We start from the raw sequence: 56,699 nt of genomic DNA on the forward strand, positions 1-56,699 counted from the left end.
GTGGTGCTCGACGCGAAGGTCCTCACGCGGGACCCGGTGCACTGCCATCCCCTGACGAACGACCACACGACGGCGATCCGTGGCGAGGACCTCGTGCGGTTCTTGCGGGCGACGGGACACGAGCCGGTCGTGCTCGACCTCGACGCCCCCGCCGCGCCTGCTCCTTCACTATAAGGAAGGCCGCGACGACCGAAAGCCTTCTTACGCTTGGCCCCAGGTGAAGGCGAGGTGGAAGAGCTCGCGGCCGCGTTCCATGTCGTCCTGGCGTGCGCGGAGCATGATCTCGTCGCCCTCTTCGCCGAGCATGTAGGCGACGGTGATCTTGCCCCCGATGCGAGAGACGACGAGCTCGAGCCCGGGAAGGATGGGCCAGTACAGGCAGAGGGCGTCGCCGGCAGCTTCGATCCAGACACTCATCACACATTCACCTACCCAAGTGGGTGTGGTTTCCTCCTGCCTACGTAAGTGTGTTGAGAAGGGGCTTCGTCCGGAAGAATCGACCGGAGCAGTGATTTTTTCGGGCGAGTGGTGGTGAGCTGGGGTCGCTCGGCGCGTGGGTTTGGGAGGTAGAACCCTCGCTGGTTAAATGTGTCGAGAAGTCGGATCGTCTGTTGAAATCGACATTCGCCTGTCGATTTTTGGGGAGGCCGGGGGAGGTTGGTCCGCGGACGTCGCGGGTGCCGATGGCGGGACCGTGCGCGGGAAAACCGCGTCGGGATCGTGCTCAGAAACTTGCGCGCGATCGAAGTTTGTCCCTTTCCCCAGAGACAAACCATGTGGTAGTCGATCCTGCGACGAACCAATGGGTGGTTCGTCCCCAGGAACTAGGTTTGCCGGGAACGCGTTGGCTTCAAGTGTGGGCTTCGGTGAAACGTCTGATCTCGCTCCTGAGGATGTCGGCTGGAGTGAAGATGCGAATTACGAAGCAGTGTGTGTCTGCGGTGTAGGCACACCTGAAGACTTCGCCGACTGCCTCGCTGAGGGTTGGCCTCCCGATCCCGAAACTTGTCCCGCCGACGCTGGCGCTGATGGTGCGACCGATACTTGACCGGATCGGATGTTCTGAACATGCGCGCACGGAAAAAGCCTTTGAGTCACGCATCCGTTTAATCGGGGGTTTTATGCGTCTGTGGTCGAGTCTTCTGCTGTCTGTAACTCTCCCGTTCGTCGCCCTGGCCTGTGGCTGGAGCGAAGACCTGGATCACCAGTTCTTCTGCGTCTGCGGAGTCGGTACTCCCGAAGAGTTCGCCGAGTGCATCGCGCTAGGTTATCCACCGGATCCGAAGACGTGCCCTGACGCCGGCCCGATCGGATGTCCTGGAGTATGTGCCCCCGAAGCGCCGGAGGGTTGGCGAGGCCCTGTCCTCGTAGCCACGGGGCCCAGTTATGGCTTGCCCGACTGTCCAGCAGGTACGAAGGAGGAGGTCTGGGCCTGGGCTGATCCGCAACTCCTACCGCGTGATTGTCCCACGTGCGTGTGCGGCGAGCCCCCGGGTACCTGCGAGCTCCCCACATCCTGGGATACACACGCAAGCGCTTGTCAAGACGCGCCTACGCCGGCAAGTGCATCGTTTGATGCTCCGACGGGCTGGGATGGTTCGTGCACGGCTGCGAACGCCATCGCCGAGGGCAAACTCTGTGGTGGCGTGCCTTGTGTCAGCTCCGTCTCGGTGGCCCCGCCCGTGGTCGTGGAGGGGGATTGTCCTTCCTTCACGCAGGGGGAGGAGCCAACGGACCTCCCGGTTCTCTACAACGGGACCATGAACGAATGGCCCACACCAGACTCGGTTGCTGCGCTGGGCTGTGCCAGCGATGGAAACCCGTGCAAGCTCACGCCCTGCTCGTCGGAGCCGCCGTACCGCTTTCAGGCGTGTGTCTACACCGCGGGGGATGTTCCGTGTCCTCCGACCTGGGCCGAACGCAGCGTATTTTTCGCCGAAGGCAGCGATCAACGAACGTGTAGCCCTTGCTCGTGCGATCCCCCCACAGGAGGGTCGTGTGTTGTCCGGATTGATGTTTACACGGACGATAGTTGCACGAGCGAGCACTTGTCGGCGCATGTGTCGTCCGACATGCTCAGCGCATGCTACGATGTGATGTTAGGTGTGTCCCTCGGCAGCAAGAAATCCGAGGTCACGGAACGTATACCCGGCACCTGCGCCCCTCAGGGGGGTGAACCCACGGGCAAGGTCGTGATGGAAAAACCCATCACGTTCTGCTGCCTCGCGTAAAGCCGCCTTGCTCGATCTCACTTTTAGCTGGTAGGGTCGGGCGCCATGATTCTCCGTGGGGGAACCGTACTGGCAGCGTCGCTCTGCCTTCTGGCAGCGCCTGCATCTGCACAAGAGACATACCGCCTCGACTACCTGCGTGGGTCTGGCACGGACAACTGCCCGAGCGAGGCAGCCTTCCGTGCCGCCATCACGCGCGAGGTCGGACGAGATCCGTTCCGATCCGACGCCCCCAATCTCCTCACCGTCATTTTTCGCCGATCCGACAAGATCGTGCGGGTCGGAATCGTGGCAAAAAGCGCCTCGGGATCGGAGGTGCACGCCCCTGAGCACGAAAAGCCCGCGTGGAAGTGTGCTGAGTTGTTGCATCACGCGTCTTTCAGCGCCGGGATGCTCATCGATCCGATCGAGGTGCCGGAGTCCGAGCAACCCGTGGTCGCCGCCGCGGCATCACCCCCACCGCCGCAGACGCCACCACCGCCACCACCAGAGCCACCTCCTCCGTCTCCCGCGCCTAGGCCACGGCCTATCCTCGTGGCGCGCCCGCCCCGCATAGCCGCACCCATACGCTTCATGATCTCCATTGGGGGAGGTGCATCCTTCGGAAGCACGCCCGGATTATCCCCCTCGGTCACGGCAGGCTTCTGGCTCCAGTACAAGTACTTGATGGGGAATTTGGAATATCGTCACGATTTCAAGTCTTCACGCAAAGAGCACCCATTTCGTATTCACGGTTCACAAGACGCCATTTCGTTCTTTCCGTGCTGGAACGCAGCGATCGGTCCGCGAGTCCAGATCGAAAGATGTTTCCGTCTTTCAATCTGGCAGACACATTCCGACGTCACACATGACAACACGGTGCTGCAATCCGAGAAAACAGAAGCCTTCACCTGGGGCATAGGGCTACGCGCTGGGCTGTCCTATACATTCACGACCCTGGCGATATTCGGCCGACTGGAGGTCCTCGGCGTCCCCTCACCGCCCGTCGTGGAGGCAAACGGCGTCGAAATCTGGACCTACCCTCATTTCTCCTCCGCCGTCCAGCTTGGCGTCGCCTTCGACGTAGCCCGCCTCACCGCCAAACCCTCTCCGCCCCCGCCCTCTCAAAAAATTTCTCCCACCATCGGTACATCGGAGGGGTCTGGCGACATTTAACAGGCGGAGGCCCAGACCATCATGCTCGCCGCGGTCGACACCACGCCTACACGGGGGGAGTTCCGAGAGTTCTACGAGGAAAACTTCTACATCCTGTGGCGTCAACTACGTCGCCTCGGCGTCCGGAACGCCGACGCGGCGGACGTCGCGCATGACGTTTTTGTCCTCGCGTACAACCACTTCGACGAGATCCCCGCGCACGCCAACTTCTGGCTCGCGCGTGTTTGCTTCGAGACGGTCCGGAACTACCGGCGCAAGGTCGCCCGGCGGCGCGAGCGGCTCACGCCCAGGGTGATCGAGGCCGCGATCGACGAGCAGGCCGCGAACGACGCGACGAGCGAGATCGTCCTCGAAGCCCTCGACAGGATGCCCGAGGCGCAGCGGATGCTCCTCCTCCGGTACCACGTGCAGGAGGAGTCGCTCCACGCCCTCGCGAAGAGCCTCGGCTGCGCCCGCTCGACCTTGCAGCTCCGCCTCGCCGCCGCCGAGAGGGCCTTCGAGGGTTGGCTCGAGACGCTCCTCGACGTGGACGCGGAGCCCAGCTCGCGGACGCGCCTCTTCGCGTCGTTCTCGCTGGCCGGGCTCCTGCCGCGGGAATGGGAGTCGAGCGAGGTCCTCGACAAGGCCCGGCTCGACGGCTGGCAACGTCTGTCCAGCGCGATCGACGCGGCGAAAATGGCCGCGGGTGCGCCGAGGAGCGAGGCCGCTCCCTCGATCGAGACGTGCGCTGGTGCGCTTGGCGGTCCCGCCAAACTCGCGCTCGTGTTTTCCGTCGCGCTGCCGGGTGCAATCGTATGCCTGCTCCTCGGGTACCTCGGCGCGGACGTCGCTTCGGCGCAGACCGTCGTCTCTCCGTCGGTCGCCTCTGCGACGATGCCGATGGCCGTGATCAACGAGGCCCTCGTGAAGAACGGGCGAGCCGCGGACGCATTCACGGCCATGCCGGGAATGCAGGCGCCTTCGCCTGCTTCGACCTCCACCGCTGACAAGGTGCCGGTGGATGTCGCGATACTTCGCAACATAAAAAACGCGATCATCGACGGGCACACCGACCTGGCTGTCCGTTTGATCGCGGACCACCAGCGTCGATGGCCCGACAGCAGCCATGAGCTCGAACGCCAGCACATCATCGCGGCGGCAATCAAAATCAAAAAGACGAACGATGCAAAAAAGGCCTCCGAGGCAGCAAAAAAACAGAAGAAGGCCGCGGACGAACCAAAACCCTGACCGGCGCGTGGGGCCGTACCCCACGACGGATCGTCGTTCGCAGTCGGCCGCGTCGCCGCTCATTCTGGGCGAGCATGGTGGCGCGGTCGACTGGGGACGACGATCGACGATGGATGGAATGATCACCGCCCGCAGGCGGCCCGCCGTGGCTCAACGAACGGAGGACCCCTGCTCGCGCGCACGAAACATAGGCCATTCCGAGAGTTTGTCTCGACGGGTCGCCTCCGGGCGGTGATCAAGAATGACGGGAGGGATTTCCATGCCCACGCCTCTGCCCCATTCCGACGACGAAGGTCTCCCGACCGGCATCCACGAACGGCCGACATGGCCCGAAGACATGCGGCCGACGATCGTCGACCCCTCCTGCGCACCCAAAACCGGATGGCGCTCCCGCCTCCGCGAGCTGCTCGATCGAATTCGCGCCCGATTCCAGCCCACGCCCACGCCGCCGCCCCTCCCGCCTCCGCGCGAACCTGCGGACAGCTCCCCGACGCTCGTGTCCACCGGCGTGTTCGTCTTCGAGGAGATCCTCTCGGGGTTGTGGCGGCTCTCCCCCGACCAGCTCGACGCCGTCGTGCGCCTCGCCGACCACGTCCGCGAGGCGCGCGGCGCAGGCGAGGACGCAGCGGTGGACGCGCGAATCGTGTACACGCTCGCCCGCCTCATGCCCGCCCCGGGGGAGATCGTTTCGCTCGTTTCGCTCCGGGACAAACTGGTGGGGCTCTCGCGTTCGGCCGTGGATCAAGGGCTCCTCCGGCTGGAGGCCAGCGGGAGAGTCGTGCTCTTCTCCGCGCCGACGAGCGCCGGGCTCGCGGGCGCGGGCGGCGCGCCGGGCGCTGGAATCGAGCACCCGATCCGAGGAAACCTCGAACGTTGCGCCCTCGTCCCCGAGCGACGCAACGGCCGCGGCATCCGCCGCGCCGCATGACGTCCGCATGAAACCTGCGGCGGCGGCGTGCTCCGGTGCTTGACATCCGAAGGCGAGGGGCGTGTTCTCGGGCCGCCCATGTCGTTCACGCCGTTTCCCCCGTCGCACGTCTCGCTCCGGGGAGGCCGTCGGGTCCTCCTCCGGATGGCGCAGTATCCCGCCGATTCCGCCGGCCTGCTCGCCCTCGAGCGGGACATCGTCCACGCCAGGCAGGGAATCGTCAAATACCCCGACGAGCTGCCCGAGGACCCGACCACCTACGGCGAACAGCAGATCCGCGCTGGCATGGCGGCGACCGACGGCTCGGCGTTTTGTATGGTCGCCGAAGAAGAGGCGCGTGGAATCGTGGCCGAGGCGTCGATCCTTCGCCTCACCCTCCGCATGGTCCGCCACGTCGGCGTCCTCGGCATCGGCGTGCACCCCGACGCGCAAGGAATCGGGCTCGGCCGCGTGCTGCTCGAAGCGCTCCTCGGCTGGGTGCGGGATCATCGCGACGCGGACGGAGGACGTTTCCGCCGCGTCGAGCTCCACGTCCGCGCCGACAACCCCCGCGCCGTCGCCCTCTATCGATCCCTCGGCTTCCAGGACGAAGGATCCCGCCGCGGGCTCTTGCGTCGCGACGATGGGAGCTTCGTCGACGATATCGGGATGGGGCTCCTGCTCCCCGACCCCGACGAGCCCTCGGTCTGAATCATTCGTTCCCCTCCCAGTAATCGAGGCTCTCCTTTTCACGGCCGATGTACCGGAACGTGCGCGGCTTTCCTTCCGCGTCCGTCCCGAGCTCCGCGAGGACGCCGAATCTGCCGGAGTCCGGGTAGTCCACGACCTCGGGCATCATCTTGGTGCTCACGGCGAAGAGCTTGAGCTCGACGGAGTCCGACGTATTGATGATCTGGTGCGCCGACTCCGGCCCGCCCGGCGGACACGCGATCACGTCGCCGCGGCGGATCGGGTGCCTCTCGTCGCGCAGCCGGAGCTCGCCCTCGCCTTCGAGGACGAAGAACATCTCCTCGTTGACATGATGGTTGTGGAGGGGGAACGCGCGCTTGCCCGGCGGGATGATCGTGACGTTGTACCCGAGCTTCTGCGCGCCCACCTTCGGCGCGATGAGGGCGACGCGAGACGCGAAACGCTCGCCGTGGCCCATGGGAAAGTACTCGAGCTCGTCGATGTTGAGAATGTGGCGCGGCACGGGTGGCTCCTCTCGTTAATGGTTTGCCCTGCGGATCTGTCACCGGACGTCCGGCCGGTCAAGGCCCACGAAACGAAGGATCCGATCGAATAAGGCTTGACGCACGGGATATGATTTGCGTTGGTGGGGCCCGAGATGTCGACCACGGCCCTGGCCTCGAACCGGAGCGAGCTCGCCGCCGCGATGCGGGACGCGTTGAACCGCGAGGCGCGCCGCAACGAGCTGCGCATCGCGCTCGTCCGGCTGTCGTCGTACTCGCTCGTGCTCGCGCTCGACGTCATGCTTTGGCTCCGAGGCTTGCGGCCCCCGACGAACATCTTCGGCGGAGCGCTCTGGGTGCTGCTCTCGGGGGCGCTGCTCCTCGCGACCATGCGGCTCCCGTACGGCCGCGTGTACTGGTTCATCGTGCCCGTCGTGGACTTCTTCCTGATCGACGGCATGCTCGGCTCGCGCATGGCGAGCATGGGCGTCACGACCGCGATGGCGGCGATCGCCGCGCTCGCCTGCGGGCTCTTCGCCGCGACGGGTGGGATCCGCTTCGATCGCCGCGCAGCCGCGTGGACGACGGCCCTCGCGGTGGTGCTGCTCGTTCGCCTCCTCGGCGATCATGCGTCGCGCGTCCACCTGCTTTACTCGGGCGTGGCGATCGCGGCGATCGGAATGCTCAACGTGTGGCTCGCCGATCAGGTGCGCCGCGCGATGGAGGCCACGCGCGGGCAATTGCTGCTCGATCGGCTCTTGCCGGGCGTCGCGCGCGCGGCCTTGAAGGATCCGCTCTCGCTCCTCGAAGCGCCGCGCTCGATCGAGGTGACGCTGCTCGTCACGGACCTGCGGGGCTTCACGTCGCTCTCGGAGCACATGGAGCCGGCTGACGTCTTCGAGATGCTCAACCATTTGCAGGGCGCGCTCGCGGAGGCGGTGCACGCGTGCGGCGGCATCGTCGACAAGTTCATGGGCGACGGCATGCTCGCGGTGTTCGGCGCGACCGAGCCCGGCCACGACCACGCGCGCCGCGCGATCGAGGCGGTGCGCCGCATTCGCGCCGCGCTCGACGAGCAGAACCGCGTGCGCGCCGGAGGGCGCCTGCGGATCGGCATCGGCGTGCACTCGGGGACCGTGGTGGCCGGTTGCCTCGGCGGAGGGAGCCGCCTCGAGTTCACGGTCATCGGCGACGCGGTGAACACGACGTCGCGGCTCGAGGCGATGACCAAGGAGAAGGGCGTCGACGTGCTCGTGAGCGAGGAGACGGCGACGCGCGTGCCGGAGGTGACGTTCGAGGACCTCGGCGTCGCGCCGGTGCGCGGGCGGCAGCAGGGGATCCGGATCTTCACGCTGACGGCGTGACGCCGCCCTTCCACCATTCTCAGGGCAACGCGAGGATCCCGATCGGCCGCGCGAGCCGCGCGTCCGCATTCACGAGCACCGCGCCCGACTGCCCCTCCGCGGGCAGGGGTTTTCCTTCCGCGTCGAAGCGCAGCACCGTCCCGGGGTGTCCCTTCGCCTCGTCCACGTCGAAGCCCACGGCGAAGATGTGCCCGCCGTCGCCGAAGCTCAGGGCGCCGAGGTAATTCTTGCTCGGCGTCGCGCCCGAGTAGTTCGTGGACAACGTGCCGAGCACCATCCCCGTCGCGAAATCGTAGCGGCGGATGTCGTTCGCGTAATCGCTCACGTAAAGGTCGCAGATCCCGGCATTACAATCGGGCCCGTACGCGAGGCCGAGCAGGCTGACGTATCCGTGCCCGGCTTCGGAGAGCGGGGGCTGATCCGCGAAGACCGCCATTTCGCCCGTCGCGACGTCGATCCGCAAGACCTGGCTCGGCAGACCCGGGAACGTGGGCATCCCGTTCTCGGCGACGGAGCCCTGGGTCGTGACGTAGAGCTTCTCGTCGGGGCCGAAGATCAGCCCGTTCGGCCCGTTCAGGCCGCCGGGCATGCCGTCGCCCTCCTTGAAAACATCGACGAAATCGCCCGTCGCCCCGTCGTAGCGGAGGATCTGGTCCGTGAGGAAGCTCGCCACATAAAGCATCCCGTCCGACCCGAACGCCAGGCCATAAGGACGGTGCAGGCCGCCGCCCTTGGCGAAGGCGCCGAAAAACTCGCCCGTCGAGGAGTCGAACCGCAGGATCGCGGAGTCCTCGGCGGTATCGCCGCTCGAGATGTAAAGGTCACCCTCGGGGCCGAGGGCCAGGGAATCGGGGTGGCTGAGGCCGCCCGTCCCCTTCGCGATGAATACGTTGACGAACTTGCCTGTCTCCTGCTCGAATTGCAGGACGTCGTCGCCGCGGCTGTTCGCCACGAGGAACATGGGCTTGCGCGGCACCTCGCCGCCGGTCGTGCTCGTGCCGCCTTCGTCGTCCCCGCAGCCCGCGAGGGCGGAGAGCGCGAGGACGGCGAGGACCTGAAGAAGGGTTCGCGTGGACGTTCGCATCGTGCGAGCATATCGACACGCGCGCCACGGCGGAAGGCCGATGGTGGACGAACGCGCGGCGGCGTGCGGCCGCACGCACGCGGAGGTCACGTCCACCCCGCGCGCGGCGGCCGAGCGATCAGCGGCGTATGAAGGCCGGGACGCCCTCGACGTCGAGCGTCGCCGAGAGCTGCTCGCATTTGCCGGTGTCCTCGTTGTATGCGAGGTCCGTGTTCGCGTCGAGCAGGAGCTTGATTTGCGGCAGGAGGTCCTCGAGCCCGTCGCCGTCCTTCACGCCCTCGATGATCTCGTCCGGCAAGACGCCGCCGCCGAGGTGGCCCTTCATCCGGAGCTCCTCGTCGATCGAGAATCGGAACCGCGCGTCCTGCACGTGCAGCGTGAATGCGACGTCGAAAATGGCGAGCGGGATCGCGAGGGTGAACGGGCCTGTCTCGAGCACGCCGTTCTCGATCCGCGCATTCGTCACGTAGCTGCGCTCGGCCGCCGGGTCGGGTTCGAAGGTCTGGTAGGCCTCGATGACGCCGTCGGTCCCGAGGTTCGGCCGCTTCTTCACGCCGACCTGCACGGCGAGGTTCACGCAGGCGTCGTTCTTGAAATCGTCGACGTTCTCCATTTCCATGAGGATGACGAGCTGGCCGTCGTTGATCGACCCCTGGAGGAGCCCGTCGATCGCGTCGCCGACGAACTTCTCGACCTCCGGGACGAGCGGCGCGAGCTGGTTGTCCACGCCGGCCCGGCCCTCGGGATCCTTGAAGTCCTTCTTTCCGCAGGAGAGCGTGTCGCTCCCGTCGCTCGTCCGACCGTCGAGATCGAAGCCCGGCGCCACGGTGTCGGACATCAGGCGCGCGAACTGGAGCTTCGTGGTAATGGCGGCGTACGTCTCGCCGGTCTCGCAGCTCGCCGCGGCGGGCGCCTCCTCCCCGCCACATCCGACGAGGAAGAGGGCCGCGGCGAGCGCCGAATGGAGGCTCGAAAAGCGCTTCGTCTTCATACCTCGATCGCCGTCAAGCTGGAGGTCACCATCGCGTCGCCCTGGCCGAAGCTGTCGAGCGTCATGCCCATCGCCCGCGCGAGCGAGAGGAGCACCTTGCTCGCGTTCTCGGCCGACGGCGACCTGTAATGCAGCCCGGACTGGAGCGCCCCGTTGCAGCTCCCCGCGATGAGGATCGGATACTCCTCGAGCAGGTGCGATTTCCCATAAGAGCAATCGCTCGTCGCGAGGATCGCGCAATGGTCGAGCAGCGTGCTGTCGCCCTCGGGGACGGCGGCGAGCGCCTTCACGAGGTAGGCGAACTCGGACATGATGTAGAGCAAGATGCTCTGCACTTGCGGCTGATCCCCGGGCTCGTCGTGGGTGAGCTGGTGATGCCCGGCCGTCGCCCCCGGATAAAGCGGATTGCCGACGGGGCTCGAGAACCACTGGCTGAACACGCGCGTCTGATCGCAGGCGAGCGCCATGACGAGGACATCGACCATGGCCCGCGAGATCTCGGACAAGGGCGGCCTGCCGTCGACGTCGGGATAAGCGTCGAGCGGCTTTGGCGGCACGGCGCACGCCGCGAGGCTCGGGGGGTTCTGCTGGAGCTTCTCGATCTGCTTTTCGAGGGCGCGGATGCCGTCGAGGTGCTTCTCGAGCCGCTCCTTGTCGGTCTGTCCGAGGACCATTTGCAGCGAGGTCGCCTCCTCCATCACCCCGTCGAGGATGCTCTGCCGCAGGGGCAAGCGCGGATCCGGCATCGGCATGCTGCCCGGCATGACGAACCCGTCCACGAAGACGCGCTGGAAGAGCGCCGCGGGCGAGTTCTCCGGCGGGTTCACGCTATGAGGCGCGGTATAGGAGAGGCTCCTGCCGCCGGGCTGCACCGCGAATTCGAGGGAGCGAAAGCGCGTGTCCTGCCCGACGGCCTCGGCGATCACCTGATCGATGCTCGGCTGGGTGAACGTCGAGAGCTCGGTGCCACTATGGAGCGGCGTCGCGCCCGAGAGGATGCCCGCCGAGCCCGAGAAATGCGGCACGGTGTTCCCGGTGTACACCTTCATGCCCGTGATGACCGAGACTTTGTCCTTCACCTCGGCGAGGGGCATGAGCAAGGGGGACGGCTCCCACGTCGGTCCCGTCCCCTTGGGCGTCCAGAAATCGGGCAGGTTGCCATTGCCCCAGAAAAAAATCCCGAATCGCTTGGGCAGGGCGTCGCCTTGCGCATACGCCGTGCCGCTCTCGTTGAGGAAAATCTCGAGCGCCGGCAGCCCGATGGCGACCGCCGCGCCCCCGAGCATGCCCCGGAGCATCGTCCTTCGGCTGAGCTTGGTCCGCTTCATGGCATGATCCCCTTCGTCACCGATGGTCAGGGCTCGTGCGCGAGCCGGAAAAACGGGCTCGTCGCGATGAACGAGAGAAGCGACTTCACGCGATGACCCGAGGCGCGGAAATCGTAGGTGAGGGTGTTGATCGCGCCGCTCTCCTCCTTGGTGGGCTCGAACGCCGTCGCATAGGAGTAGAGCTTTCGCACGAGACAAGGCGCGACCTTGTCGCTGTCGTGGATCCGGATGGCGAGCTCGCGCGCGTCCGCGAAGGGCACGCTGTCGAGGTTGCCCGAAGCGTCGATGACCGCCCCGGTCTCCTTCAGGCGGAACCGACCGATCCCGTCGAAGTTCTCGAGGCCGAGGCCAATGGGATCCATGAGCATGTGGCAAGCCCGGCAGGTGGGATCGGTGTTGTGCTGCGCGATGCGCTCGCGGAGCGTCCGCGCCTCCGTCGACGGATCGGGCAGGCCGGTGTTCACGTTGACGGGCGGCGGCGGGATGCTGTCGCAGAGCAGATCCTCGCGGACGAACTTGCCGCGCAGCGTGGCCGACGTGGACCGCGGATGCGAATGCAAGGCGAGGATGCTGATGTGCCCGAGCAGGCCGATCCGGGGCGAATCCGCCGGCAGCTCCACCATGCCGAACCCCTCGTCCGTCGGCGCGGGCACGGCGTACATGGAGGCGAGCTTCGGATTGACGAACGTCTTCCGCGTGAGGAAGACGTCACGGTAATCGGCGTCGAGGTCGAAGACGAGGTGCTCGAAGACGCGCAGCGTCTCCTCGCGCGCCGCCGGGCCGACATCGGGGCTGTAATAGGTGAAGACCGTCGGGTCCTTCGAGAGCGCGTCGAGCTCGCCGAGGTGCAGCCAATCCGTGACGAACGCGCGCAGGCCGTCACGGGCTCGCGGCGATTCGATCATGCGCATGACCTGCTCCTTCAGGCCCTCGTCCTCGGTGAGCTTGCCGCTCTCGGCCGCCGCGAGCAGCTCCTCGTCCGGGATGCTGTTCCACAGGAAAAACGAGAGCCGCGACGCCATTTCGAGGCTCGTGTAGCGGCGCTTGCCCGGGTTCTTCGGGTCGGGCTCGCCGACCTGCGGGCGATAGAGGAAATTCGGCGACTGGAGCATCGCGGCGATGGCGAACTCGATCCCCTCGTCGAAGCTGCCGAGCGTGGTCGCCGTCTGCACGAGGAGCCCGCCGAGCCTGTCGACCTCCGCCGTCGCGAGGGGGCGACGATAGACGCGGCGCCCGAGCGAGGCGACCATCTTCTTCGCGCAATCGAGGTCGCTCGCCCCCGCGGGCGCGCACGGGAGGACGGCCGCCTTGCGCGCCGGATCCGCGACGACCTGCTCTGCGATCGCGAACGCGGCCTTCTCGTATTTCTCGACGCCACGCGAGGAGATCGTGCTGACCGAGGAGCCGAGCGTCACGAAGCCGTCGAGCGGGGCGTCGGGCTCGATCGAGGTCGGCACGTTGATGTCCTGGCCGAAGATGTCGCGGATGGCATTGCCATACTGAGCGACCGTGAGGCGCTGCGCCCCGGTCTGCGCGGCGAGCTCCGGCATCGGCGGCCGCGGCCCGAGCCCACCCGTCGGCGGCGGCGCTTCGTCGCTACACGCGGCGAGCGAGGCCACGAGCGCCGCGGGGATGAGCGCCCGGGACGACAATGATTTTCGGAGAGGTTCCCGGATTGACATCGCACACCTCATTTGTGCTGAAACTTGACCTTCGGCGAGAGGACCTCGGTGCCGTCGAGGATCTTCCGGACCTCGTCGCTCGTGTCGGCGAGGACGTGCCGGCGCGCGAACGCAAAGGCATACTTGTTGACGAGGGCCCAGCCCTCGAGCGAGTCGAACTCGGGGCAGCCGCCGAGGGCGAAGAGCTGGTGGCAGCCGCCCTCGAAATCGAGCCACGTGAAATCGATCGAGGTCACGCGCGACCAGACGTTCTCGGCGCCGACCGGATCGAGCGAGCCGCTCATCTGCATGAAAGGCTTGTTCACGGCGTCGTATCCGTCGTAGCCGAACCAGCCGGGCTCGTCGGCCCCGACGCCGCTCGCCATCGGAATGGCCGCCGCGACGCGCGGCTCGCCGAGCCCCTCGCCGAAGACGGCGATCTGCTCGGGCGTGCAAGGCTCGGAGAACTTGCTCCCCGCGTCGCACATGGCCTGGATCGCCGCGAGGTCGTGGACTGCGCCCCCGGTCGCCCACGCCGTGCGCCCGCCGAAGCTATGCCCGGAGAGCAGGACCTCGTCCGTGCGGCATTTGCCGGAGAGCGGATCGTCCGCGGGCAACGCCTCGAGGGCGTCGAGCGAGGCCGTGAGGTCCATCGGGCGCAAAAAGCTCATGGTGAGCGGCACCGTGTCCTCGTGCTCCGGCAACGTATTGCCCTTGTGATCGGGCGCGACCGCCACCCAGCCGTGGGAGGCGAACCAGCGCATCATGTCCGAGCTCGTCCCGCCGAACCCCGAATACCCGTGGGAATGCAGGTGCACGGGGTAGCCCGCCGCTTCCATCGGCGGCGCCACGCTCGCGCCCTCGAACACGTCTTCGTCGGGGAATACGTTGATGTACCTCGGCGGGGTGCCCTCCTCGTCGAGCGTGGGATACCAGAGATTGACGCGGATCTCGCGCGGGCCCGGGACGCCCTTGGGCTGATAGGTGTAGAGAAACGAGCGGTAGCCGACCCGGAACGGCCCGGGCGCATCCACGGGATAATCGAGCAGGTCGCCCTCCGGCATCTTCGGCCCCGTGTCGGGGTTTGAAGGAGGGGCCTCGGGCGCGCACCCCGACAGAAGCGACAAGAGCGATCCCGATCCGATTCCGAGCGCGAGGAGGCGCCGGACGTGGCGGAGGGCGGAGAAGGATACCACGACGCCCATTGGATCACGAAACCGCCGCGGATGCTACTCGTTTCTTCACCGAGGCGGGCCGCGTTATGCCGGCAGGTGGGAACTTTCCACCACGAGCCTCCCGTTGTAAGGTAAGATCGTGTCCGACGACGTCCTTGGCCGCCTGCTCGCCGTCCTCCGGGTCCCTCTCGCCGAGATCCGCGCGGCCTACCGCGTGGGCTCACGCGTGTACGGCACCGCCGGGCCCACGTCCGACGAGGACTTCCTCGTGGTGCTGTCGAAGCCCGGTCAAAGGCAGGACCTCGCCTTCGCCGAGGACCTCAACATCGTCATTCACGGCGTCGCGACCTTCCAGGAGGCGCTCGACGACCACAGCGTCTTCGCGCTCGAGTGCCATTTCGTCGAGGCCCCGCACGTGCTCGTCGCGGCCCGCCCGCCTTTCCGGTTCGCGCTCGACCGGAAGAAGCTCGCGGCCTCCGCGATCGGGAAGTCCACGGCGGACTGGCAGAAGGCGAAGAAACGCTTCGCCGAGGAGCCGGGTCCGTCGCGGAAGAAGGCGTTTCACGCGCTCCGCGTGCCGGCCTTCGCCCTACAGATCGCGAAGGCGGGCAAGATCCACGATTTCGCGGCCGCGAACCACTTCCTCGCGGCGCTCCGGGAGGGGCCCGACGACGATTTCGCGTGGTACGAGGAGAAGCTCGGACCCGCGCGGGAGGCGCTCTGCGCCGAGCTCACGAAGCTCGCGGGCAAGAAAAGATAACGTCGCGGCCTAACGGGCGAGCCGCTGCGGCACGATCGCCTGGTGTTGCCAGTGCTCGTCCGTCTGGACGTGGCCCTTGCGCACCCATTTCGCCACGCTCCGGCCGAACGCGCTGTCGGGGAACTGCGCGGCGACACGCACGACGACGCCCTCGCGCGGGCCCCCGAACGCGGAGGGCTCCCGCGAGAGCCGATCGGTGAGCGCGTGGAGCTCGTCCACCGAGGCGACGGCGCCGCGGAAGAGCACGGGCGCCGTGGGCAGGCCGAGGTCGGCGGCCTGCGCCGTCACCATGTCCCAATCCCACCAGATACCGGCCACGTCGTCGCGCACCCCGAAGACCAGCGAATAATCGGGGAGCTTTTCGTACGTGATCGAATGCACGGCATAACAGTACTCGCAGAAGACCGAGATCCCGTCGGAGAGCAGGTGGGCGATCCGGGCGTGCGTGGCCTTGGCGAGGTCGAAGCTCGGGTGCGCGGGCGGGCCCGCGTGCGAGCGCGAAAAGACGCTCCTGCGCGTGTACGTCAGGTTCGAGCCGTCGGCTTTTTCGGTAGCGACGATCTCGGCGCCGACGAGCGCCGACACGTCCGACATGCGCTTGTCGTCGGACGTCCCGCCCGGCGACCACGGGAAGTGAAATGTCCTCGGGTACTTTGCAGACACGGCGAAGAGCAGGCTAGCACAGCCCGCCCGGGCCGTGTTATCCTCGTGTCCCTCCTCTCGCACGAGCCCTCGCCATGTCGATCTCCCTCCTCATCGAGCCGCCCCGGCCGCCCGCTTACCGTGTGCCGTGGGACGAGCTGCAGACCTTCGAATGGGTCCGCGCGCTCGAACCCTGCCCGCAGGATCCCATTCACCACGCCGAGGGCAACGTCTGGATTCACACGCGTTTGGTGCTGGAGACGCTCGTGGCGATGCCCGCGTGGCGCGCGCTCTGCGCCGAGGATCAGGCGGCCGTATGGCTCGCTTGCCTGCTCCACGACGTGGCCAAGCCCTTCACCACGCGAGAAGAGCCGGACGGGCGCATCACGGCGAAGGGGCATTCACGCGCCGGCGAGATGCTCGCGCGCCGGCTGCTCTGGGAGCAAGGCGCGCCATTTGCGCTTCGCGAGATGGTCGCGGGCCTCATCCGCCACCACCAGATCCCCTTTTACCTCATCGAGCGGGACGACGCGCAGCGGCTCGCGGCGGAGATCTCCCTCGTCTGCCGCGCCGATCTGCTCGCCCTCGTCGCCGAGGCCGACATCCGCGGCCGCGTCTGCCAGGACATGCAGCGGATCGTCGACAACATCGAGCTCTTCCGCGCGTTCTGCGCCGAGGAGGGCTGTTTCGACAAACCCCGCCCGTTCCCCTCCGATCACACGCGCGTCGTGTATTTCCGCTCCGAGGGGCGCTCGCCCGACGTGCCCGTCCACGACGACACGCGGGGCGAGATGATCATGATGTGTGGCCTCCCCGGCGCGGGGAAGGACACCTGCGTGCGGGACCGATTCCCGGATCTGCCGGTGGTGTCGCTCGACGAGCTGCGCAGCGAGCTCGACGTCGACCCCGACGAGAACCAGGGCGCCGTGGTGCAGGCGGGCAAGGAGCGCGTCCGGGAGCACCTCCGACGCGGCGAGCCTTTCGTCTACAATGCGACGAACCTGAACCGGCAGCGGCGCGGCCCCTTGCTCTCCCTCGCGGCCGATTACGGCGCGCGGGTACGGATCGTCTACGTCGAGGCGCCGCGCGGCGCGCTCCTCGCAGGCAACCGCGCCCGCGCCGCCCGCGTGCCCGAGGCCGTCATTCGCCGCATGAGCGAGCGTTGGGAAGTCCCCACCTTGCTCGAGGCGCACGCGCTCGACGTGGTGCTCCGCTAGCGAGCCTCGCGTGGCTTCATCCGTGCCGCAGGAGCTGTAATTTCAGGGAGGCGAACGCGACGCCGGCGATCACGACGGCGCCGATGAGCACGTCGACGCCGATCCCCCAGAAGGCGAGCGGCGCGCTCCGCTTCGGTGATCGTTCCGCCGACCTCGATGAACCCAACGTGATGCCATGGTTCGCGTGCACGATTCCCTCCCCGGGAACGACTCATCTCACGAAGCGCGCTGCCCTGGCTATCCGGGGATTCCCTGATTTGTCGGTCGTCACTCCTTCTCGCATTGCAGGAGGACGAGCATCGGCATGTCCACCTCGGACGGCTCCGTCTCTGCCGCAAACTCGTACGTGCCCTTCCTGGCGTATCCGTCCCCGCAGCATCCGCCCGCGAGCCCGATTCCGTGCGAGGGCGTCTCCAGCGTCGATGTAAATGCGTGCCCGTGGGCGCGGAGCGCGGGGCTCGTGAAGGGCTCGCCGCCGAAGGGGCGGTCGGCGGGCGCATATTGAGGCAATCCCACGAGCAGCCTGCCCGCCGTGCCTTCGGCCGGCTTCCAGCCGGCGGGGCACGATTCGAGCTCGAAAAACATGAGCAAGCGCGGCGGCAGAGGCGTGACGCGCGGGACGGGCTCCGCGTTTTTTTTGCAAGCGAGGAGCTGGACGTACGGGACCTCGGCGGACGCAGGCTCCGAAGCCGCGACGAAGGTGACGGCCCCGGCCTTCCCCACGCCTGCGTTTCCGCCGCCGGGCGCGCCGACATAGGAGACCGACGGGACGTCGACGCTCGCCGAGAGCGCATGCGAATGCGTCCGTTCTTCCTGGCTCGCGAGCGGCTCGCCGAGGGTTTGTCCGCTCGGGAGCGCTTCACTCGCGGCGACGATCGTGCGCCCCGCGGCGGACTCGTAGGGCTTCCATCCCTCGGGGCAAGCGAGCTTCTTGAAAAACGAGACGGCGCCGGTCGGGAGGGCGTCGCCGCGCAGCGGCTCGGCCTCCGGATCGGGCGTGGCAATGGGGGGAGCCCCGGTGCCCGTGCCGTGGCTGTCGAGGCAACCCGCGAGGGGAAAAAGCAGCAAAGAGGCGAGCGCGAATCGAGCTTTCATGGCTTCACGCACCCCGCGACCTGCAGGAAGGGCAGCCCCGACGTGGCCTCTTTCGTGGTGCCCGCGAGGGGATACGTCGCGGCGGCGGCGCCGCTCTGGTTGCCGCCGTTCGCCGCGGCGATGTTCTTCGCGACCAGCGTCACCTCGCCCGAATACGCGTGCTCGTGCAGCCGCTCCTCGCGGTCCGCGAACGGCGTGCCGACCTCGAGGCCCACGTCCTCCGGGTAGATCGCGCCGACGACGACGCGCCCTTCGACGTCGTATACCGTGACCCACCCTTCTGGACAAACCCCGCCCGCGACGAACGCGACCAGGCCCGAGGGCGCGCCGTCGTCGGGCGGCGTCTCCCCGGACGCCCGACGCGCCTTCACGAAACCAAACGAAAGGACGAGCGCAGCGATCGCCGCTGCTGCCCATCTCTGCCGAAACGACCTTCGCTTCCTCATGCCCGGGACGCTCGCAAGGCCCGGGGCCCGTGTCAATCCGTCATTTCTTCGCGGCGAAGAGCCCTGCATCCGAGAGGAGCGACGTGATCTGCTCGCGCGTCGGCGCGAGCATGGGAGACGCGAGCAGCGGCGCGAGATTGCAGACGAGGTCGAGCGAGCCGTCCACGAGCGCGCGGGTCTTCCCGAGGTCCTCGGACGTGTCGTTCACGAAGTAAAGGAGCAAGCCGAGGTGCAGGGTCCAGAGCATCTGCGCGAGCAGAGGCCTCGCGTCCTCGGGGATGCTCTCGTCCGCCTTGATCGTTTCGAGGAAAATGTCGATGCTCTGGCGGCGCACGGCGGACGTCTCCTCGCTGAAGACCGAGATCGGCTCGTCCGCGCCGAGCGTGCTCCGCAGAATGGCCCGGAGGAGCTTCCGGTCGTCCTTCAGCATGTCGATCTTCGCGTGCATCACGGCCCCGAGCCTCGATCGCAGATCGGGCAGGCTCGCGAGGGCGGCCCTCGACGCCTCCGCGTGCGTGTCCTGCTGGCGCGCGTAATACGCGAGCACGAGGGCCTCCTTCGAGGGGAACCAGTAATAGGCGGCGCCGAGCGAGAGGCCGGCGGTGGCGGCGATGTCGCGCATCGTCGTCCCGTCGAAGCCCTTCTCGCGAAAGAGCCGAAGCGCCGTTTCGAGGATGTGCTCGCGGCTCGCCTCGCCGCTCGGACGGCGCTTGCGTTCTTTCATCGATAATGCCCTCCCGCGTACCCTACCCGGCAGCTCCCGCCGGGGCAATCGTCCGGCGTGATCCACGCGGCGATCGTGCGGCGCTTGCTGGAGAGCGCGTGGAAGAACCGCTCGGCGAGCGGGGCGAACGTCGGGCCGGAGAGGCGGTACGACCAGGGCCGCCATTCCACGAGCGCCCAGAGGCAAAGCAGGAACGCGGCCGCGCCCGCCCAGACGTCGCCCTCGTCGCTCACCACGACGAGCTCCTCGCCGAGCCACGGCACGCCTGCATACCGGCGTTTTGCCTCCTCGCTGCCGCAGGCGAGCAGCTCGAGCTCGACATACGCTTCCTGGCCGAGGAGCCAATCGCGGCAGCGCACGCAGAGCGCGCAGGTTTCGTCATAAAGGACCGTGAGCCGCTTCATGGGAGGCCTCCTCCTCGCTTCGAGGAAAACGTGATCACCCGGCGTGAGCGTGGACCATTTTGAGCTGGGGGACGACCGGCGGCGGCAGCACGGCCATCTGCGCGCGACGGCGCATGCGGTGGAAGAGGTAGACGTTACCGAAATGGATCACGCCGAGCGACAGGAGCAAGAGGCCGAGCTTGGCGGCGAGGATCTCGATGGCCGAGATGACGTCCGTCGCTCGATCCGCCTTCATGATGAGGCAGGCATACCCGAAATTGAGCAGGTAGAAGCCGACGACGAGCAGCCGGTTCACGGCCTCGGCCATCTGGGGGTTGTCCTTGAAGACGTCCGCGAGGAACACCGCGCCGCTGCGGAACAACGTCCGCGCGAGCCCCACGGTCAGCCCCACGCTCGTCAACGCATACGCCGCATACACCGGAACCAGATACGACGCCGCATCCATCATCGTGTTCTCCATTGCATCCTCTCCTACACAACGGCCCACCGGAGCCCGCCGGCGCGACCAAGTTTGAACATGTTCAGATGATGGATGCAGACACGACACCCGTCAAGACAAAATCTGAACACGTTCAAACTTGCTCGTAACCACCCGAAACTTCTATGTTTTGGTGGCAAGCGGGTGCGGGGATGTAGGCGTCGTATTTACATGAGCGACGCGCGGCGGCGGCTCAGCGGGCGCGGGCCGAGCGGATCACGACGGGCTCGAGCGGCGCGTCCTTGGAGAACGGGCCTTGCGCGCCCGTCTTCTGGGAGACGATCCGGTCGACGACGTCCATGCCCGCGGTCACGTCGCCGAACACGGCATACCCCCAGCCGGCGCCGGTCTTCGACGTGTGGTCGAGGAACGCGTTATCGGCGACGTTGACGAAGAACTGCGCCGTCGCCGAGTGTGGCTCGCTCGTGCGCGCCATGGCGACGGTGCCGCGCGTGTTCTTCCGACCGTTGTCGGCCTCGTTCTTGACGGGCTCGTGCGTGGGCTTCTTTTCGTACGACGCCTCGTATCCCCCGCCCTGCACCATGAAGTTCGGAATGACGCGGTGGAAGATGGTCCCCTCGTAGTGCCCCTCGTCGACGTAACGAAGGAAATTGGCGACGGTCTCGGGAGCGCTCTTCGGGTCGAGGGTGATCTCGAAGGAGCCGTGGTTGGTCTCGAAAACAACGACAGTGGACATGCCGCCGACCCTACCACGGCCTCCGCGCCCGCCGAAAGCCCGAGCACGCTTCTCCGGTTCACCCCCGCGCGAGCTCACCGGCGCTTTCCGTCCAGGGGGAAGAGTGCTAGAGCGAGCCGCCCGAACGACCATGCACACGACGCCTCCTTTCGACCTCTCCACCATCGACCTCGAAGCATTCCACGCGGACATCAAGGCCTTACGGCGCGAGATCGACGACTCGCTCGGGGAGGACGATCTGCGGCACCTCTACAAGCTCGAGCGCTGGGGGCGCGCTTGCACCGCGCTCGGCATGCTCAGCGCGGGCCTCGCGCCGAACCCCGCGAGCGCATTGCTGCTCGGCGTCGGCCGATCGACGCGGTGGATCCTCATGCACCACATCGGTCATCGTGGTTACGACAAGGTGCCGGGCGTCCCCGCGCGGTACACGAGCAAGGTCTTCGCCCGCGGGAAGCGTCGATTCCTGGATTGGTGTGATTGGATTCTGCCGGAGGCGTGGATTTACGAGCACAACGTCCTGCACCACTCCTACACGGGGGAGCTCGACGACCGGGACCTCATCGAGCGCAACACGGAGGAGCTGCGCGAGCATTCGATGCCGGTCCGGTACGGGCTCATGGGGCTGCTCGCGCTCACGTGGCGGGCCTCGTATTATGCGCCGAGCACGCTGGAGGTGTATCGCGAGCGCCACGCGGAGCGGGACGGCAAGGCCCCGTCGAAAGAGGGCCAGGACCGCGAGCTCTGGCTCCGGTGTTATCTGCCCTATGCGGCGATCCATTTCGGGCTCCTGCCGCTCTGTCATCTCCCGCTCGGCCCCTGGGGCGTCTTCAGCGCGTTCTGCAACTCGCTGATGGCCGAGGTGATCACGAACGTGCACACGTTCTGCGTCATCGGCCCGAACCACACGGGCGACGACCTCTACCGTTTCGACGACCGCCCCGCCTCGCGCGCGGAGTTCTTCGTGCGGCAGGTGATCGGCTCGGTGAATTACAGGACCGGCGGCGACCTCGTCGATTTCGCGCACCTCTGGCTCAATTACCAGATCGAGCACCACCTCTTCCCGGACATCCCGATGCGCAAATACCAGGAGGTGCAGCCGAAGGTGAAGGCGCTCTGCGAGAAGTACGGGATCCCCTACGTGCAGGAGAGCGTGTTCTCGCGGGTGAAGAAGATGGTCGACGTCGCGGTGGGCAAGACGTCGATGCGGCGCGGGGTGCGGCGGGCCGAGCCGAAGAAGGCCGCCCCCCAGGCAGCCGCGCTCAGCGTTTGAGCGGCCGCGTCGCGTGCGCCTTGCGGGCCTTCGCGCGCGCCACCTTCTTCGTCCCTTCGTTTTTTTTCGTCGCCTGCGCCTTCGCGCCGCGCGCCGGGCTCTTCGTCGGCAGATTACGCGAGGGCTCCGCGCCGTGGTCCGGCGGCATCCTGGGCCTGGGCTTGGCCTTGGCTTTGGGCGCGGGCTTCGGCGGGGGCGCGAGCTTCGCGACGAGCTCCTTGTAATAATCGAGCACGATTCGCGTCTTCTCGCCCGGCTCGCAGAACCGCCCGCGCGCGGGGTCGCCATAACCCTGGTAACCCGACAGCCAGCGCTCGACCTTCGCGCTGCCCGTCTTCTCCTTGCAGAATTGCATGTTGGCCGCGATGATCCCGCCCATGCGCCGGAGGTTCGTGGCGCCGTCGAGCAGCGAGTCCTTCACGCGCTGGCACGCTTCGCTTGGCGCGTTCACCGGGTCCGCGTCGTCGCGGCAGGCGCCCGCGTACCGGGCGCGCACCTGCCCGAGGCCGTGATCCTCGCCGTCGGCCGAGACGAGCGACGGACGCCATTGCGTCTCGAAATGCACGATCGCCACGGCGACGAGCGGGTCGAAGCCCCGCGCCGCCGCGACCTCGGCGAGGACCTTGGCATAACGATGCGCCTCGTCCTTCGGCATCCCCGGCCTCGAGAGGAGCATGCCCGCGACGAGGACGGCGATGGGTCGTATCAAGGCAGCACCTCTCCGCTCGGGTGAATTTCCGGTGTGAGTGGCACGGGCCCGCGGAGAGGGCCAAGAATCTCGCGGCGAATCCCCCGCGCGCCGCGGGAGAAGCGTGTATCCTCGCAGCATGCGACCTCGCCAAAGACACGCCTTCCTCTTCGCCCTCGGCCTCGCCGTCCTCGGCGCGGCCGCCTCTGCCTGCACGGATACGCAGGGCACCGGCACCTCCGGCAGCTCGAACGGTGACGCCGGCACGGATGCGCCCGCGTCCGTCTCGCTCCGCATCGATCCGCCGGAGACCTCGATCACGCTCGACCTCTCGGGCGCGGCGCCCGCGATTCCGCATCGCGCTTATGCCAAGCGCGAGGGTGAGCCCGAGATCGACGTCACGAGCGAGGTGGAATGGTTCGTGGGAAACCCCGCGCTCGCGGACGTCGTCGGCGGCAGCGTCTCGGTGAAGGGGCTCGGCGGGAAATCGAAGGTCTTCGCGACGTACGACGGCGTGACGGCCGAGGCGTCGCTCACGCTGACGCTCCGCGGCGACGTCTTCCTCCCGGGCACGGACGCCTCGACGAAGGACGCCTTCGACGCGGCCGGCGCCGATCCCGACCCCGCGAATGCCCCGGCCCTCGAGTACCCCGAGGACGGCGTGGTGCTGCCGGCGAACCTGCCGCCCATCGAGGCGCAATGGACGCCGGGCGGCGACAGCAACCTCTATCGCGTGCGCATCACGAGCCCCGACATCCTCGACGTCACGCTCTTCACGACGGGGCGGGAGCTGCTCTTCCCGCCCGAGGTGTGGGCGAAGGTCGCCCAGTCGAGCCCGGACGAAGCCGTGAGCCTCTCGGTCGACGGCCTCGGGCCGAATGCGGTGGTGCGCGCCGGCAGCCCCCGCTCGCTCACGGTCGCCTCCGACGGGATCGACGAGAGCGCGATTTACGTGTGGCAATCGTCGACGGGCAGCTTCCGCGTGCTCGACATCATCAAGGGCACGGACGTGCCGCTGCCGACGAACAGCCCCGCGCTCGCGCCCGGACAACCCTGCTCCGGCTGTCACCGCATCTCGCGCGACGGCAAGCGCTTCGCCTACAGCTTCAACGGCGGCAATTTCAATTTCGGCGCGCTCGCCTACGACGGCGCACAGAAGCTCTACGCCTCGACCATCACGCCGAGCCCCGCCGTGCGCGGCACGTACGCCGCGTTCAACCCGCTCGAGGACACGACGCGGCCCGCGATGATCTACACCTCGCCCGACAACGTCCCGCAAAACACGGCGGGCACGGTGCGGCTCCTGCTCGTCGATCCCGACACGAACCAGCCGATCACGAACAACCTCGCCGAGGCGATCGGGGAGCTGCCGACCGCCGTGGGCCACGCGACGTTGATGCCGGACTGGTCGCCGGGCGGGGATTTCGTCGTTTTCACCACGTACGACAGCGACGCGAATTACGTGCGGCTGCTCGGCGACGACACGGTGCTCGGGTCGGTCGTCGAGATGCCGGTGCAATACATGCCCGACGGCTCGTTCCAGTTCGGCACGCCGAAGGTGCTCGTCGCCGCGCCCGAGGCCGCGGGGGCGAACCCGGATACGGGCGAGAACAACGTGCTGCCGAGCATCTCGCCGGACGGCTCGGTCGTGTCGTTCACGCGGGCGAACGGGTGGTGGTCGATCAAGACGCAACAATCGCTGATCAACCTCTCGGGCCGGATCGCGATCGTGCGCAGGAGCGACGGGGCCGTGATCGAGCTCGGCCGCGGCGCCTCGAACGGGCCGGACGGGGTCTGGAGCAGCACGTGGTCGCAATGGGCGCCGACGCTCGGGAAGAGATGGGTGTGGCTCGCGTATGCGTCGGAGCGGCCGTACGGGCACAAGCTGACGCCGGCGAACAGCGCCGCCTGTGGCCTCGTGCAGGGGCAGAAGCAATGCAAGCAGCTCTGGATCACCGCGCTCGACCGGGAGAAGCTCGCGGCGGGGACGGCGGATCCGAGCCAGCCGGCGTTCTGGATCCCGGGCCAGAACATCGCGGCGCAATACGTGAGCCCGCAGTGGACCGTGGCGGTGCTCGAATCTCCGAAGTGAACGTCAGGCGGCCGGGCCGAGCCGCGGCGGGGGATCGGGCGCGGGCAAGACCATGGGCGCGTCGATCCCGATCCCCTGCGCGATCCCGCACATACTGCGCACCATCAAGCGGCGCAGGGGAGGCAGGGCCGCGGCGATCGGGAAGCCGAGATCGCGGAGCCAGCCGAGCGGCGTGAGGTCGCTCTGGAAAAACGGGGTCAGCCAGCGCGTGGCGAACTGGTAATAATCGAGGTGGGAGCGGCGGGCGCGTGAATACGCGTCGAGCGCGATCGGCACGGAGGCGTGGCCCGCGAGCGCCTCGGCGAGGACCATCGCGTCCCAGAGCGCGAGGTTCGCCCCCTGGCCGAGCTGCGGGCTCATCGCGTGCGCCGCGTCGCCGAGGTACACGACGCGCTCGTCGTTCCACGGATACATCGAGACGTCGTGATATCGCGCGAAGAGCACCTGCTCGGCCGATTCGATCTGATCGAGCACCGGCTCGGCGGACGGCGCGATCGCGCGCACCTCGCGCTTCCACGCGTCGAGCCCCGCTTCGCGCCAGGCGTCGAGCCCGGCGGCGGGCAGGCTGTAAAAGAGGCTGACCTTGTCCGCAGCCGGCCCGTCGCCCGGACCGAGCCCCGTCGGCAAGAGGCCCACCATGCGCTGCGTGCCGCGCACGACCTGCGCGAGCTCGCCTCGAAAGGCCCCCGCGGGATCTTCTCCGACAAACCACAACGCGCCCCATGGATAGGGGCGAATGCTCTTCCGGATCGAGGTATCGTCCCGGAGCTGCGAGCGCGCGCCGTCGGCGACGATACACGCGGCGTGGGGCCCGAGGCGCTCGCCCTCGGGCGTGAGGAAATACAACCCTCGTCCATTGCCTGCGTTTTCGAGGTTCTCGACCGTCACGCCGAGGCGCAAGCGCACGTCGGCCGCCTTCACGGCGCGAAAGAGGTGCTCGAAGAGCACGCCGCGGTGCAGGCCGTACCCGACGTGATCGCCGGGGATGTCACCATAACGAAGGTCGAAGAGCTCCCGTCCGCCCGCCGTGTGGCACGTCATGCGGGTGATGGGCGCGCAGCGGGCGAGCACGGCCTCGCGCAGGCCGAGCAGCGACAAAACCGCCTGCCCCGTGGGCTGGAGCATGACGCCCGCGCCGACGGGGCCCGGATCGGCGACGCGCTCGTAGACCGTGACCCGATGCCCCGCCCGCGAGAGGAAGAGGGCCGCGGCGCTCCCCGCGGTGCCGCAGCCGATGATGCCGATGTCGATGCTCTTCATGCGCCCGCGCAACGCGGAAGAGGAGGCCATGCCGCGGCGCCTGTCAAGCGTGTTCTTTTCCGCGATCGAGGACGTACGTGGCGACGCGCGGCGCGCTCGAATTGGTTCCCATCGTGGAGAACCTGATCTACCCTCGTCCCGGCAAGCGATGACGAAGCTCCTCCCCCACCTGCTCCTCGTCACGGCCCTCGGCCTTTGCGCGGCCGGCTGCGCCGCCGAAAAACCCACCCTGCGCCTGCACCACGCCGAGCTTCGCTCCGCGTCGCTGCGGGGAATCGGGCTCGACGTGTATCTGACCGTCGACAACCCGAACTCGTTCGACATCGAGATCCGGAACGTGCGGGTGACGGTGGCGTTCGCGGAGAAGTACACGCTGCCGCCGATCGATTACAGCCCGAACCAGTGGCTCGCCGCGGGCCAATCGACGGTCGTGCGCGTGCCGGTGGCGATACCGTTCACGCTCGTGCCGGGCGTGGTCGACGAGGCGCGGCGGTCGCCGACGCTGAAGTACACGGTGAAAGGGAGCGCGGACGTGACGGCCATTCGCGCGCTCGGCGTCGAGAAGGACAACCATCCGATCGACGAGACGGGGACGCTCGTGCGGGACGATCTGCTCGCGGCGGCGGGCGTCTCGTTCTGAATCACCGCATCCGGAACGCATCCGCCAGCGTCCGCGCGTCGAGCCGCCCCTCGGCCTCGATGTACGCGAGCTGCTTGCGGAGCAGATCCAGCGATGGATCCGGATTGCGCCGCGTCGCCTCCACGAGCGGCGCGACCACCTCGAAGCCCGCGGGGCGCGGAGCGTGGAGGCCGAGCACGTTACGCGCGTGGTAATCGAGCATCGCCGCCTCCCAGGCCACGCCGAGGCCCGCGGCGCGCGCCTCCTCGCGCAGGGCGGCGAGCGTCTCGCCGACCTCGCGTTGCCCCTCCCAGAGGCGAAACGCGACGCCGCGGAAGACACGATACGCCCGGACGAACCGTGACACGGCCGGAGAAGCGCCCGGCGGCTCTTCGAGGTCGTAATTCGTGGCCCAGGGGCGGAGGTGATCGTGGGCGTGGAAGACCTCGTGCATCACGTCGACCTGGTCGCGGATCGATAACGACGCCGTCGCCTCGATGGCGCGCGCGCGGGTCTCGGGGAAAAGCACGAGCGCCCCGAGCGCATTCACGCGCCCCCAGCTCTCCCGCGAGGAGCGCAGCGTGAGGTCGAGGACCACGTCGCCGCCGCCCTTCAAGAAGAGCAGGATCCAGGCCCGGCCTGCATAATCGGTCTCGAGCCTCCGGGCGATACGCGCGCCGTCCTCGCTCGACCAGCGAATCGCGGCGAGGGCCTCCTCCCCCGCCTCGCGGGCCGCTTTTCCGGTGGCCACGGCGGAGAGCGCCAGGCGGCGCTCGCCCGCGAGGGTGAAATCGGTGCCGGCGACCTCCCCGAGCGCGGTGAGGCAAGCATAACTCATGAGCCGGTCCGCCTCGTCGGCCTCGGGGCTCTTCGCGAGGTCCTGGGCCACGCGCAGGAGGAATGCCTCGCGCTCGAGGCGCTGCGGCCTCGGCGTGGGGTGAGGTTCGAGCACGACGCCTCGCTCGACGTCGATCGTCGGCGGGCTGAGCGAGGCCATCCGGAGGAAATAGGCGCAATGGCGCGCGCCCTCGGCGGCGAAGCTCGGATCGTCGAGGACCTCGCCCCCCTCGAGCGGATGTTTGACCGCGCGCACGGAATAAAGCGGCAGGGCGCCGGGGTAGACGTCGGCATTCGGCGGAAAGCCGGCGGAGAGGGAGGGACGCGAGGCCGTCGTCGTCGCCGCCGCCGCCGCCGCGGATCCGCCTTGCTCGCCCCCGCCGGGAGAAGCGGCGATCGGCGGGGCGAGGCCGTGCACGCGGGCATAGACCTCGACGAGCTCGTCGGGCGCGAGGCGGCTGCCGCCCGGGGCGGCGGGTGCTCCCGACATGAGGTCGTGCTCGGCATGGCCCCGAATCGCAATGGGCGCGAGGTGCGTGACGCCGTCGGCCATGGGTTTTCCGTAAAATCGCAATGCGACCTCGGCAGGCTTTCCCGCGTCGAACACGGCCGCGACGACGAGCTGGGCGATCTGCTCGCAGGACCCGCCCCCGTCGAGCAGCGCATCCGCCATACGCCCGCCGGGCTGGCCGTGATACGTCATATCCTCGAAGGCGAAGGGCACGGCGAGCGTGACGGGGTCGCCGTCGCGGAGGGCTTCCCGCAGCCGCGCGAGTCGATCCTCGTACCGGGCTCGTGCCTCGGCCATATCGAGGTCCTCGCCGGCCTCCTCGGCGTCGATACGATTTGCTTCGAGGAGGAAATTGCCGAGCGCGAGGCGGCCCTCCCGGCGCTCGAGGCGCGCGGCCTCGACGAGCCTTCGCCGGGCCTCGCGAGCGCGCTCTCTCCGCGCGAGGGCGTCGGCGGAGGCGGTGATGGGCGAGGTCGCCGCGTGGTCGAGCGTCCGGGGCAGCTCGCGGGCGCGCGGGGCGCCGACGTAGAGGAAAAGGGCGTGCCCGAGGACCGAGAGGATCACGGTGCAGAGGGCGCGGCGGGACATCCGAGGGGGAGAGTAGCCGGTCGGGGGGGAGATGTTCCCGGGGATGTGGAGGGTCCCGACCCTCCTCCAACAGGGTCGCACCCCTCCCGGAGACGGTCGCACCCGTCCTCCGGACATGTCCGGACAAATCTGGACAAATCCGGACATCTCTCGGAACTTGTCCGGTCCCCGGGCGCGCCCGGTCTCGACCCTGCCTCCGAGGGTACGTACCCTCCCAGAGGTGGGTCCGAGCCCCCGCGGAGACCCTTCGAGCCCTCCTCGAATCCACTTCGATCCTACCCGCCATACCCTCGAAATCGTTCACGAAGACAGCCTCGTCCCCCCGCGCACACCGTGCCCACGGGAGCCCGGAACGGTCCCGACCCTCGCCCTCCAACACGCACCCGTCGTGGAGATAGAAACGACCCCTCTTCGTGAGGGTCGCTACCCTCTCACGGGCTGGCATTAGCTTTGCTTTTATGGGTCTCGACCGCGGCGCAATCGGCGTCGAGGCCACGTTCGAGAGACCCTCACCCTTCCTGCGAGGAAGAGGAGACCCATTGCCATGAGTAACCCCCAGCATCCCAAGCCCGGCGACCTCGTCATGGACCTCAGCGATATCGAGGTCGTGGACATCACGCCCGAGCACGTCGCCCGGCTCAGCAAGCTCCGCGAAGGGCACGCGCTGGCCATTCTGGCCGTGCTCCTGGCAGAGCCGGCGGCGCGGCAACGCGCGGGGCTCAGCGAGGTCGAGGTCGCGGAGCTCGCGACGCTCTCGCAAAACCTCCAGCGGGTCGAGGAGGTGCTGCCCGCCGTGGAGAAGCTCCGGGAGCTGCTCCACGAGACCCGCCTCGTGTGGTCGCACGAGATCGCCTATCGCCTCGGCGAGATGGCCCATCAGGTGCGGCGCCGGGCCGAGCGGGCCGTGAATGGCGTAGAGGTGGCCGCGCCATTCGAGGCGCTGATCGATTATCACTTCGAGACCGGGCAGAAGTCGGCCGCGGCGCGCGAGAAAAACAAGACGGAGGCCGAGGCGCCGGCGTCGTCGAGCTCGCCGGCCTGATCCCGAGAGCCCCCCTCACCCCGATAACACCCGCCAGAACTCGCCGAGCCGCTGCGGCGACACCGTGACCGCCGTCTTCAGCTCCGGCGCGAAGAGCGAGACCCGGAGCTCCTCGATGAGCCACCGGAACGTGTCGAGGTCCTCCGCAGGCACCCCCCGCCCGCGGAGGCCCTCGTGGTGGTCGAGGTAGTTCTTCCAGAAGGGCGCGACCTGCTCGGCCTTCGATTGATCCTTCTGCGGGCCGTTCGGCATTCGCTCGAGCCGGATCTGCACGGCCCGCAGATATCGCGGCAGGTGCGCGAGGCGCTCCACGCGCTCGCGAAGGAACATGCCCGGCGGGATCAAATGGTCGAGCTGCACCCGGATCTCCTGCAAAGAGGCGCGAGGGGCGCCGGGTTTGCCCGCGAGCGCGCGCAGCGATTGCTCGGCCCGCGCGAGCTCGGCCCCGATCTCCTGCGCGAGCTTGCCGAGGCGGCTGATGCTCGCGGCGAGATCGACCTTGCCCTTGTCGAGGCGCGCGAGGAAATCCTTGCGCGTGCGCGGGAAGCGGAGAGGGTCGTTCAAGCCAAAGGCGTCGTCGAGCGCCCGGAGCACGATTTGCCGGCGCAAAGGCGTGCCGCCCGCGCCCGCGCGCTCGGCCAGGGCGCCCGTGGCGACGGCTGCCGAGACCTGGTGCTCCATCTTGTTCATCGGCATGCTCATTTGCAGCAAGATGAGCCGCCGCAGGCCGCCGCGGGTCGCCTCGTCGGCCGCCTCGCGCGAGGCGAGCACGCGCAATGCCACGGACATCTCGGTGTCGACGAGCGCCGGATACCCGGCGAGCTTGCGCCCGGCGACCTCGATACGCACCTCCTCCGGTAACGTCTCGAAATTCCAGGACGTGAGGCCCTCGCGCTCGAGCGTCGCTTTCGACGCGCCCGCCCAGGCGTCACGCGCGCGCTTCGCGAATCGCTCCTTCAGCGCCGCGAGGTCCCGCCCCTCGCCCACGACGCGGCCGTCCTCGTCGAGGACGCGGAAATAAAATCGCAAAAAGGGCGGCAGCTCGTCCGGGCGGAGCGCGTCCATCGGCACGCGCGCGCCCGTGCGCTCCTGGATCGAGCGGGCCAGCGACTCCAGCATCGGGCCCTCGAAGGGGCGATGGCGCCGCGCGAGCTCGGCCGAGAGCTCCTTGATGGCCCCGACCGATTTGCGGACGGCCTTCGGCATCGCGTCGAGCAGCCATTCGATCTTCTCGGCGTGCCAGCCCGGGATCGTCCATTCGAGCACGGCCGGCTCCGCCTGCGGGAGGAGCGCGAGGGGCAAGGAGATCGTGACGCCGTCGTCGTCCTCGCCGGGATCGAACCGGTAGGTGAGCGGCAATCGGGTGCCATAGAGCGAGAGGGTGTCCGGGAATCGCTCGGGCGTGAGCTCGTCGGCCTCGCCTTGCAATACGTCCGCGAGCGAGAGCTCGAGCAGGTGCGGGTCCTTCGCCTCGGCTTCCTTGCGCCAGGCCTCGAAGGTCTTGCCGCTGTAGACGCCCTCGGGGATACGCTCCTCGAAGAAGAGGGAGAGGGCGTGGTCGTCGGCGAGCATGTCGCTCTTGCGCGCCTTGTCCCGCAGGCGCTTGACCTCCTCGAAGAGCTTTCGGTTGTGCTCCATGAAGCGCGCCTTCGTCGCATACTCCTGCCGGACGAGGGCGTGCGTGATGAAGATCGTCCGCGAGGCCGCAGGGTCGATCGGGCCGTAATGGATCTTCCGGTCCCGCACGATCGGCAAGCCATAGAGCGATATCTGCTCGCGGGCCATGACCTGCGCGGGTTTCTCCTCCCAGTGCGGATCGCTGTGGTGCTTGCGGCAGAGCGATCCGCCGAACTCCTCGAGCCAGGCAGGATCGACCCGCGACGCGGTGCGGGCGAAGAGCTGCGAGGTCTCGACGAGCTCCGCCGCCATGATCCAGGCGGGAGCTTTCCTCGCGAGGCCACTCGACGGGTGGAGCTGGAAACGGGTTTGGCGGGCGCCGACATACGCCTTCGCCTCCGCGCTCCACATGCCGATCTTGCTGAGCAGCGCGGGCACGATGGCGCGGTGCACGCCGTCGCCGCCGTCGCCTTGCGTGGCCTCGACCCGGAAGCCCATCTCCCGCACGATTTGCGAGATCTGCTGGTGGACGTCGCTCCACTCGCGCATGCGGAGGTGGGAGAGGAAGTTGTCGCGGCACCACTTGCGGAGCTGGTTCTTCGAGAGGCGCGCCTCGGCCTGCTTGTAGGCGTGCCAGAGCTTGACGAGCCCGGCGAAATCACTCGCCTCGTCGCGGAACCTGCGGTGCGCCTCGTCGGCCTGCTTCTGCGCCGCGAGCGGGCGCTCGCGCGGGTCCTGGATGCCGAGCGCCGAGGCGACGACGAGGACGTCGCGCAATGCGCCCTCCTGCTCGCCGCCGAGGACCATGCGGCCGAGCCGCGGATCGAGGGGGAGCCGCGCGAGTTTTTTGCCGATGTCCGTGAGCTCGCCCGCGTCGTCGATGGCGCCGATCTCCTCGAGGACACGGTATCCCTCGTCCACGGCGCGGCGCGGGGGCGGGTCGAGGAAAGAGAAATCGCGGATGTCGCCGATCCCGAGCGATTTCATCTGCAAGATGGCGCCCGCGAGGCCCACGCGCAGGACCTCCGGATCGGTGTACGCCGGGCGCAGCTCGAAATCACGCTCTTCGTAGAGGCGGAAGCAGACGCCGCTCCGGATGCGGCCCGCGCGGCCCTTGCGTTGCTCGGCGCTGGCGCGTGAAATGGGCTCGATTTGCAGGGCCGTGACCCCGGAGCGCGCGTGGTATCGATTGACGCGGGCGAGGCCGGCGTCGATGACGTACACGATGCCGGGGATCGTGAGCGATGTCTCGGCCACGTTCGTGGCGAGCACGACGCGGCGCTGCGGCAAGGGCGAGAAGACGCGCTGCTGCTCGGATTGCGGGAGCCGGCCGTAGAGCGGCAAGACGACGGTGTGCGGCAGGCCGTGTGAATGCAGCTCGTCCATCACCTCGTGGATCTCGCGCTCGCCAGGCAAAAAGACGAGGATGTCCTCGCGCGGGTCGAGCTCGGTGATCTCCTCGATCGTATTGGCGATCGTCTCGGCGAGCTCGGTCTCCTCCTTGCGCGCAGGCCGATAGATGGTCTCGACCGGGTGCGTGCGGCCCGAGACCTGGATGACGGGCGCGCCGTCGAAGAACGCCGAGAATCGCTCGGTCTCCAGGGTCGCGGAGCTGACCACGACGCGCAGGTCCTTTCGCCGGGGCAGGATACGCTTCAGATAACCGAGGAGGAAATCGATGTTGAGGGTGCGCTCGTGGGCCTCGTCCACGATGAGCGTGTCGTAGGCGCGCAGGAGCGGATCACCCTGGATCTCGGCGAGCAAGATGCCGTCGGTCATGAACCGGACGTACGTCGAAGGGCTCGTCCGGTCGGCGAAACGAATCTTGTAGCCGACCTCCTTGCCGAGGTCGACGCCGAGCTCCTTGGCGACACGCGCCGCGACGCTCGTGGCGGCGATACGGCGCGGCTGGGTGACGCCGATCCGCGCCTTCAAGCCGCGCCCCATGGCGAGCGCGATCTTCGGGAGCTGCGTGGTCTTTCCGGAGCCGGTCTCGCCCGCGATGATCACGACCTGATGGTCGTACATGGCCTGCGCGATGTCGCGCACGCGCGCCGAAATGGGCAGCTCTTCGGGAAAGGAGACGGACTCTTGGCTCACGGCGCCCGAGGGTTAGCACCTCGGAGGCAAGCGCGCCCCCCGAACGAGCAAAGCGAGCTCGGCGCCGAGCCAGCCGAGGAATTCGCCGTCCCAGGGCGGGCCCTCCGGATATCGCTCGCGGATCCTGTCGGCGAGCTCGATGTCCCAGCGGCCGAAGTGCGCCGTGAGGTCGTCGCGTATCGCGCGGCCCAGCCGGACACCAGGATCCCCCGCGGCCGCGGCCACGCCGAAGGCCTCCTCGCAAAGGTAATAATTGCAGGTGGCGCTCCTCCGATCGGGCGGGAGGACGCAGCCCGACGGGCCGAGGTAGACGCAACGCTCGGGCAAGGGCTCGCTCGGCGGGACACGTCGAATGGAAAGGCCCCGCCGCTGCGGGGCGAGGCGGCCTTCGCGGATCTCGGCGAGCAAAAAATCACGCCCGCCGAGGAGCACGATACGCCCGACGTCGGCCCAGGCCACGGCCGGCGGGGCCTCGCAGCAGCCCGCTCGCCCATGAGGACATCGCGCGCAGAGCGGCGAAAGGACGAGCGAGTGAACACCAGCGAGCGCGAGCCGGACCATGCGCCGCGGGATACCAGGCGAAGCGCGGCGCGTCCATCCTCGCCATGAAAAGCAGGGATCCTGGTGGCAAGGCCCGGCGCGCGTGGTACGTTCGGCCGGCCGGTCCATGTCGAGCCTACGCCTGACCTTCCTGGGCACGTCCGCCGCGGCGCCGACCGCGCACCGGAACCTGTCCGGCCTCTTCGTCAAGCGCGAAGGCCAGAGCTTCCTCTTCGACTGCGGCGAGGGCACACAAAGGCAGATGATCCGCTACGGCACGGGGTTCGCCCTCGACGCCGTGTTCTTCACGCATTTCCACGCGGACCATTACCTCGGCATCATCGGCTTTTTACGCACGCTCGGCATGCTCGGCCGCGCCGAGCCGCTCACGCTCATCGGCCCGCGCACGGCCGCGACGTTCCTGCCGAAGGTGATCCGCCTCGGCGCCGAGGACATCCGCCTGCCCGTGACGATCGCCGAGGCCGAGCCCGGCGACGTGGTCTTCCGCGGTGACGGCTATCGCATCGAGGCGTTCGAAACGGACCACCGCATTGCATCCGTGGGGTATGCCCTCATCGAGGATACACGGCCGGGCCGGTTCGACGCGGCCGCGGCGCGGGCCGCCGGCGTGCCCGAAGGTCCCCTCTTTGGCAAACTCCAGCGCGGCGAGGTGGTGCGGCTGCCGGACGGGCGAAGTATCTCGCCAAGCGAGGTGATGGGCCCGCCGCGGCCCGGTCGGCGGATCGTGGTGTCGGGTGATACACGTCCCTGCGAAGGGACGACGCGGGCCGCAGAAGGGGCCGACGTGCTGGTGCACGAGGCGACGTTCGGCGATCACGAGCAGGCGCGCGCGCGGGAGACGCGGCACGCGACCGCGCGGGAGGCGGCGATCGTGGCGCGCGACGCGGGCGCGCGGCGGCTCGTCCTCACGCACCTGTCGACCCGATACGATCGGGATCCGGACACGCTGCTCGGCCAGGCGCGCGAGGAGCTCGAGGACCGGACGCCGGTGATGGTGGCCGAGGACGGCGACACGATCGATCTGCCGCTCCACGATTGACGTTTGCCGGGCGCGGGCCGGCCGCGCTTGACGTTGTGGAAAATAAAGCCGAACATCGAGGCGTCTTTGCTGGATCTTGCCCGGGAGATGCCATGATCGCCTTGCGCCACGCTGGGATTTGCCTTGCCCTCACGCTCGCCGCCGCCTGTTCCCTCGTCAACGCGCCCGATCCCGTGAAGGGGGAGGTCGACGGCGAGGGAGGCTCGGGCGGATCGGGCGGCGGCGGCCCCCCGTCGCCCTGCGGGAACGGCGTGTTCCAGACTGGCGAGGAATGCGACGACGGCAACGACGTCGAGACCGACGGTTGCCTCTCGAACTGCAAGAAGGCCACATGCGGGGACGGATACGTCTGGGAGGGCGTCGAGGGCTGCGACGACGGCAACATGGTGAATGACGACGGCTGCACGAATACCTGCAAGCTCGGGACGTGCGGCGACGGCACGATCCAGGAGGGCGAGGATTGCGACGACGGCAACGAGGACGACACCGACGACTGCACGTCGGCCTGCAAGGTCGCGTCGTGCGGGGATGGATTCGTGCACGCGGGCATCGAGGCCTGCGATGACGGGAACGCCGAAAACACGGATGCCTGTCTGCAAGGCTGTGTGCTCGCGACGTGCGGCGACGGGTTCGTCCAGGTGGGCGTCGAGGAATGCGACGACATGAACCAGGCGAACGACGACGCCTGCGTGGGGAGCTGCAAGAACGCGGTCTGCGGCGATGGATTCGTGCGGGCCGGCGTGGAGCAGTGCGACGACGGCAACCTCGTCGGCGGCGACGGCTGCGGTCCAGGCTGCACGCCCGACATCAGCCTGCCGCAGTGCATGGATTACATCATCCTCGACACGGCCGATCGAAACATCGCGCACGTCGACCCGAACGTCCGGGAATGCGACCAGTCGGTCACGAACGGGAGCTGGTATCGCTTCATGGGCGCCGCGGGCACGAGGATGGCCACGTCACCGCCGCCGGTCAACGTCTGCGCGACGCACGCGCCCGGCTGGGTCCAGGGATCCTACCCGGCGAACGAGGGCGAGGTGGTGAACGCGACGGCGTGCTTCAACTGGGGCGGCAACCCCTGCAACTGGTCGTCCGCGATCCAGATCGCCAATTGCGGAAAATATTACGTCTTCCAGCTCCCGGCGCCGGACGTCTGCCAGCTCCGGTATTGCGGGACGAACTGAGCGATTCCCTCAGCCCGAGCCCCTCGCCCGCGCGGGAGAGGGGCTCCATGGCCACGGGCTAATCCTGCGCCGAGATTTCCTTCTCGAGCGTGTCGAGCTCCGACTTGTAGTTCGCCGAGGTGATGTCCTTCTCGGCCTGGTCGTCGTAATCGGCCGCGGTCGGGATGTCCTTGTCGTCGAGGACCACCGGGGCCGCCGCCGTCCCGCCCGTCGTCGTGCCCGCCGCGGGCTTCTGCTCTTCACAGGCCACGACGAGCGCCGAAATCGCGAGCAGCACGAGCATCATCGAGCGCTTCATTTCGCACCTCCCTTGCCTTCCGGCTTCGCGCCCGTCGCCTTCGCGTCGTAACCCGACATCCACTTCTCGTGGCGCGCGTTCTCCTTGTCGATGAGCTTCTGCGCGCGCTCGGTCGTCTCGGTGTCCTTCGCCTCCTCGGCGAGGTCCTTCACGCGCTCGAGGCGCGCGAGCCTGCGCGCGTGCCGCTCGAGCTCCTGCTTCATGGCCTGCGCCATGGGCTGGCCCTTCAGCGCGGCCGAGACCTTCTTCTTGAGCGCCTCGCGCTCCTCCTTGGACTTCTTCTTGCGCGCTTCCTTCTTGGCCTTGCGCTTCTCCTCGTTGGCCTTCTGCTCCGCCTCGGTCGGGGCCGCGGCCGCGTCGGCGCCGGCATCCGCGTCGGCGCCCGCTGCCTCGGGCTTGCCCTTGTCCTCGGGCTTGCCCTTGTCGTCGGGCTTGCCCTTGTCCTCGGGCTTTTGCGCCGCGGCGGCAGCCTTCTCCGGGCCCTTGCCCTTGTCCTGGGCCACGGCGGGCCGCGGCAGGTCCGCGGACGCCACGCCCGTCACGCCGAGCAGCGCGCCCAGCACGAGGGCCACGGCGCCCTTCTTCCACAATCCGTTCATTCTGGTTCTCCCTTCGCGCGCGGCCCCCCACCGAAGGAACCACGGCGCTCGTCGAGCTTCTCGAAGCGAGGCGGACTTTATACCGACCGACGCCGCAGGGGCAAATACAATCACGAATTCGTGGAGCCACGCCCACGTGTACCGCGGAGCGACAAGGATCCGGGCGCACCTTCGATCGCGTATTGCTCTTCGAGGAGCTGCGCCGTCTCGTCGTCGATACGCACGGGCGGCTCGTTCACGTCGGCCCGAGGGCGCTCGAGCGCGCGCGTGCCACGCTCGATCACCGACGCCGAGAGCCCCACCCCCGACGGCAAAGCCCCGCCCGTCACGAGCGACAATCGAACGCCGGTCACTTGTTTTACCAGGTCGAGCGCGGCGTCGGCGGCGCGCAACAACCCGTCGGCGCATTCCCCCTCGAACACGGCGGCCACGCCACGACCGAGCAGTGGAATGACCACCCCCCCATGATGTTCGGCGATACGCTGGAAGACGCCGCGCGTGCGGCCCACGTTGCTCGACAGGGGCAAACGGCCGAAGATCACGCCCACGAGGTGGTCGTCGCTCGGGAGGAGGGCAGGCGGGCGCGAAAAACCCTCCGCGAGGGGCGCGCCGAAGGGGCCCGCGAGCTCGATCGCCGCGAGGGCGTCGGCCATCTCGCGGGCCGAGGAGAACCGCGCCTCGGGGTCACGCGCGAGCGCCCGCGCGACGAGGGCGTCGAGCGCGGGAGGCGCGTCCGGCCAGGCGTCGGACAAACGCGGCGGCGCCTGGAGGACGATCTTCGCGAGGACGGAGAATGCGTCGTCGCCCACGAAAGGTTTTTTCCCGGAGAGGAGCTCGAAGAGGAGCACGCCGAGGGAGAAGAGGTCCGAGCGAATGCCAATCTCGGCGTCGCCACGCGCCTGCTCGGGGGACATGTAAAACGGCGTGCCGAGCGCGACGCCGTCGATGTTCTCCGAGGTGTTGTCGTGCGCGACGCCGAGGTCGAGGAGCTTCACGGCGAAGGGCGCGTCGCCGCCTTGCTCGGCCAGGAAGAGGTTGCCCGGCTTGACGTCGCGGTGGACGATGCCCGCCTCGTGCAGCGCGAAGAGCCCGAGCGAGGCCTGGCGCGCGATCGTGAGGGCCTCGGCCGTGCCGAGGCGCGCGTGCGAGGCGCGCATGCGGTGCGCGAGGTCCTCGCCTTCGAGCCACTCGAGCACGAGGTAGGGGCGGTCGTCGGCGTCGATCCCGGCGTCGACGAAACCAACGACGTGCTCACTCTTGATACGCGCCGAGAGCCGGGCCTCGCGTTCGAATCGATCCCGGGTCATCGGGTCGACCGCGAGGTGCTCGTGCAGGCGCTTGATCGCCACGGGGACGCGGCGCTCGAGGTCGAAGCCCCGGATGACCTCGGCCGTCGCGCCGATCCCGACGCGCTCGGCGAGCGTGAATCGATCCGCGCCTCCCCCGCTCATGGCTCGCCTTCAGTGCCAGGCCGACGCCGTCCGGACCGCCTGGCCCGTCCGGTCGTGCTCGGCCAATAACTCGATCGAGCGCGAGCGACACCCGCTGCACGAGGGGAACGTCGAGCCGTGCTGGCAACGCAGCATCAAGGCCTCCCCCGTCTGCATCTCCTCGGGCTCGAGGTGACGCCCGCACGCAATACAATGGATGTGATGGACATGCGCCGGGGCGGCGGCGGGGCGCGGCGGCGCGAGGGCCTTGCGCTCGCGCTTCGTCAATCGCTTTTCTCGCTTCATGCTCTCGTTTCCACCTGGTCGGGCCGATGCGGCGAGGGCCCTCGCCGGGTCATACGAGGTTCGGCGCACGCGGGCAAGAGCTTGTTTTCGTGTACGCTAGGGCGCGCCCGTGGGGCCGTGGCTGCCCCACTCTTCGTGGAGCGAGCCGAACGTCCGCCGCACGCCGCTCGCAGGCCCACGCTCGTCGTCGTCCTTGGCCCAGCGCGCCTTCGAGCCGCCCCGGGCGATCGGAACCACGGCCGCGCCCCGCCGCCCCCGCGTGTTCCGCCCCGAGCGCCCCGAGCGCCGCGAAGGGCGGAGGCGCCGGCTGGCCGCGACGAACCCGAGGTAGACGCCGAGGAAGGTGGCCCCGGCCCAGGCCGCGAGCACGCCGAACGCGACGCCCGCCGTCTTCACGCCGCCTCCGTCGCTGCGCGCGAAGCTCGCCATGGTTTCCATGCTGCTCCGCAGCCCGGCGACGTCCTCCATCGGCCCGCGCAGCGCCGCGACCTTGCCCATCGGCGCGTCGAGCTGCGCCACCTTGCCCATCACCTCGTCGAGCGCCGCGACCTCTTTCATGGGCGCGTGGAGCGCGGCCACGTCTTCCATGGGCTTCTCCAGCCGCGCGAGGCCCTTTTCCATCTGGCCCATCTGCGCCTCGAGGCGCGCCATCCCCGCGCCGAGCCGCGCCATCACGGGCCCGAGCGAGGCGAGGTCCTTCATCGGCGCCTCGAGCCCGGAGAGCTGCTTCATGGGCGGGCCGAGCGCGTCGAGCTCGGCGGCCATTCTCTCCATGTTGGAATTCGACCGTCCGAGCACGCCGGCGGTCTCGTTCATGGTCTTCGTGGTCTCCTGGATGGCGCGTGTATTCGTCTCGACCATCGACGCCATGCCGCAACCCGCGATCGCAGGCGCAAGCAGGGTGACCAGGACGACGAGCGCTCTCCTTCCCGACGAGCTCATGCGTGGAGCATCAATCGGGAGACGCCCTGCGTCAATGCACGTGCGCGCTGCGCAAGGACATAATATGTCCTATGTTCGCGACGCCGGAATTTTGCGCGGGAGGACGGCGGAGTCGATTTCGCTTGCGCTCCGTTTTCCAGGCTCGCGAGCCCGATCCGTCGAGAGGGTTTGTCCGCGGGGCACGGCGCCCCGCCGCGCGGGGGGGTAGACGCGCGGCGAGGCGCCGTGGCCGAGGAGGGGGGAGGTTAAACCGCCCCGGCGGTGATCGAAAGCGCGACCGTCGCCGCCTGGAGGGTCGCGGCGATACGCACCGCGTCGTGCACCTGGTCCTCGCCGAGGCCCCCGGCGAGGACCGCCTTTTCATGCGACTTCACGCAAGCCTCGCAGCCGTTCAGGGTGCTGACGGCGAGGCACATGAGCTCGAAATCGACCTTCGAGGTCTTCGTCTGGGCGATCCGATTCATGCGGAGCTTCGGCGAGCGCTGCGAATACGACTCCTTTCCGACCTGGTAGCGGAACCGGTAGTAGACGTTGCTCATCGCCATCAGCGTCGCCGCCGCGTAGGCGTCGTCGATGACGGCGTCGGCGTTCTCGAGCTCCGCCCGCGCGATCTCGACGATCGCCTCGCGCAGCTCGGCGCTCCGCGCGTTCGCCGCGCAGGCGAGGGCGATCCCGAGCCGCTGCGCCCGGCTGAGCGAGGATTCGCCCTCGAGAACGCCCTGCAGGTTGAGCTTCGTGTCCCGCGCGGCGTCGGGCAACTTCGCGCGGATGGCCTCGAGCGCGCTCATGGCTTCACACCTCCAGCGTGGGCTGGCCCTTCACCCAGTTGCACGGGCAGAGCTCGTCGGTCTGCAGCGCGTCGAGGATACGCATGACCTCGTCGACGCTGCGGCCGACGGAGAGGTCGTTGACGCCGACGTGCCGGATGACGCCGTTCGGGTCGACGATGAACGTCGCGCGGAGCGCCACGCCCTCCTCGGGGTGCAGGACGCCGAGCGCCTGGGAGAGCTCGCGCTTCGTGTCGGCGACCATCGTGAACGGCAGGTCCTTGAGGTCCGGGTGCTGCTTGCGCCAGGCGAGGTGGACGTATTCGGTGTCGGTGCTGATGCCGAGGACCTCGCAATCGCGGTCCTTGAAGTCCTGGTATCGCTTTCCGAACCCGGCGATCTCGGTCGGGCAGACGAAGGTGAAGTCCATCGGCCAGAAGAAGAGCACGAGCCACTTGCCCTGGTAGTTCTCGCTCTTGATGTCGTGGAACTCCTTGCCGTGCTCGAGGCTCACGACGCCCTTCAGGTTGAACGCGGGGAGCTTTTGGGAAACCGTCAGCATGTCTTCCTCCTCAAAGGTCTCTGTCGACTCCAGAGTCCGTTTTGTACTTTGTCCATCTCTGGACGGCGTCTAAATCCTTGGCCAAAAAAAGCGGCCTCTTCGACGATTCGAACGAGAACAGCGAGACGAGCGCTTCAGCAGGCGCGGCCCTTCTTGCGCTTGCCGCGCAGCACGACCTGGTATTCGTGCACGTCGTAGCCCTCGAGCGCGTCCACGTTCGAGACGGCGAGCGCGCTCCACGGGACGTCGTGAATGGCGCCCGTCTCCTCGTCGATGAAGTGATGGTGCGGCGCGAGGTTCGGATCGAACACCACCCGGCCCTCCGCGAGCACGTGGGCCCGCAGCAGGCCCCTGTCCACGAAGAGGTTCAAGGTGTTGTACACCGTCGCCCGCGAGACCATCGGCAGCGCCCGCTTGACCCTCGCGAAGACCTGGTCGGCCGACGGATGCTCGTCGGTCCGGAGCACGTACTGCGCGATCGCCAGCCGCTGCGCCGAAGGCAACACGCCGTGCCGCTCGAGGACCTCCGCCTCGTCGAGCTCGATCTTCATCACCTTCGTCCGCCTCACGGACCTTAGACTGAGTCTAAACCGAGACCCTGTCAAGAACGGCGTACGAATTTCTCGCTCGTCCGCGGCACGCGGCATGCGAGCACGAACAGGCGGGGGTAAGTACCATGGACAATCTCGGCAATACGACGGGTCCCCGGCCGCCCGAGCTCGACCGGCAAGAGCGCGAGCGTTCGATGCAGATCGTGACGGCCGGTTCGCTCGTGGAGGCCATCGGCGGCATCGCCGCCGTGGTGATGGCGGTCCTCGGCCTGGCAGGGATCGCCCGGCAGACGATGATCGGGGTCTCCATCATCGCGATCGGCGTCGCGCTCCTGTTCGCAGGCGGCGCGCTGGCGTCGCGTTACTCGCAGTTCGCCTCACGCGTGAGCGGGCAACGCGTCGACGAGGTGGAGTTCGGCGGAGGCGTGGGCGTCGAGTTCCTCACGGGCGCCGCAGGCACAGTGATGGGCGTGCTCATCCTGCTCGGGATCTACCCGCTGACGCTGGCCGCGGTGTCCGTCGTGGCCTTCGGCGGCGGCCTCTTGCTCTCGACGGGCGCGACGAGCGCAGTGAACCAGCTCGGCGAAGCCTTCCCCTACGACCGGCGCGTGCGCATGGCGCGCGAGGCGGTGCAAGGCGCGGCAGGCGTGCAAGCGCTCGTGGGCATCGGCGCGGCGATCCTCGGTATCCTCGCGCTGCTCGGAATCCAGCCGTACACGCTCCTCCTGGTCGCGCTGCTCGGCCTCGGCGGCGGCATCCTCATCGCGGCGTCGGCCGTGAGCGGGCGCATGCTGGTCGGGCTACGAGGCTTCCGCTGACCAGGCGCGTTTTTCAGGAAAAACCAACCGCTCGAATCCGCGAGACCGCCCAGGCGACCGCGCCCTTCAAGGTCGCCCGGGTGACGATGCCCTGCATCGGATGGTCGAGGTCGACGAGCGTGCGCGCCACGGCGGCGCGAATGCCGGAGATGACGACCTCGGCCCCGAGCAGGCCCACGGCGTTCGCCGATGCCACGAGCGCAGACGCGACGCTCGCCGACGCCCCTCGCACCCCCGTGATGTCGAGGATGAGGACCCGCGCGCCGCTCGACGAGACCCCCGAGAGCGCCGCCGCGAGGATCTCGTCGGCCCGGCGCTCGTCGAGCACGCCGATGAGGGGCATGACGACGATGCCATCCGCGATGGGGAGGAGCGGCGCCGAGAGCTCACGCAGCCGCTCCTCCTGCGCCTCGATCATGGCGTCGTGGAGCGCCTCTTTCTCGCGTTCGGCGCGCTCACGCTCGAGGAGCTCGCGCTCGAGCTCGGCCGTGCGGGCCCGGACCTCGTGCTCCAGGCGCTCGTTGGCGAGGCGCTGGGCCTCGCTCATGCGCTGGATGCTGGCCACGAGCAGCGCGTTCTCCACGGCGATCGCCGCCTGCGAGGAGAGGAAGGAGGCGACCGCGATACGCGCGTCGGTGAAGACGTCGGCGAGGGACCGGTTCTCGAGGTAGAGCACGCCCGCGAGGCGGCCGCGGTGGGCCATCGCGAGGCAAAGCAAGGAGCGAGGGCGGCGCTCGACGAGGTACGGGTCCTTGGAGAACCGATCGAAGCCACGGGAGCCGCCGAGCACGACGGGCGCGCGGGTCGCGGCGACCTCGTCGACGAGGGCACGAGGGAGCTCCTCACCCGCCACACGCGCCGCGCTGAACCCCACGAGGACACGGTCGGGGTCGATCGTCATGGCCGCCTCGACGACGAGGCCCGAGCCCCGATCGAGCAGGAGCACGGCGCGCTGGGCGCCCGCGGTCTCCACGATCACCCGCATGACCCGATCGAGCAGGACGTCGAGCACGATCTCCTCGGCAATCGCACGGGTCGCGCGCATCACGGCACCGAGGTCGAACTCGCCCGTCGCCACGCCCGGCACGGGCGAAGCCGACGGGCCCACGCTGCGGCGCGGCAAGAGAAAGCCGTACCGCTCGCGGAGCATGTCGACCTTGGTGATCGCGCCCCAGCGGAGGTAGGCCTGGTAGGCCTCGCCCATGTAAGCCCGCGCGACCGTGTCGCGGCGACGCTCGAGGTGGAAACGCGCGGCGAGCTCGTTGGCGAGGGCCTCGTCCCGCGACACGCCGCTCTCGGCCGCCGCGCGGATCGCCTTCTCGTAGAGCGAGAGCGCCGTCCCCTCGTCCCCGATGGCGCGCGCACGCTCGGCCGAGACGAGCAGCCACTTGCGCTCGTAGTTCTCGGGGCAACGCGCCGCGAGGGCCGCGAGCTCGGCGAGGATCCCGTCCACCCGGGCGAGGCGCGCGGCGCGCTCGGCGGAGAAGGCGGCCGTGTCGAGGAGGAGCGCGAGCGCGAGCCAGACGGGCAGGTCGGTCGCGAGGAACTCCCCCTCGACGTCCGCGAGGCCTTCCGCCGCGGCGAGGGCCTCCCGCACGGCGCTCGGGGCGTCCTCGTGCAGGAGGAAGAGCTCGACGCGGCGCGTTTGCCAGTAGAAACGCGCCCGCGCGCCACCTTCGCGCCCGTGGGCCGCGAGGAAGGTGGCCTCGTCGAGGTCGTCGCCCTCGAGGCTCGCAGGGGCGCGCGTCCGCCCGAGCAGGCTGCGCACGGCCTCCAGGGTCACGCGGGCAGCGAGGTCGGCCGCGACGCGCCCGCCGGGGGCGCCGTGCGCGAGGGCGAGGCTGCGCTCGGCCTCGTCGCAGGCGCGGGCGAGGTCGTCGCCGAGCTCGAAGCGCGCGGCGAGGACCTCGGCGGAGGCGCGGCAAGCCGTGGCGAGATCCCCCGCGGCGACGGCCTGCCCCACGGCGCGATGAAAGTGGAAGAGCGCGAGGCGCCGCGGGCGACGCGCGTGCAAGATCGAGCCGGAGAGGAGGTGCACGCGACACGCGAGCGGCCCCTCGCCGAGCTCCTCCGCGAGCGCGAGGGCGAGGTCGCCGAACGCCTGTCCGAGCTCGGAGAGGTCGGGGAGGACGAACAACGCGGCGCCATACGCGGCATAACCGACCGTCGAAGCCTCGGTGTTGCCATGCGCCATGGACGCGCGCACCAGCGCGGCCGCGACGAGGCCCGTGGCCGAGCGGCTGACGACGCCGGCAGGCGCGAGCAGCTCGAGGAGGAGCGCCATCGTGGCCACGGCCTCGGGGCTACGCGCGACGGGCAAGCGGAGGAGGGACGCAGGCGAGCGGCCCGCGAGCTCGGCCTCGATCGACCGCGCCTGCCGCGCGAGCGCCGCGCGCCGCTCGGCCTCGTCCTCCGGCACGACGAACGCGAGCTCGCCGAGGCCGCGCGCGCCCACGCGGAGCGCCTCGACCGGCGAGCCCGCGGCGGCGTGCCGGGCGACCTCGATCCGCTGCGCCTCGATGCGCTCGAGCGGAGAGCGCGCCCCCGCGGCGAGCGCGGCGACGAGCGCCTCGGCCGCGCCGCTCGGCTCGCGCGTGACGAGGCAAGCGCAGAGCTCGCGGGTGAGGTCGAACCAGAGCGCGTGGGGCTCGTCCCCGGCGAGGGCGAGCAGGCCCGCCTCGAAGCAGGCGATCGCCTCGGAGAGCGCGCCGATGGCCTGGAGCCTGCGGCCCGCGAGGAGGTCTCGCTCGGCGAGGGCGCGCCGCTCGCCCTCGTCCCGCATCGACGCGAGGCCCCGGTTCTGCTGGCGGACCGCGGCGAGCAGGTCGCGGTCGTCGGCGTCCGCTCCACGCGCGGCGAGGATCTGCCCGAGCCGGAGGTGCTCGTCCTGGCGCCGCGACTCGGGGATGCGCGCGTAGACGGCCTCGTGGACGCGGTCGTGGGAGAAGGCGTACGGCACGTCCCACGCCTCGCCCGGGGAAGGCGGCGCCGCGGAGGCGTGCGCGAAGCGGTAGTCGGACGAGAGCGGCAGGACGAGGCCCGCTTCAAGCGCGGGCCAGAGGTCCTCCGCGACGGCCGTGGGCTCCCGCTCGGCCACGCGCGCGAGCGTGCCGAGGTCGAAGCTCGGGCCGAGGCAGGCCGCGAGCTCGAGGATCCGCTGCGAACGCGCGGGCAGCGCCGCGACACGCTCGCCGACGAGATCACGCGCGCCCTCGGCGCCGAGGTGGTCGCGCACGAGCTCCACGTCCCAGCGGAAGGCCCCCGCGCCCGCGTCGAACCGCACGAACCCCTCGGCGTGGAGCGCGCGCAGGGCCTCCCGCAAGAGGAAAGGGCTGCCGTGTGTCGCCTCCGCGAGCACGTCCGCGAGCGGGGCGACGCGCTCCTCCGGCGCGCCGAGCGCGTCGCCGAGCAGCGCCCGTACGTCCGGAGGCGCGAGCGGGCCGAGCGCGATCTCGGTCACGGCGACGCCCGCGAGGCGGAGCTCGCGCAGGTCGAGCGAGCGCGCTTGCTCCTCGGGCGCGCTCTCCCGCCGCGACAGCACCACGCAGAGCCGCTTCGCCGTGGCGTCCGCGCAGACGACCCGCACCACGTCGATCGAGTCCGCGTCGGCCGCGCCGATGTCGTCGAGGAACAGCACCACCGGGCCCTGGCGGCTGGCCGCGTCGAGCAGGGCGCGTACGAGCACCGCGAGCTTGCCGCTCGGGCCGGCCGTCGAGAGCGGGGCGCCCGACGATGGCGCGCCCGACGACGGCACGGGCGCCTCCCGCTCGGCGAGCGTCCCTTCGAGCTCCGGGACGAGCTCGAGCAGCGCCGCCGCGTTCGTCTCGACCGCGCGCCCGAGCTCCCGCAGGAATGCGCGCGCGTCCTCTGCCGGCCCTCCGAGGATTCGCCGCACGAGGTCCCGCAGCGCGGACGAGAGCAGCCCGCACGGCGCGCGGCTCCCGAGCGCGTCGGGCCTACCCTCGGCGAAGATCCCTCCGCGCAGCGCGGCGGCGCTCTCGAGCTCGCGCGCGAGCGTCGACTTGCCCACGCCTGCCGGCCCCGAGAGCATGATCACCCCGAGCCGCTCGGACGCGGCGCGTTCGAAGGCCTGGGCCATCTGCTGCCGCTCCCGCTCCCGCCCGTAGAGCCGCTGCGGCAGCACGAGGTCGGCGCCGAGGTCGTGCCTGCCGAGGGGGAAGGGCTCGATCCGGCCGCGCTCTTCCCACTGCGACGAGCAACGCGCGAGGTCGGCCTCGAGGCCCCGCGCGCGCTGGTAGCGGTCGTCGGCCGATTTCGCGAGTAGCTTGACGATGATGTCCGAGACCACGCGCGGCAGCTCCGGCACGAGCGCGTGGGGCGGCACGGGCGCGCGCGCGATGTGGGCGTGCACGACCTCGAGCGGGTCCTCCATCCCGAAGGGCAAAGCGCCGGTCGCGAGCTCGTAGAGCGTCACGCCGAGCGCATACAGGTCGGCGCGATGATCGACGACGCGGTTCATCCGGCCCGTCTGCTCGGGGGCCATGTACGCGAGCGTCCCCTCGATCGCCGACGCGGCCGCGATGCGCCCGTCCTCCCGGGGCAGCCGCGAGGCGTGCCCGAATCCGATGAGCTCCACCTCCAGCGTGCCGTCGTCGACCAGGAGATTCGCCGGGCAGATGTCCTTGTGGACGAGCCCCACGAGGTGCACGCGGTCGAGCGCCCGCGCGATCGACGCGCCCAGCCTGAGCACCGAGCCCACGTCCTGCTTTCCGCCGCGCAGCCGCTCGACGAGTGGCCTCTTGCCCGCGTCCGAGAGCACCAGCGCGACGCCGTTGCGGCAAGGTGAGAGCCCGAGCGCCTCGGGCACGCTCGGCTGCGCGAGCCCTCGCATCACCAGAAATTCGTGCCGGATCCGCGCCACATCGCGGGCGGCCGGGTAATCCTCGTTCAGCGCCTCCACGAGCACGGGCGCACCGTCGACGTCGCGGTAGCCGCGATAAAGCGTCGTCACCTCCCCCTCGAGGACGACCTCGGTGAGGGTGTGCCCCTCCAGCCAGAACCTCATTCGATGAGCCATCCGTCCCCTTGCGGCTCGCGTCAACCGCGCTCGCACGCCGTTGGTCCTGAACGACCACCGTTGTGGCCCACGCCACAGGCACTCCAGATTGCTTTGCGGGGACGATTTCTTGGAGCACCGGCGTCGCGTGATGCCCGGGTACGTGAGCTGCTACGCTGCGCCACCATGTCCCGCTTCCACGAGACGCTCATGGGCGTCTACTTCGACGACCTCGACGCCTTCCAGATCCTGCACAACGCTCGGTACATCCTCCTGTTCGAGCGGACGATCGGCTCGTTCTGGAAGCACCTCGGCTGGGGTGGCGTCCTCGACGCGCAGAAAAACCCCGACCAGTTCCACTTCGTCCGGGCAAACGCGGTCGAGTACCTCCGGCCCGTCGTGGGCGTGCGTGACGTGCGCGTCCGGGTCTGGGTGGACAAGCTCGGCCGCACGAGCCTCACCTTCGGCTTCCGCATCCTGCCCACCGACCAGGACGAGGACTTCGCCCGCGGCACCCGCACCATCGTTCGTGTCGATCCCACGACGCACCGGCCCGTGCCCTGGACCGACACCTTCCGCGCCACGCTCGAGCCCTACCGCGCCGACCTCGGCGCCTGAACGCGAGAATGTCGTAATCGCGTCATCGCGACGTGTCCGCGGCGCGGCGGCTCTTCATTCCGCTCGCGTGCACGCCGTGCAGGAGCTGCTCCAGCACCTCGTGCCAGCCGAGCTGATCCTTCACCACGAGGTCGACCAGCACCCCCACCGCCGCCCGCGTCGTCACGCGCCGCTGCGGAGCCCGCACGAAGACCAGCGTGTGCAGCCGCTCGAGCACCTCCTCGTCCGCCGGGCGGACGTTCGCGAACCGCGGCAAGCTCGCCCCGCGCTCGCGCGCCACCACCCACCTCGCAATCGCGACGTCGTCGAGCCCCGTGTCGTCTCGCAGAATGTAAACGTCCTCCAGCATCGACCGGTACGTCGCGGCCCAATCGACGCAGATCACGCGCGTCCTCGGCAGCACGAGCGAGAGCGCCTCCACCTCGTCCGTCCGGCCGAACGGCGTGTCCGTGAGGTCGAGCTCTTCGAGCTGCGTCATCGATCGCAGCGCCGCCGGGATCGCCGCGAGCGGGTTGCCTTGCAGCCCCAGGAAACGGAGCTCGGAGAGCCACCCGATCGCCTCGGGCAGCGTGGTGATCCCCGCGAGCGACAGGTCGAGCTCCACGAGGCGCTCCAGCGTGAAGATCACGTCCGGCGGCCTGCCGTCGCGTAGCCCCACGGGCGCGCCGGCGAGCAGGAGCGTCCGCAGCCCCCGGAGGCTCGCGAGCGCGTCGGGCAGGCTCTCGAGCCACGTGTTTCGCAGGTCGAGCCGATGGAGCGTGGCGAGCTTCGTGATCTCCTCGGGCAACACGAGCAAGGGGTTGTCGGCGAGCTCCAGCGCCTCCATCCCCGCCCACGCGTACCCCGCGAGCGGCAGCGCGCCGATGCGGTTGCCCGACAGGTCGAGCGCGCGCAACGTCCGGAGGGCCGGCAACATCGGCGGCAGCGCCGTGAGCCGGTTTCCGCGCAGCACGAGCGCCCGGAGCGCGCCGAGCTCGCCGATCGACGCGGGCAGCCCCGAGAGCTGGTTTTCGCCGAGGTCGAGCTTCTGGAGCGCCGTGAGCGCGCCGAGCTCCGCCGGCAGCGCCTCGAACCCGAGCCCCGCGAGCCCGAGCTCCTCGAGGTGGGGGAGCGACAGCACCGGCTCCGGGAACGTGTCGAGCGGGTTTTTCCCGAGCGAAAACGCCCGGAGCCTCGTCCGGCTCGCGAGCCACCGCGGCGCCTGGGTGATGCGGTTCTGGCCGAGGTCGAGCGACACGAGCGAGGGCAGCTCCGCGACGAACGAGGGCACCTCCTGGAGCTTGTTGTGGCTGAGATCGAGGACCCGGAGCCGCTCGAGCTTCCCGAGCTTGCGGGGCAGGTCCTCGAGGGCGTTTCGCTCGAGCGTGAGGACCTCGAGCGCGGGGAAGTCGCCGAGCCACGCGGGCACCTCCGTGAGGGCATTGCTCCCGAGGTCGAGCTCGACGAGGTTCCGGAGCGCGCGGATCGCGGTCGGGACCTGGCCGAGCATGAGACCACGCAGATCGAGCTTGCCCGTTTCTTCGGCGGCCCCGAGGCGTTCGGCCAGCATTGACGACCATGCTAGGAAGCGCCCGCTCCGCGCGTCAACCCTTGACAAAAGTGGTACGCTCCGGCCGCATGCAAGCGGAGACCATCGTGGTGGGTGCCGGCTCGTCCGGCGCGGTGATCGCGGCCCGCGCGACCGAGCGCTCGGATCGTGAGGTGCTGCTCGTCGAGGCCGGGCCCGACTATCCCCCGAGCGTGACGCTCCCGTCGGATCTCGTGGACGGCACGAAGAACTCGATGACCGAACACGACTGGGGGTTCTCCTACCTGCCCATGCCCGGGCACGACGCCTGGGTGTACCCGCGCGGCAAGGTCGTCGGAGGCTCCTCGGCGGTCAACACCTGCATCGCCCTCCGCGGCCAGCCCTACGATTACGACGAATGGGCCGCGCTCGGCCTGCCCGAATGGAGCTTCGAGGCCTGCCTGCCCGCGCTCAAGCGCCTCGAAGACGATCACGACATCCACAACCGATGGCACGGAGAGGGCGGCCCCATCCCGATCCGGCGCCACCCGCCCGAGGAGCTCACCGCGTTCCAGGCTGCGTTCGTCGAGGCCTGCCGCGCCCTCGGTTTCCCGGCCTGCCCCGATCAAAACGACCCCGACCCGTTCGGCGTCGGCCCGCAGCCGATGAACAAGGTCGGCGGCGTCCGCATGAGCGCCGCGCGTTGTTATCTCGACGAGGACGTCCGCCGCCGCGACAACCTCCGGATCCGCCCGCGCACCTGCGTCCGGCGCGTCCTCTTCCACAATGGCAAGGTCACGGGCCTCGAGGTCGAGACCGAGGGGAAGGTGGAGGTCGTCTCCACGAACCGTGTCGTCCTCGCGGCCGGCGCCATTTCCACGCCGGGGATCCTCCTTCGCTCGGGGATCGGCCCGAGGGACCTCGTCGAGCGGCTCGGCGTCGAGCTCGTCTCCGACGTGCCGGCCGTGGGCGCGCGCCTGCTCGACCACCCGGGCTCGCTCGCGATCTTCATCCCGAAAAACCACGGATTCGCCAGCGTCCGGCATCCGCTCATTCAAACCGTCTTGCGTTACACCTCGGAGGGCAGCCCCTTCCCGAGCGACATGCAGCTCCAGCCGTTCTCGTTCTTCGCCTGGCCCGGCAATCACATGCCGCTCGTCGGCATCTCCTGCTGCGTGGGCAAACCTCGGGGCCACGGCCGCATCACCTGGACGAGCGCCGATCCTTCGGCCAAACCCCTCATCGAGCTCGAGACGGTCAGCCACCCCGACGACCGCGCCTGCGCCGCCGAGGCCATGGAGCTCGCCGGCCACGTCGCGCGGACGAGACCCTTGCGCGACCTCGTCGTCCCCTTCTGGCCGAACGACCACGTCCTCCGCAGCCGCGCGGAGATCTCGCGCTGGATCGAGTTCAGCTCCGGCTCGGGGTATCACCCCTCCGGCACCGTCCCGATGGGGCCGGAGGGGGATCCCGCGGCGGCCGTCGACGGCCGCGGCCACGTGCGTGGCGTCTCCGGCCTCATCGTGGCGGACGCGAGCATCATGCCGACGATCGTCAGTACGAACACGAACGTCACGGCGTTGATGATGGGCGAGCGGTTCGGGGAGTGGTTGCGGGACGGGGGGCTCTGATCAGGGCATCGGTGCCTGATCGTAGACGCTCGGGCCGCACGTGCCGAAGGTGGCATTGCAGCTCGTGAACCCGAGCGACTTGCAGTCGATCTTCTCGATCTTGCCGGCGTTGCAGATCACGACCGAGTCACCCTCGCACGTGGTGTCGTTCCCGGGCGTCGGATCACACTCGTTCGCGAGCCCGCAGAAATTCGCGACGCCCATCGTTTGGCAGGTAAACCCCGTCACGAGCGTGCCGCACTCGATCGCGTGCTCGCCGCCGTTCACGCACGCGCGCAGGGCCGTCCCGTCGCACGCGAGCCCCTTGTCGTAGTTGATCTCGAGCGGGCCGACCAGGTCCGTCTGGCACGTGGCGCCCGTCCCGAGGCACGCCACGCCGCCGAAGGGCGCGTCCTTGCACGTGAGCCCGTAATCGGCGCAGACCGGGCCGCTGACCTCGCTCCCGTTGCAGACGCGGGGCGCGCCGTCCTGGCAGGACGCCTGGAACGAGCCGGGATCGCAGGTCGGCCCCGGCATCGCCGCCCCGACGCAGTTGCCCTCGGCCTCGGAGCACGTGGTGCCGACCTTGCTGCAATCCACGGTGAACGCGAGCTGGTCGTCGCAGACCTTCAGCACGTCCCCCGTGCACGTGGGCATACACGGGCCCGACAGGTCGATCTTGACGCCGAGGCATTCCTCGACCGCCTGGCAGCCGTTCGCCTTCTCCGCGAAGCATTGCGTGTAATTCGTCAGGGCGAGCTCGTCGGGCGTCCCCCGCTCCGTGTGGAAGCGGTTCAGGACCCGCTGGATGCCGTCGTCCGGCACGCAGCTCCCGACGAAGATCGCGGCCTTCAGCGCGGCGCCCGGATCCTTCGGCCCGGCAGGATCCGGCGTCGTGCCGGAGCCGCCGGACCCGCCCGCGCCGCCCGCGCCGCCGGTGCCACCCGCGCCGCCCGCGCCCGTGGTGTTGCTGGCCTCCGGTCCACACGCCAGCACAAACCCGGCGAGGACGGAGGCCATCACGACCGTCTTCCGATGCAGCATGTTCCTTCTCGTCCGCTCAGTTGGCGCCGCCTGGATCACAGGCGAAGAGCACGGCGACCTTGGCTCCCTCGTCGTTCTTGACCACGCCGCACGTGTCCGGGCAGAGGTGGATCTGGTTCGCGTCCTTGTCGATGTAGAACGACTCCGCCGCGCAAGACGCGAGGTCGGCGACCTGCTTGAACTGCTGGTTCGGCGACATGTCGCCCGGCGCGTAATCGACGACCACGCTGTTCAGATCGACCGTCGTCCCCTCCGGCGGATCGGGGATCGCGAAGCTGCAGGCGACCTGCGCGCCCGCCACGACGCCCTCCGCGATCGCCTGGAAGACGGCATCGTAGGAGGTCGTGTCGCAGAGCGGGAACTTCAGCCCGCCCGTGAGGTTGCTCAGGCCCTGGTACCCCGTGCCCGGATCGGCGGCGGTCGGGCACTCGCCCGTGATGATCGGATCGGTGGGATCGTAGGGCTTGGTCGCCGGGTTGTTGTAGGCCATCGCGACGATGCTGTAGAAGCGATAGTTGCGATTGGCGGCGGTGCCGAAGTTGTCCGGCGACATCGCGAGCAGCGCCGCGTCCCAGTTGTTCGCGGACGTCGTCCCGCCGGCCACGGAGTTGCCGTCCGAGTAGGTGGTCCCGCCGTAGCTGCACGAGACGCCGTCGTCCGTGAGCTCGATGAAGGTCTTGAACGAGTCCGGCCGCAGCCATTCCTGCCAGCCCATCGAGGCGGCGCCGCTGAGGTCGGGGGTGGTGAACGTCGAGAGGACCTTGCAGAGCGAGTCGTGGCTGCCGATCTCGACGTTGTAATGGTAGAACTTGCCGGGGTTGTTCACGGGCTGGGCCGGCGGGCTCGCGCAGCCGCCCGCGGGGATGCCGGAGAGCGGGGCCTCGATGCACACCGACTGCGCGCTCGACGCGCTGCCGTGCCTGGCGATCATGATCACGCGGTAATCGATGCCGCTCTGCTCGATGATCTGGGCGAAGTTCTGGTTGATGTTGTTCTGAACGCCGATGATCTCGGCGCTCATGCTGCCCGAGTTGTCGATCACGATGATGACGTCGACGGGCTTCTTGACGAGCGTCGCCTCCGAGCTCTGGCTCACGCACGCGCTGTCCTCGGAGAGCGCGCCGTCGTTCGAGCCGGCGTCGAAGAAGCTGATGTCGCCGCCTTCGCCGCCCGTGCCATTGCCCCCGCCGCCCTGCGACGAGCCGGACGAGTTGCCACCGGTGTTGCCCGCTCCCGAGCCCGTGTTGTCCCCGCCCGAGCAGCCCACGCCGAGCGCCGCGCTGCCGAAAGAGAAGGCCGCGAGCGCGCCAAGGAAGATCATTCGATTCGTGCGCATGTTAATTCCTCCGGGCGCAAGCATCGGCCAGGCCGCCGCGGGATGCAAGCACTCGAAGCCGGGAGCAGGGGCTCACCGCCCGCGGACGGGTCCGTCCACCTGGCCGCGGGTCCTGTCTCGGACCAGGGACCGCTCCCCCGGGTCCCCGCTCCCGTTCCTCGCGAAGCCCTGACGCGCGTGGCCGAGGTGGTTAGGCTCCCCCGCATGGCCAGAACCGAGAGCAAGGGTCGTATCGTCACGGACAGCCGCCGCATCGAGGAGATCGCACGCAATGCCAGGCGGGTCGCCGTGCTCGGCATCAAGACCGAAGCGCAGGCGGGCCAGCCCGCCCATTACGTGCCCGCGTATCTCCAGGGCGCGGGCGTCGAGATCGTCCCCGTCCCCGTCTATTACCCCGACGTGACGAAGATCCTCGGCCAGCCCGTCTATCGGCGCCTCGCCGACGTGCCGGGCGAGATCGACATCCTCGACGTCTTCCGGCGCCCGAGCGACATCCCGCCGCACGTGGACGACATCCTCGCGTTGCGCCCGAAGGTCGTCTGGTTCCAGTCGGGCATTCGTAACGACGAAGTGGCCGAGCGCCTCGCGCGCGAAGGAATCGAGGTCGTTCAAGACCGCTGCTTGATGGTCGAACACCGCCACGCGCGCTGAATGGACGGGGCGCTCTTTCCGGAACACCGGAACGACCTTGGTCGTCGGAGGACGGGGGCTGTTCGGGCGCGGGACGAGCGGAGGCGTGATCGGCCGGGGGCCGTTCCCCGCCCGGACGAGACCGGCGCGTGGCCCTCGGCGCGCCCGGCGAAAAACAGCCGCGGGCCCCTCGCGCGGCCGGGGGCCGTTTCGCGAAACCAGGGCTGGCTCGCCACGGGGACCGAGGTTGTTCGGGCCCCGAACCCCCCTCGGCCCGATCGCGCGGCGCCTGTCTCGCGGCGGCGCCGGAGGAGGACGACCACGACGAGCCCGGTTCTCGCCGGAGACCGAGGCAGCGCGAGCGCGCGGAACCTCGACGGGGCGAGACCGGGGGTGGCGGGCGCCGGAGACACGAGCGGTCCGGGGGCGAAACAGGCGCGGGGCGCTCCGCGCGGCGGTTGTTTCGCGGTTCCGGAGGCCCGCGAGCTCGTGCAGAATGCGCCGATCCCGCCTGATGCTCGCCGAGAACACGATCTTCGCCGGACGTTACCGGCTCGTACGTCGCATCGCGGCGGGCGGCATGGGCGAGGTCTACGAGGCGCGGCACCTCGAGACCGAGAGGCCCGCGGCGCTCAAGGTGATGCTCCCGCACGTCGCCGAGAGCGCCGCGCTCCGCGAGAGGTTCCGCCTCGAAGCGCGCGCCGCCGCGCTCGTCGAGAGCGCCCACGTCGTCGAGGTGCTCGACGCAGGCGTCGACGAGGCCACCGAGAGCCCGTTCCTCGTGATGGAGCTCCTGCGCGGCGAGGACCTCGGCAAGCGGAGCGCGCGGCTCGGGCCGCTGCCGCCGGAGGAGGTCGCGACGTGGATCCTGCAGACGGCGCGCGGGCTCGACGCGCTGCACGCCGCGTCGATCGTGCATCGGGACCTGAAGCCGTCGAACCTGTTCCTCGCCGAGCGCGCCGGCGAAGCGCCGCGCATCAAGCTGCTCGATCTCGGCGTCGTGAAGCGCGTGGCCGAGACGGCGGGCACGACCTCGGCCGTGGGGACGCCGCTCTACATGGCGCCCGAGCAGCTCCGGAACGGCAAGGTCGGGCCGCAGACGGACGTGTATGCGCTCGGGATGGTGGCGTATTCGCTGCTCGTCGGGCGCGCGTACTGGGCCGCGGAAGCGGAGGACGCGGAGAACACGCTCGCGTTCGCGCTGACCACGCTCGACGGTCCGCCGGAGCCTCCGAGCACACGCGCCGCGAGGGCCGGGGTCACGCTGCCCGTCACGTTCGACGTGTGGTTCGGGCTGGCGACCGCGAAAGAAGCCCAGGACCGCTTCCCGAGCGCGGGCGCCGCGGCCGAGGAGCTCGCGATCGCGCTCGGCGTGAAGGGCGAGGGCGCGACACGCACGCTCTCGCTCGACGGCGAACGACGGATTGCCCTGCCAAACGAGGCGCCCGCCGCCACGAAGACCCGCGACATGCGGCGGACGATCGCGGCGGCGATCGGGATCGTGGCGCTCGCCGGGGGCGCATGGTTCTTGTTGCAACGAAGGACGGAGGCGCCTCCGCCGTCGCCCGCGCCACGCGCGACCGTCGCGTCGATCGAGTGCACGGCCGCGAAGATCACGGGGCCGGGCGCGACGGACAAACTCGCCGACGCGCTCGGGAAAGGTGCCTGCGCGCGCCTCGCGATCGAGCTCGGCGTGGTCTGGAACAACGAACCCGGCGCGCGGCTCGACGTCACGGCCGAGCTCGGCGAGGGGAACACGAAGGTCACGCTCGCCATCGCCGGCGAGAAGGCCGAAGGCGAGGGCGCGACGCCGATCGTCGCGACGAACGCCGCGATCCAGGCGCTCCTGCCGGCCCTCACCAAGCCGGCGCCGTCGAAAGAATACCTCGTGGACTGGGGCGTCGGAGACGTGACGAGCGCCTACCGGATCGAGCGCGTGGTGCGGCGTCGCGCGTTCGACTTCGCGCCGCGCGACGGGGTCGAGGCGGAGGCGCTCGCTCGGACGAACCCCGACTCGGCCGTGCCGCACGTGCTGCTCGCGTGTGATCGGCGTCGAGAGGGCGATCCGGCGAGCGCCGTGGTGGCCAAGGAGGCCGCGCTCGTCCGCCTCTCCTCGTTGCCGAAGCGTCGCGCGAACGTGCTCGAAGGCCTGCTCCGTACGTACGTGCGGCCCGCGAACGACGACGAGATGGCGCGGGGCGTGGCGCTCCTGGTCCAGTCGTACGGCGAGCTCGCGGAGGACCCGGATTTCGCGGCGCTCTACACGTCGTGCGGGTGCATCGTGACGGAACAGACGCTGCCGATGACGGACTGGCTCGCCAAACGCTGGCCTACGATGGCGCTGCCGATCCTGCGCTGCGCGTTCCCCGCGGCGAGCAAGGACGACGCGCGGCTCACGCGTTTCCTCGGCTGGATGGACGCGACGCTTCCGGAGTGGAAGGGCCTCTGGGTCGAGACGCTGCTCGAAGCAGGCCGGA

At 69.2% G+C, this 56,699-nt stretch carries 52 protein-coding genes (2 of these 52 running past the window's edge); 20 read left to right on the plus strand and 32 right to left on the minus strand.

Features of this window, described 5'->3' with window-relative positions; all coding sequences use genetic code 11:
- Positions 1-174: the final stretch of a prolyl-tRNA synthetase associated domain-containing protein gene (locus GF068_RS18130; RefSeq protein WP_153820668.1), read on the plus strand. It extends 348 nt beyond the left edge of the window; 174 of the gene's 522 nt are visible here — the last part of the coding sequence; the start codon falls outside the window, past its left edge; it ends in the stop codon at positions 172-174.
- 27 nt (positions 175-201) lie between these two features.
- Here GF068_RS18130 and GF068_RS18135 read toward each other — a convergent pair whose 3' ends face one another.
- Positions 202-417, minus strand: a complete 216-nt coding sequence (locus GF068_RS18135) for a hypothetical protein (protein WP_153820669.1) — start codon at positions 415-417, stop codon at positions 202-204.
- A gap of 1,679 nt (positions 418-2,096) precedes the next feature.
- On the opposite strand from GF068_RS18135, the gene GF068_RS46310 reads away from it, so the two are divergent.
- The 5 genes from GF068_RS46310 (at position 2,097) to GF068_RS18155 (ending at position 6,231) form a co-directional block, all read left to right on the plus strand.
- Positions 2,097-2,231 (plus strand): hypothetical protein, encoded by a 135-nt coding sequence (locus GF068_RS46310; RefSeq protein WP_275939179.1) that lies wholly within the window; start codon positions 2,097-2,099, stop codon positions 2,229-2,231.
- 45 nt (positions 2,232-2,276) lie between these two features.
- Positions 2,277-3,386 carry a hypothetical protein gene (locus GF068_RS18140; RefSeq protein WP_153820670.1) on the plus strand — a complete coding sequence of 370 codons (1,110 nt, stop codon included), beginning with the start codon at positions 2,277-2,279 and terminating at the stop codon, positions 3,384-3,386.
- Between the two features lie 21 nt (positions 3,387-3,407).
- Complete coding sequence (locus GF068_RS18145; RefSeq protein ID WP_153820671.1) at positions 3,408-4,613, plus strand: sigma-70 family RNA polymerase sigma factor; 1,206 nt, start codon at positions 3,408-3,410, stop codon at positions 4,611-4,613.
- A 259-nt stretch (positions 4,614-4,872) separates the two neighbouring features.
- Entirely contained in the window at positions 4,873-5,541 is a 669-nt protein-coding gene (locus GF068_RS18150; protein WP_153820672.1) for a hypothetical protein, read from the plus strand.
- Positions 5,542-5,619: 78 nt separating this feature from the next.
- Entirely contained in the window at positions 5,620-6,231 is a 612-nt protein-coding gene (locus GF068_RS18155; RefSeq protein WP_153820673.1) for a GNAT family N-acetyltransferase, read from the plus strand.
- 1 nt (position 6,232) lies between these two features.
- On the opposite strand, the gene GF068_RS45170 is transcribed toward GF068_RS18155, so the two are convergent.
- Positions 6,233-6,688 carry a cupin domain-containing protein gene (locus tag GF068_RS45170; RefSeq protein ID WP_153821175.1) on the minus strand — a complete coding sequence of 152 codons (456 nt, stop codon included), beginning with the start codon at positions 6,686-6,688 and terminating at the stop codon, positions 6,233-6,235.
- A 180-nt stretch (positions 6,689-6,868) separates the two neighbouring features.
- Between GF068_RS45170 and GF068_RS18165 the strand changes: the two genes are divergently transcribed.
- Positions 6,869-8,077 carry an adenylate/guanylate cyclase domain-containing protein gene (locus GF068_RS18165; RefSeq protein ID WP_153820674.1) on the plus strand — a complete coding sequence of 403 codons (1,209 nt, stop codon included), beginning with the start codon at positions 6,869-6,871 and terminating at the stop codon, positions 8,075-8,077.
- A 19-nt stretch (positions 8,078-8,096) separates the two neighbouring features.
- Here GF068_RS18165 and GF068_RS18170 read toward each other — a convergent pair whose 3' ends face one another.
- The 5 genes from GF068_RS18170 to GF068_RS18190 form a co-directional block, all read right to left on the minus strand.
- A complete protein-coding gene (locus tag GF068_RS18170) occupies positions 8,097-9,161 on the minus strand; it encodes a Vgb family protein (protein ID WP_153820675.1) in 1,065 nt (354 codons plus the stop codon).
- A 118-nt stretch (positions 9,162-9,279) separates the two neighbouring features.
- Complete coding sequence (locus tag GF068_RS18175; protein ID WP_153820676.1) at positions 9,280-10,152, minus strand: hypothetical protein; 873 nt, start codon at positions 10,150-10,152, stop codon at positions 9,280-9,282.
- Positions 10,149-11,480 carry a DUF1552 domain-containing protein gene (locus GF068_RS18180; RefSeq protein WP_153820677.1) on the minus strand — a complete coding sequence of 444 codons (1,332 nt, stop codon included), beginning with the start codon at positions 11,478-11,480 and terminating at the stop codon, positions 10,149-10,151. Before GF068_RS18180 ends, GF068_RS18175 begins: the two co-directional genes overlap by 4 nt.
- 26 nt (positions 11,481-11,506) lie before the next feature.
- Complete coding sequence (locus tag GF068_RS18185) at positions 11,507-13,132, minus strand: DUF1592 domain-containing protein (RefSeq protein WP_170319552.1); 1,626 nt, start codon at positions 13,130-13,132, stop codon at positions 11,507-11,509.
- A gap of 38 nt (positions 13,133-13,170) precedes the next feature.
- Entirely contained in the window at positions 13,171-14,337 is a 1,167-nt protein-coding gene (locus GF068_RS18190) for an alpha/beta hydrolase (RefSeq protein WP_170319553.1), read from the minus strand.
- A gap of 118 nt (positions 14,338-14,455) precedes the next feature.
- Between GF068_RS18190 and GF068_RS18195 the strand changes: the two genes are divergently transcribed.
- A complete protein-coding gene (locus GF068_RS18195; RefSeq protein ID WP_338046446.1) occupies positions 14,456-15,076 on the plus strand; it encodes a nucleotidyltransferase domain-containing protein in 621 nt (206 codons plus the stop codon).
- Positions 15,077-15,085: 9 nt separating this feature from the next.
- Here GF068_RS18195 and GF068_RS18200 read toward each other — a convergent pair whose 3' ends face one another.
- Entirely contained in the window at positions 15,086-15,739 is a 654-nt protein-coding gene (locus GF068_RS18200; RefSeq protein ID WP_338046447.1) for an RNA ligase family protein, read from the minus strand.
- 74 nt (positions 15,740-15,813) lie between these two features.
- Between GF068_RS18200 and GF068_RS18205 the strand changes: the two genes are divergently transcribed.
- Entirely contained in the window at positions 15,814-16,935 is a 1,122-nt protein-coding gene (locus GF068_RS18205) for an AAA family ATPase (protein ID WP_153820680.1), read from the plus strand.
- Between the two features lie 16 nt (positions 16,936-16,951).
- Here the strand turns inward: GF068_RS18205 and GF068_RS18210 are convergent, their stop codons facing one another.
- The 7 genes from GF068_RS18210 to GF068_RS18240 form a co-directional block, all read right to left on the minus strand.
- Positions 16,952-17,125 carry a hypothetical protein gene (locus GF068_RS18210; protein WP_153820681.1) on the minus strand — a complete coding sequence of 58 codons (174 nt, stop codon included), beginning with the start codon at positions 17,123-17,125 and terminating at the stop codon, positions 16,952-16,954.
- Between the two features lie 77 nt (positions 17,126-17,202).
- Positions 17,203-18,030 carry a hypothetical protein gene (locus GF068_RS18215; protein ID WP_153820682.1) on the minus strand — a complete coding sequence of 276 codons (828 nt, stop codon included), beginning with the start codon at positions 18,028-18,030 and terminating at the stop codon, positions 17,203-17,205.
- Complete coding sequence (locus tag GF068_RS18220; RefSeq protein WP_153820683.1) at positions 18,027-18,476, minus strand: hypothetical protein; 450 nt, start codon at positions 18,474-18,476, stop codon at positions 18,027-18,029. Before GF068_RS18220 ends, GF068_RS18215 begins: the two co-directional genes overlap by 4 nt.
- A 40-nt stretch (positions 18,477-18,516) precedes the next feature.
- Positions 18,517-19,200 (minus strand): TetR/AcrR family transcriptional regulator, encoded by a 684-nt coding sequence (locus GF068_RS18225; protein ID WP_170319554.1) that lies wholly within the window; start codon positions 19,198-19,200, stop codon positions 18,517-18,519.
- On the minus strand, positions 19,197-19,604 hold the full coding sequence (locus GF068_RS18230) for a thiol-disulfide oxidoreductase DCC family protein (RefSeq protein WP_153820685.1): 408 nt from the start codon (positions 19,602-19,604) through the stop codon (positions 19,197-19,199). The genes GF068_RS18225 and GF068_RS18230 overlap by 4 nt, the downstream gene beginning before the upstream one ends.
- 34 nt (positions 19,605-19,638) lie before the next feature.
- Positions 19,639-20,064 (minus strand): hypothetical protein, encoded by a 426-nt coding sequence (locus tag GF068_RS18235; RefSeq protein WP_206079497.1) that lies wholly within the window; start codon positions 20,062-20,064, stop codon positions 19,639-19,641.
- A gap of 211 nt (positions 20,065-20,275) precedes the next feature.
- Positions 20,276-20,779 carry a peptidylprolyl isomerase gene (locus tag GF068_RS18240; protein WP_153820686.1) on the minus strand — a complete coding sequence of 168 codons (504 nt, stop codon included), beginning with the start codon at positions 20,777-20,779 and terminating at the stop codon, positions 20,276-20,278.
- 130 nt (positions 20,780-20,909) lie between these two features.
- On the opposite strand from GF068_RS18240, the gene GF068_RS18245 reads away from it, so the two are divergent.
- Positions 20,910-22,049 (plus strand): fatty acid desaturase family protein, encoded by a 1,140-nt coding sequence (locus GF068_RS18245; protein WP_153820687.1) that lies wholly within the window; start codon positions 20,910-20,912, stop codon positions 22,047-22,049.
- On the opposite strand, the gene GF068_RS18250 is transcribed toward GF068_RS18245, so the two are convergent.
- Complete coding sequence (locus GF068_RS18250) at positions 22,039-22,758, minus strand: hypothetical protein (protein ID WP_153820688.1); 720 nt, start codon at positions 22,756-22,758, stop codon at positions 22,039-22,041. The two genes, GF068_RS18245 and GF068_RS18250, sit on opposite strands and share 11 nt — an antisense overlap.
- 118 nt (positions 22,759-22,876) lie before the next feature.
- Between GF068_RS18250 and GF068_RS18255 the strand changes: the two genes are divergently transcribed.
- Entirely contained in the window at positions 22,877-24,829 is a 1,953-nt protein-coding gene (locus GF068_RS18255) for a TolB-like translocation protein (protein ID WP_153820689.1), read from the plus strand.
- A 3-nt stretch (positions 24,830-24,832) separates the two neighbouring features.
- On the opposite strand, the gene GF068_RS18260 is transcribed toward GF068_RS18255, so the two are convergent.
- Positions 24,833-26,119, minus strand: a complete 1,287-nt coding sequence (locus GF068_RS18260; protein ID WP_170319555.1) for an FAD-dependent oxidoreductase — start codon at positions 26,117-26,119, stop codon at positions 24,833-24,835.
- Positions 26,120-26,237: 118 nt separating this feature from the next.
- Between GF068_RS18260 and GF068_RS18265 the strand changes: the two genes are divergently transcribed.
- Entirely contained in the window at positions 26,238-26,729 is a 492-nt protein-coding gene (locus GF068_RS18265; protein WP_170319556.1) for an LEA/WHy family protein, read from the plus strand.
- A 1-nt stretch (position 26,730) separates the two neighbouring features.
- Here GF068_RS18265 and GF068_RS18270 read toward each other — a convergent pair whose 3' ends face one another.
- Positions 26,731-28,644, minus strand: coding sequence for a hypothetical protein (locus GF068_RS18270; RefSeq protein ID WP_153820691.1), 1,914 nt, complete (start codon positions 28,642-28,644; stop codon positions 26,731-26,733).
- Between the two features lie 544 nt (positions 28,645-29,188).
- Here GF068_RS18270 and GF068_RS18275 point away from each other — a divergent pair.
- Positions 29,189-29,686 (plus strand): hypothetical protein, encoded by a 498-nt coding sequence (locus tag GF068_RS18275; protein ID WP_153820692.1) that lies wholly within the window; start codon positions 29,189-29,191, stop codon positions 29,684-29,686.
- Between the two features lie 15 nt (positions 29,687-29,701).
- Here the strand turns inward: GF068_RS18275 and hrpA are convergent, their stop codons facing one another.
- Positions 29,702-33,403, minus strand: a complete 3,702-nt coding sequence (gene hrpA, locus GF068_RS18280; RefSeq protein WP_338046448.1) for an ATP-dependent RNA helicase HrpA — start codon at positions 33,401-33,403, stop codon at positions 29,702-29,704.
- Between the two features lie 12 nt (positions 33,404-33,415).
- Positions 33,416-33,964, minus strand: a complete 549-nt coding sequence (locus tag GF068_RS18285) for a hypothetical protein (RefSeq protein WP_153820693.1) — start codon at positions 33,962-33,964, stop codon at positions 33,416-33,418.
- 106 nt (positions 33,965-34,070) lie between these two features.
- Between GF068_RS18285 and rnz the strand changes: the two genes are divergently transcribed.
- Positions 34,071-35,003 (plus strand): ribonuclease Z, encoded by a 933-nt coding sequence (gene rnz, locus GF068_RS18290; RefSeq protein WP_153820694.1) that lies wholly within the window; start codon positions 34,071-34,073, stop codon positions 35,001-35,003.
- A gap of 92 nt (positions 35,004-35,095) precedes the next feature.
- On the plus strand, positions 35,096-36,187 hold the full coding sequence (locus GF068_RS18295) for a DUF4215 domain-containing protein (protein WP_153820695.1): 1,092 nt from the start codon (positions 35,096-35,098) through the stop codon (positions 36,185-36,187).
- A 58-nt stretch (positions 36,188-36,245) separates the two neighbouring features.
- On the opposite strand, the gene GF068_RS18300 is transcribed toward GF068_RS18295, so the two are convergent.
- The 8 genes from GF068_RS18300 to GF068_RS18335 all read right to left on the minus strand — a co-directional run bounded on the left by GF068_RS18300 (position 36,246) and on the right by GF068_RS18335 (position 41,660).
- Positions 36,246-36,485, minus strand: coding sequence for a hypothetical protein (locus tag GF068_RS18300; RefSeq protein WP_153820696.1), 240 nt, complete (start codon positions 36,483-36,485; stop codon positions 36,246-36,248).
- Positions 36,482-37,084 (minus strand): hypothetical protein, encoded by a 603-nt coding sequence (locus GF068_RS18305; RefSeq protein ID WP_153820697.1) that lies wholly within the window; start codon positions 37,082-37,084, stop codon positions 36,482-36,484. Before GF068_RS18305 ends, GF068_RS18300 begins: the two co-directional genes overlap by 4 nt.
- A gap of 110 nt (positions 37,085-37,194) precedes the next feature.
- Positions 37,195-38,535: a protein kinase domain-containing protein gene (locus GF068_RS18310; RefSeq protein ID WP_153820698.1), complete on the minus strand. Its 1,341-nt coding sequence runs from the start codon at positions 38,533-38,535 to the stop codon at positions 37,195-37,197.
- A gap of 9 nt (positions 38,536-38,544) precedes the next feature.
- Entirely contained in the window at positions 38,545-38,820 is a 276-nt protein-coding gene (locus GF068_RS18315) for a hypothetical protein (RefSeq protein WP_153820699.1), read from the minus strand.
- A 96-nt stretch (positions 38,821-38,916) separates the two neighbouring features.
- Complete coding sequence (locus tag GF068_RS18320) at positions 38,917-39,762, minus strand: hypothetical protein (RefSeq protein WP_153820700.1); 846 nt, start codon at positions 39,760-39,762, stop codon at positions 38,917-38,919.
- Positions 39,763-40,007: 245 nt separating this feature from the next.
- Positions 40,008-40,550, minus strand: coding sequence for a carboxymuconolactone decarboxylase family protein (locus GF068_RS18325; RefSeq protein ID WP_153820701.1), 543 nt, complete (start codon positions 40,548-40,550; stop codon positions 40,008-40,010).
- A gap of 4 nt (positions 40,551-40,554) precedes the next feature.
- The gene (locus GF068_RS18330) at positions 40,555-41,091 is read right to left on the minus strand and encodes a peroxiredoxin (RefSeq protein ID WP_153820702.1); all 537 of its coding nucleotides are present in this window, start codon (positions 41,089-41,091) and stop codon (positions 40,555-40,557) included.
- Between the two features lie 134 nt (positions 41,092-41,225).
- Complete coding sequence (locus GF068_RS18335; protein WP_170319557.1) at positions 41,226-41,660, minus strand: transcriptional repressor; 435 nt, start codon at positions 41,658-41,660, stop codon at positions 41,226-41,228.
- A gap of 107 nt (positions 41,661-41,767) precedes the next feature.
- On the opposite strand from GF068_RS18335, the gene GF068_RS18340 reads away from it, so the two are divergent.
- On the plus strand, positions 41,768-42,460 hold the full coding sequence (locus GF068_RS18340) for a hypothetical protein (protein WP_153820704.1): 693 nt from the start codon (positions 41,768-41,770) through the stop codon (positions 42,458-42,460).
- Between the two features lie 13 nt (positions 42,461-42,473).
- Here GF068_RS18340 and GF068_RS18345 read toward each other — a convergent pair whose 3' ends face one another.
- Positions 42,474-47,486, minus strand: a complete 5,013-nt coding sequence (locus tag GF068_RS18345) for an AAA family ATPase (protein ID WP_170319558.1) — start codon at positions 47,484-47,486, stop codon at positions 42,474-42,476.
- Between the two features lie 177 nt (positions 47,487-47,663).
- On the opposite strand from GF068_RS18345, the gene GF068_RS18350 reads away from it, so the two are divergent.
- Positions 47,664-48,095 (plus strand): acyl-CoA thioesterase, encoded by a 432-nt coding sequence (locus GF068_RS18350; RefSeq protein WP_170319559.1) that lies wholly within the window; start codon positions 47,664-47,666, stop codon positions 48,093-48,095.
- A gap of 22 nt (positions 48,096-48,117) precedes the next feature.
- On the opposite strand, the gene GF068_RS18355 is transcribed toward GF068_RS18350, so the two are convergent.
- Entirely contained in the window at positions 48,118-49,644 is a 1,527-nt protein-coding gene (locus tag GF068_RS18355; RefSeq protein WP_153820707.1) for a leucine-rich repeat domain-containing protein, read from the minus strand.
- Positions 49,645-49,712: 68 nt separating this feature from the next.
- Here GF068_RS18355 and GF068_RS18360 point away from each other — a divergent pair, with 68 nt between their 5' ends.
- Positions 49,713-51,233, plus strand: coding sequence for a GMC family oxidoreductase (locus tag GF068_RS18360; RefSeq protein ID WP_153820708.1), 1,521 nt, complete (start codon positions 49,713-49,715; stop codon positions 51,231-51,233).
- Here GF068_RS18360 and GF068_RS18365 read toward each other — a convergent pair whose 3' ends face one another.
- Positions 51,234-52,256: a hypothetical protein gene (locus tag GF068_RS18365; RefSeq protein ID WP_153820709.1), complete on the minus strand. Its 1,023-nt coding sequence runs from the start codon at positions 52,254-52,256 to the stop codon at positions 51,234-51,236.
- A gap of 16 nt (positions 52,257-52,272) precedes the next feature.
- Entirely contained in the window at positions 52,273-53,592 is a 1,320-nt protein-coding gene (locus tag GF068_RS18370; protein WP_153820710.1) for a hypothetical protein, read from the minus strand.
- A 204-nt stretch (positions 53,593-53,796) separates the two neighbouring features.
- On the opposite strand from GF068_RS18370, the gene GF068_RS18375 reads away from it, so the two are divergent.
- Positions 53,797-54,243 (plus strand): CoA-binding protein, encoded by a 447-nt coding sequence (locus GF068_RS18375; protein ID WP_153820711.1) that lies wholly within the window; start codon positions 53,797-53,799, stop codon positions 54,241-54,243.
- A 475-nt stretch (positions 54,244-54,718) separates the two neighbouring features.
- On the plus strand, positions 54,719-56,699 hold the 5' portion of the coding sequence (locus GF068_RS18380; RefSeq protein WP_153820712.1) for a serine/threonine-protein kinase. It continues 632 nt past the right edge of the window; the window shows 1,981 of its 2,613 coding nt (coding positions 1-1,981); it begins with the start codon at positions 54,719-54,721; its stop codon lies beyond the right edge, outside the window.

It is taken from the genome of Polyangium spumosum (assembly GCF_009649845.1).
In the GTDB taxonomy this organism is placed as follows: domain Bacteria; phylum Myxococcota_A; class Polyangia; order Polyangiales; family Polyangiaceae; genus Polyangium; species Polyangium spumosum.

Bases quoted from the DNA above. Each gene is read 5' to 3' on its own strand.
- GF068_RS18135 (WP_153820669.1), bottom strand. From the start codon at position 417: ATGAGTGTCTGGATCGAAGCTGCCGGCGACGCCCTCTGCCTGTACTGG.
- GF068_RS46310 (WP_275939179.1), top strand. From the start codon at position 2,097: ATGTTAGGTGTGTCCCTCGGCAGCAAGAAATCCGAGGTCACGGAACGT.
- GF068_RS18140 (WP_153820670.1), top strand. From the start codon at position 2,277: ATGATTCTCCGTGGGGGAACCGTACTGGCAGCGTCGCTCTGCCTTCTG.
- GF068_RS18145 (WP_153820671.1), top strand. From the start codon at position 3,408: ATGCTCGCCGCGGTCGACACCACGCCTACACGGGGGGAGTTCCGAGAG.
- GF068_RS18150 (WP_153820672.1), top strand. From the start codon at position 4,873: ATGCCCACGCCTCTGCCCCATTCCGACGACGAAGGTCTCCCGACCGGC.
- GF068_RS18155 (WP_153820673.1), top strand. From the start codon at position 5,620: ATGTCGTTCACGCCGTTTCCCCCGTCGCACGTCTCGCTCCGGGGAGGC.
- GF068_RS45170 (WP_153821175.1), bottom strand. From the start codon at position 6,688: ATGGGCCACGGCGAGCGTTTCGCGTCTCGCGTCGCCCTCATCGCGCCG.
- GF068_RS18165 (WP_153820674.1), top strand. From the start codon at position 6,869: ATGTCGACCACGGCCCTGGCCTCGAACCGGAGCGAGCTCGCCGCCGCG.
- GF068_RS18170 (WP_153820675.1), bottom strand. From the start codon at position 9,161: ATGCGAACGTCCACGCGAACCCTTCTTCAGGTCCTCGCCGTCCTCGCG.
- GF068_RS18175 (WP_153820676.1), bottom strand. From the start codon at position 10,152: ATGAAGACGAAGCGCTTTTCGAGCCTCCATTCGGCGCTCGCCGCGGCC.
- GF068_RS18180 (WP_153820677.1), bottom strand. From the start codon at position 11,480: ATGAAGCGGACCAAGCTCAGCCGAAGGACGATGCTCCGGGGCATGCTC.
- GF068_RS18205 (WP_153820680.1), top strand. From the start codon at position 15,814: ATGTCGATCTCCCTCCTCATCGAGCCGCCCCGGCCGCCCGCTTACCGT.
- GF068_RS18215 (WP_153820682.1), bottom strand. From the start codon at position 18,030: ATGAAAGCTCGATTCGCGCTCGCCTCTTTGCTGCTTTTTCCCCTCGCG.
- GF068_RS18220 (WP_153820683.1), bottom strand. From the start codon at position 18,476: ATGAGGAAGCGAAGGTCGTTTCGGCAGAGATGGGCAGCAGCGGCGATC.
- GF068_RS18225 (WP_170319554.1), bottom strand. From the start codon at position 19,200: ATGAAAGAACGCAAGCGCCGTCCGAGCGGCGAGGCGAGCCGCGAGCAC.
- GF068_RS18230 (WP_153820685.1), bottom strand. From the start codon at position 19,604: ATGAAGCGGCTCACGGTCCTTTATGACGAAACCTGCGCGCTCTGCGTG.
- GF068_RS18235 (WP_206079497.1), bottom strand. From the start codon at position 20,064: ATGGAGAACACGATGATGGATGCGGCGTCGTATCTGGTTCCGGTGTAT.
- GF068_RS18240 (WP_153820686.1), bottom strand. From the start codon at position 20,779: ATGTCCACTGTCGTTGTTTTCGAGACCAACCACGGCTCCTTCGAGATC.
- GF068_RS18245 (WP_153820687.1), top strand. From the start codon at position 20,910: ATGCACACGACGCCTCCTTTCGACCTCTCCACCATCGACCTCGAAGCA.
- GF068_RS18255 (WP_153820689.1), top strand. From the start codon at position 22,877: ATGCGACCTCGCCAAAGACACGCCTTCCTCTTCGCCCTCGGCCTCGCC.
- GF068_RS18260 (WP_170319555.1), bottom strand. From the start codon at position 26,119: ATGGCCTCCTCTTCCGCGTTGCGCGGGCGCATGAAGAGCATCGACATC.
- GF068_RS18265 (WP_170319556.1), top strand. From the start codon at position 26,238: ATGACGAAGCTCCTCCCCCACCTGCTCCTCGTCACGGCCCTCGGCCTT.
- GF068_RS18270 (WP_153820691.1), bottom strand. From the start codon at position 28,644: ATGTCCCGCCGCGCCCTCTGCACCGTGATCCTCTCGGTCCTCGGGCAC.
- GF068_RS18275 (WP_153820692.1), top strand. From the start codon at position 29,189: ATGAGTAACCCCCAGCATCCCAAGCCCGGCGACCTCGTCATGGACCTC.
- GF068_RS18285 (WP_153820693.1), bottom strand. From the start codon at position 33,964: ATGGTCCGGCTCGCGCTCGCTGGTGTTCACTCGCTCGTCCTTTCGCCG.
- rnz (WP_153820694.1), top strand. From the start codon at position 34,071: ATGTCGAGCCTACGCCTGACCTTCCTGGGCACGTCCGCCGCGGCGCCG.
- GF068_RS18295 (WP_153820695.1), top strand. From the start codon at position 35,096: ATGATCGCCTTGCGCCACGCTGGGATTTGCCTTGCCCTCACGCTCGCC.
- GF068_RS18300 (WP_153820696.1), bottom strand. From the start codon at position 36,485: ATGAAGCGCTCGATGATGCTCGTGCTGCTCGCGATTTCGGCGCTCGTC.
- GF068_RS18305 (WP_153820697.1), bottom strand. From the start codon at position 37,084: ATGAACGGATTGTGGAAGAAGGGCGCCGTGGCCCTCGTGCTGGGCGCG.
- GF068_RS18310 (WP_153820698.1), bottom strand. From the start codon at position 38,535: ATGAGCGGGGGAGGCGCGGATCGATTCACGCTCGCCGAGCGCGTCGGG.
- GF068_RS18315 (WP_153820699.1), bottom strand. From the start codon at position 38,820: ATGAAGCGAGAAAAGCGATTGACGAAGCGCGAGCGCAAGGCCCTCGCG.
- GF068_RS18320 (WP_153820700.1), bottom strand. From the start codon at position 39,762: ATGAGCTCGTCGGGAAGGAGAGCGCTCGTCGTCCTGGTCACCCTGCTT.
- GF068_RS18325 (WP_153820701.1), bottom strand. From the start codon at position 40,550: ATGAGCGCGCTCGAGGCCATCCGCGCGAAGTTGCCCGACGCCGCGCGG.
- GF068_RS18330 (WP_153820702.1), bottom strand. From the start codon at position 41,091: ATGCTGACGGTTTCCCAAAAGCTCCCCGCGTTCAACCTGAAGGGCGTC.
- GF068_RS18340 (WP_153820704.1), top strand. From the start codon at position 41,768: ATGGACAATCTCGGCAATACGACGGGTCCCCGGCCGCCCGAGCTCGAC.
- GF068_RS18345 (WP_170319558.1), bottom strand. From the start codon at position 47,486: ATGAGGTTCTGGCTGGAGGGGCACACCCTCACCGAGGTCGTCCTCGAG.
- GF068_RS18350 (WP_170319559.1), top strand. From the start codon at position 47,664: ATGTCCCGCTTCCACGAGACGCTCATGGGCGTCTACTTCGACGACCTC.
- GF068_RS18355 (WP_153820707.1), bottom strand. From the start codon at position 49,644: ATGCTGGCCGAACGCCTCGGGGCCGCCGAAGAAACGGGCAAGCTCGAT.
- GF068_RS18360 (WP_153820708.1), top strand. From the start codon at position 49,713: ATGCAAGCGGAGACCATCGTGGTGGGTGCCGGCTCGTCCGGCGCGGTG.
- GF068_RS18365 (WP_153820709.1), bottom strand. From the start codon at position 52,256: ATGCTGCATCGGAAGACGGTCGTGATGGCCTCCGTCCTCGCCGGGTTT.
- GF068_RS18370 (WP_153820710.1), bottom strand. From the start codon at position 53,592: ATGCGCACGAATCGAATGATCTTCCTTGGCGCGCTCGCGGCCTTCTCT.
- GF068_RS18375 (WP_153820711.1), top strand. From the start codon at position 53,797: ATGGCCAGAACCGAGAGCAAGGGTCGTATCGTCACGGACAGCCGCCGC.